General features: G+C 44.6%; 51 protein-coding genes, 3 tRNA genes and 1 riboswitch (1 of these 55 running past the window's edge). Of the genes, 50 read left to right on the top strand and 4 right to left on the bottom strand.

From position 1 onward, the window contains the following. The 29 genes from hydA to ACESON_RS02250 all read left to right on the top strand — a co-directional run. Positions 1-433: the 3' end of a dihydropyrimidinase gene (gene hydA / locus ACESON_RS02390; RefSeq protein ID WP_177959651.1), read on the top strand. Its footprint begins 944 nt before the window's first position; only the last 433 of its 1,377 coding nucleotides appear in the window; its start codon lies beyond the left edge, outside the window; its stop codon occupies positions 431-433. 129 nt (positions 434-562) lie between these two features. After that, complete coding sequence (gene xdh / locus ACESON_RS02385; protein WP_373108339.1) at positions 563-3,145, top strand: selenium-dependent xanthine dehydrogenase; 2,583 nt, start codon at positions 563-565, stop codon at positions 3,143-3,145. A 2-nt stretch (positions 3,146-3,147) separates the two neighbouring features. Beyond that, positions 3,148-3,639 (top strand): 4Fe-4S binding protein, encoded by a 492-nt coding sequence (locus ACESON_RS02380; RefSeq protein WP_373108338.1) that lies wholly within the window; start codon positions 3,148-3,150, stop codon positions 3,637-3,639. A 556-nt stretch (positions 3,640-4,195) separates the two neighbouring features. After that, positions 4,196-4,906, top strand: a complete 711-nt coding sequence (locus tag ACESON_RS02375; protein ID WP_373108337.1) for a 4'-phosphopantetheinyl transferase superfamily protein — start codon at positions 4,196-4,198, stop codon at positions 4,904-4,906. Between the two features lie 74 nt (positions 4,907-4,980). Then, positions 4,981-5,685 (top strand): UMP kinase, encoded by a 705-nt coding sequence (pyrH, locus tag ACESON_RS02370; protein WP_177959655.1) that lies wholly within the window; start codon positions 4,981-4,983, stop codon positions 5,683-5,685. 12 nt (positions 5,686-5,697) lie between these two features. Beyond that, positions 5,698-6,252, top strand: coding sequence for a ribosome recycling factor (gene frr, locus ACESON_RS02365; protein WP_177959656.1), 555 nt, complete (start codon positions 5,698-5,700; stop codon positions 6,250-6,252). A gap of 253 nt (positions 6,253-6,505) precedes the next feature. Further along, positions 6,506-7,228 carry an isoprenyl transferase gene (locus tag ACESON_RS02360; protein ID WP_177959657.1) on the top strand — a complete coding sequence of 241 codons (723 nt, stop codon included), beginning with the start codon at positions 6,506-6,508 and terminating at the stop codon, positions 7,226-7,228. Positions 7,229-7,266: 38 nt separating this feature from the next. Continuing rightward, positions 7,267-8,070, top strand: a complete 804-nt coding sequence (locus ACESON_RS02355) for a phosphatidate cytidylyltransferase (protein ID WP_177959658.1) — start codon at positions 7,267-7,269, stop codon at positions 8,068-8,070. 78 nt (positions 8,071-8,148) lie between these two features. Continuing rightward, positions 8,149-9,291 (top strand): 1-deoxy-D-xylulose-5-phosphate reductoisomerase, encoded by a 1,143-nt coding sequence (locus tag ACESON_RS02350; RefSeq protein ID WP_373108334.1) that lies wholly within the window; start codon positions 8,149-8,151, stop codon positions 9,289-9,291. 4 nt (positions 9,292-9,295) lie between these two features. Next, entirely contained in the window at positions 9,296-10,360 is a 1,065-nt protein-coding gene (locus tag ACESON_RS02345) for a site-2 protease family protein (RefSeq protein ID WP_177959905.1), read from the top strand. 20 nt (positions 10,361-10,380) lie between these two features. Next, positions 10,381-11,454 (top strand): flavodoxin-dependent (E)-4-hydroxy-3-methylbut-2-enyl-diphosphate synthase, encoded by a 1,074-nt coding sequence (ispG, locus tag ACESON_RS02340; protein WP_373108612.1) that lies wholly within the window; start codon positions 10,381-10,383, stop codon positions 11,452-11,454. Beyond that, on the top strand, positions 11,451-15,947 hold the full coding sequence (locus ACESON_RS02335; RefSeq protein WP_373108332.1) for a PolC-type DNA polymerase III: 4,497 nt from the start codon (positions 11,451-11,453) through the stop codon (positions 15,945-15,947). The genes ispG and ACESON_RS02335 overlap by 4 nt, the downstream gene beginning before the upstream one ends. Positions 15,948-16,226: 279 nt before the next feature. Beyond that, the gene (locus ACESON_RS02330) at positions 16,227-16,526 is read left to right on the top strand and encodes a metal-sensing transcriptional repressor (protein ID WP_177958826.1); all 300 of its coding nucleotides are present in this window, start codon (positions 16,227-16,229) and stop codon (positions 16,524-16,526) included. A 51-nt stretch (positions 16,527-16,577) separates the two neighbouring features. Continuing rightward, the gene (locus ACESON_RS02325; RefSeq protein WP_373108330.1) at positions 16,578-19,136 is read left to right on the top strand and encodes a heavy metal translocating P-type ATPase; all 2,559 of its coding nucleotides are present in this window, start codon (positions 16,578-16,580) and stop codon (positions 19,134-19,136) included. A 91-nt stretch (positions 19,137-19,227) separates the two neighbouring features. Beyond that, a tRNA-Pro gene (locus tag ACESON_RS02320) sits at positions 19,228-19,301 on the top strand. Positions 19,302-19,325: 24 nt separating this feature from the next. Then, a tRNA-Glu gene (locus ACESON_RS02315) sits at positions 19,326-19,397 on the top strand. A gap of 38 nt (positions 19,398-19,435) precedes the next feature. After that, positions 19,436-19,508 (top strand) — tRNA-Thr (locus ACESON_RS02310). Between the two features lie 359 nt (positions 19,509-19,867). Next, a complete protein-coding gene (locus ACESON_RS02305) occupies positions 19,868-20,197 on the top strand; it encodes a DUF6054 family protein (protein WP_373108328.1) in 330 nt (109 codons plus the stop codon). A gap of 16 nt (positions 20,198-20,213) precedes the next feature. After that, positions 20,214-20,594: a DUF2500 domain-containing protein gene (locus ACESON_RS02300; protein ID WP_373108327.1), complete on the top strand. Its 381-nt coding sequence runs from the start codon at positions 20,214-20,216 to the stop codon at positions 20,592-20,594. 108 nt (positions 20,595-20,702) lie between these two features. Next, positions 20,703-21,443 carry an NUDIX domain-containing protein gene (locus ACESON_RS02295; protein ID WP_373108326.1) on the top strand — a complete coding sequence of 247 codons (741 nt, stop codon included), beginning with the start codon at positions 20,703-20,705 and terminating at the stop codon, positions 21,441-21,443. 15 nt (positions 21,444-21,458) lie between these two features. Continuing rightward, on the top strand, positions 21,459-21,989 hold the full coding sequence (locus tag ACESON_RS02290) for a cysteine hydrolase family protein (RefSeq protein WP_373108325.1): 531 nt from the start codon (positions 21,459-21,461) through the stop codon (positions 21,987-21,989). Positions 21,990-22,057: 68 nt separating this feature from the next. Continuing rightward, positions 22,058-22,618, top strand: a complete 561-nt coding sequence (locus tag ACESON_RS02285) for a flavin reductase (RefSeq protein WP_177958167.1) — start codon at positions 22,058-22,060, stop codon at positions 22,616-22,618. Positions 22,619-22,906: 288 nt separating this feature from the next. Then, positions 22,907-23,797 carry a carbohydrate ABC transporter permease gene (locus ACESON_RS02280; protein ID WP_373108324.1) on the top strand — a complete coding sequence of 297 codons (891 nt, stop codon included), beginning with the start codon at positions 22,907-22,909 and terminating at the stop codon, positions 23,795-23,797. Next, positions 23,794-24,627 carry a carbohydrate ABC transporter permease gene (locus ACESON_RS02275; protein ID WP_373108322.1) on the top strand — a complete coding sequence of 278 codons (834 nt, stop codon included), beginning with the start codon at positions 23,794-23,796 and terminating at the stop codon, positions 24,625-24,627. The genes ACESON_RS02280 and ACESON_RS02275 overlap by 4 nt, the downstream gene beginning before the upstream one ends. A 43-nt stretch (positions 24,628-24,670) precedes the next feature. Next, positions 24,671-26,125 carry an extracellular solute-binding protein gene (locus ACESON_RS02270; RefSeq protein WP_177959584.1) on the top strand — a complete coding sequence of 485 codons (1,455 nt, stop codon included), beginning with the start codon at positions 24,671-24,673 and terminating at the stop codon, positions 26,123-26,125. A gap of 11 nt (positions 26,126-26,136) precedes the next feature. Further along, entirely contained in the window at positions 26,137-27,459 is a 1,323-nt protein-coding gene (locus ACESON_RS02265) for an alkaline phosphatase family protein (protein ID WP_177276630.1), read from the top strand. Continuing rightward, positions 27,456-28,055, top strand: coding sequence for a histidine phosphatase family protein (locus ACESON_RS02260; protein ID WP_177276631.1), 600 nt, complete (start codon positions 27,456-27,458; stop codon positions 28,053-28,055). Before ACESON_RS02265 ends, ACESON_RS02260 begins: the two co-directional genes overlap by 4 nt. Further along, positions 28,052-28,861, top strand: a complete 810-nt coding sequence (locus ACESON_RS02255; RefSeq protein ID WP_177959586.1) for a TIM barrel protein — start codon at positions 28,052-28,054, stop codon at positions 28,859-28,861. The genes ACESON_RS02260 and ACESON_RS02255 overlap by 4 nt, the downstream gene beginning before the upstream one ends. 130 nt (positions 28,862-28,991) lie before the next feature. Next, on the top strand, positions 28,992-30,404 hold the full coding sequence (locus tag ACESON_RS02250) for a serine hydrolase domain-containing protein (RefSeq protein WP_373108319.1): 1,413 nt from the start codon (positions 28,992-28,994) through the stop codon (positions 30,402-30,404). Between the two features lie 60 nt (positions 30,405-30,464). Here the strand turns inward: ACESON_RS02250 and ACESON_RS02245 are convergent, their stop codons facing one another. Beyond that, a complete protein-coding gene (locus tag ACESON_RS02245) occupies positions 30,465-31,883 on the bottom strand; it encodes an aspartate aminotransferase family protein (protein ID WP_373108318.1) in 1,419 nt (472 codons plus the stop codon). A 125-nt stretch (positions 31,884-32,008) separates the two neighbouring features. On the opposite strand from ACESON_RS02245, the gene ACESON_RS02240 reads away from it, so the two are divergent. Next, the gene (locus tag ACESON_RS02240) at positions 32,009-32,881 is read left to right on the top strand and encodes a LysR family transcriptional regulator (RefSeq protein WP_373108316.1); all 873 of its coding nucleotides are present in this window, start codon (positions 32,009-32,011) and stop codon (positions 32,879-32,881) included. A gap of 283 nt (positions 32,882-33,164) precedes the next feature. Here the strand turns inward: ACESON_RS02240 and ACESON_RS02235 are convergent, their stop codons facing one another. Then, positions 33,165-34,556, bottom strand: a complete 1,392-nt coding sequence (locus tag ACESON_RS02235) for an amino acid carrier protein (RefSeq protein ID WP_177276636.1) — start codon at positions 34,554-34,556, stop codon at positions 33,165-33,167. A gap of 105 nt (positions 34,557-34,661) precedes the next feature. Continuing rightward, positions 34,662-34,754: riboswitch (glycine riboswitch) on the bottom strand. Between the two features lie 143 nt (positions 34,755-34,897). After that, entirely contained in the window at positions 34,898-35,782 is an 885-nt protein-coding gene (locus ACESON_RS02230) for a LysR substrate-binding domain-containing protein (protein ID WP_177959590.1), read from the bottom strand. A gap of 169 nt (positions 35,783-35,951) precedes the next feature. Here ACESON_RS02230 and ACESON_RS02225 point away from each other — a divergent pair, with 169 nt between their 5' ends. Further along, positions 35,952-37,010 carry an NCS2 family permease gene (locus tag ACESON_RS02225; protein ID WP_177959591.1) on the top strand — a complete coding sequence of 353 codons (1,059 nt, stop codon included), beginning with the start codon at positions 35,952-35,954 and terminating at the stop codon, positions 37,008-37,010. Positions 37,011-37,082: 72 nt separating this feature from the next. Further along, entirely contained in the window at positions 37,083-37,661 is a 579-nt protein-coding gene (locus ACESON_RS02220; protein WP_177959592.1) for a phosphoribosyltransferase family protein, read from the top strand. 137 nt (positions 37,662-37,798) lie between these two features. Here the strand turns inward: ACESON_RS02220 and ACESON_RS02215 are convergent, their stop codons facing one another. Continuing rightward, on the bottom strand, positions 37,799-37,933 hold the full coding sequence (locus tag ACESON_RS02215) for a hypothetical protein (protein ID WP_373108313.1): 135 nt from the start codon (positions 37,931-37,933) through the stop codon (positions 37,799-37,801). Between the two features lie 155 nt (positions 37,934-38,088). On the opposite strand from ACESON_RS02215, the gene ACESON_RS02210 reads away from it, so the two are divergent. The 18 genes from ACESON_RS02210 (at position 38,089) to ACESON_RS02125 (ending at position 57,431) form a co-directional block, all read left to right on the top strand. Continuing rightward, complete coding sequence (locus ACESON_RS02210) at positions 38,089-38,664, top strand: NUDIX domain-containing protein (RefSeq protein ID WP_177959593.1); 576 nt, start codon at positions 38,089-38,091, stop codon at positions 38,662-38,664. A gap of 51 nt (positions 38,665-38,715) precedes the next feature. Then, the gene (locus ACESON_RS02205) at positions 38,716-40,221 is read left to right on the top strand and encodes a DNA methylase (RefSeq protein WP_373108311.1); all 1,506 of its coding nucleotides are present in this window, start codon (positions 38,716-38,718) and stop codon (positions 40,219-40,221) included. Positions 40,222-40,255: 34 nt separating this feature from the next. Continuing rightward, positions 40,256-40,648 (top strand): YolD-like family protein, encoded by a 393-nt coding sequence (locus tag ACESON_RS02200; RefSeq protein ID WP_373108309.1) that lies wholly within the window; start codon positions 40,256-40,258, stop codon positions 40,646-40,648. A 133-nt stretch (positions 40,649-40,781) separates the two neighbouring features. Then, positions 40,782-41,396, top strand: a complete 615-nt coding sequence (locus tag ACESON_RS02195; RefSeq protein WP_177959596.1) for a cytidylate kinase family protein — start codon at positions 40,782-40,784, stop codon at positions 41,394-41,396. 63 nt (positions 41,397-41,459) lie between these two features. After that, a complete protein-coding gene (locus tag ACESON_RS02190) occupies positions 41,460-43,208 on the top strand; it encodes a DUF3298 domain-containing protein (protein WP_177959597.1) in 1,749 nt (582 codons plus the stop codon). Between the two features lie 501 nt (positions 43,209-43,709). Then, positions 43,710-44,774, top strand: a complete 1,065-nt coding sequence (locus ACESON_RS02185; RefSeq protein WP_373108307.1) for an ABC transporter substrate-binding protein — start codon at positions 43,710-43,712, stop codon at positions 44,772-44,774. Positions 44,775-44,967: 193 nt separating this feature from the next. After that, a complete protein-coding gene (locus ACESON_RS02180; protein WP_173750281.1) occupies positions 44,968-45,762 on the top strand; it encodes an ABC transporter permease in 795 nt (264 codons plus the stop codon). Beyond that, on the top strand, positions 45,755-46,558 hold the full coding sequence (locus ACESON_RS02175; protein WP_173750280.1) for an ABC transporter permease: 804 nt from the start codon (positions 45,755-45,757) through the stop codon (positions 46,556-46,558). The genes ACESON_RS02180 and ACESON_RS02175 overlap by 8 nt, the downstream gene beginning before the upstream one ends. After that, positions 46,534-47,322 (top strand): ATP-binding cassette domain-containing protein, encoded by a 789-nt coding sequence (locus ACESON_RS02170; RefSeq protein WP_177959599.1) that lies wholly within the window; start codon positions 46,534-46,536, stop codon positions 47,320-47,322. The genes ACESON_RS02175 and ACESON_RS02170 overlap by 25 nt, the downstream gene beginning before the upstream one ends. Before the next feature lie 16 nt (positions 47,323-47,338). Further along, a complete protein-coding gene (locus ACESON_RS02165; protein ID WP_177959600.1) occupies positions 47,339-48,088 on the top strand; it encodes an ABC transporter ATP-binding protein in 750 nt (249 codons plus the stop codon). A 54-nt stretch (positions 48,089-48,142) separates the two neighbouring features. After that, positions 48,143-49,579, top strand: a complete 1,437-nt coding sequence (locus ACESON_RS02160) for a sulfatase-like hydrolase/transferase (protein ID WP_177959601.1) — start codon at positions 48,143-48,145, stop codon at positions 49,577-49,579. Between the two features lie 18 nt (positions 49,580-49,597). Beyond that, positions 49,598-51,385, top strand: coding sequence for a histidine kinase (locus tag ACESON_RS02155; RefSeq protein ID WP_177959602.1), 1,788 nt, complete (start codon positions 49,598-49,600; stop codon positions 51,383-51,385). Continuing rightward, a complete protein-coding gene (locus ACESON_RS02150) occupies positions 51,382-52,890 on the top strand; it encodes a response regulator (protein ID WP_177959603.1) in 1,509 nt (502 codons plus the stop codon). Before ACESON_RS02155 ends, ACESON_RS02150 begins: the two co-directional genes overlap by 4 nt. Positions 52,891-52,913: 23 nt before the next feature. Beyond that, entirely contained in the window at positions 52,914-54,395 is a 1,482-nt protein-coding gene (locus tag ACESON_RS02145; protein WP_373108304.1) for a sulfatase, read from the top strand. Positions 54,396-54,625: 230 nt separating this feature from the next. After that, positions 54,626-54,904, top strand: a complete 279-nt coding sequence (locus ACESON_RS02140; RefSeq protein WP_177959605.1) for a DUF2325 domain-containing protein — start codon at positions 54,626-54,628, stop codon at positions 54,902-54,904. Positions 54,905-54,963: 59 nt separating this feature from the next. Next, entirely contained in the window at positions 54,964-55,392 is a 429-nt protein-coding gene (locus ACESON_RS02135) for a flavodoxin (protein WP_177959606.1), read from the top strand. 342 nt (positions 55,393-55,734) lie between these two features. Further along, positions 55,735-55,875, top strand: a complete 141-nt coding sequence (locus ACESON_RS02130) for a hypothetical protein (RefSeq protein WP_373108623.1) — start codon at positions 55,735-55,737, stop codon at positions 55,873-55,875. A gap of 440 nt (positions 55,876-56,315) precedes the next feature. After that, entirely contained in the window at positions 56,316-57,431 is a 1,116-nt protein-coding gene (locus ACESON_RS02125) for a DUF4317 domain-containing protein (RefSeq protein WP_373108303.1), read from the top strand. Positions 57,432-57,671: the final 240 nt, after the last annotated feature.

Raw genomic sequence — 57,671 nt, 5'->3', positions numbered from 1 at the left:
CAGCTTTACACGGAAACAAAAGTCTGCTGGAAAAGAGGATTTCACAAAAATTCCGGGAGGAATGGCAGGTGTGGAAACACGGCCCGTCCTGATGTATACCTATGGAGTGGAAGCTGGACGGATTACCATGGAGCAAATGTGCCGCCTGCTTTCAGAAAATCCCGCAAAGCTGTATGGAATGTATCCGCAAAAAGGGGTAATTGCACCAGGAAGCGATGCGGATCTTGTGGTATGGAATCCGGAGACAGAGTGGGTTTTGTCTGCTGAAAATCAGACAGCCAATGTGGATTATCAGGCCTACGAAGGCTATCCGGTAAAGGGAATTGCAGAGCAGGTTTATGTGAATGGACAGCTTGCTGCTGAAAACGGAAAAATTGTAAAGGAACATCTGGGACAGTATGTAAAACGGGAGCCTTATACAAAGCTTTTCTAAAGCATACCGTTCCTTTCCTATCAAAATTGTAACTGTTCAGGACGGGGCATCTTTTTGTGGATTTTTCTTCCTGTTCTCCCGCCGTCCTGAATAGTTACTCAGAATTGCAAAAAGAAAGGGGGTTACGCTGTGGCAACATTTAAAGTAAATGGAGCTGTTGTAACACCGTCTAAGAATCAGAAGCTGCTTCGCTTTTTAAGAGATGAGCTTCATCTGTATTCAGTAAAAGACGGATGCAGTGAGGGCGCATGCGGTACCTGTACCGTAATTATTGACGGAGAAACGGTAAAGGCATGTGTTCCTGACACAGACGCTCTGGAAGGAAAAAATATCATTACTGTTGAGGGTCTGACTGCGTGGGAGAGCAAGGTGTTTACCTATTCCTACGGAGAAGCGGGCGCAGTACAGTGCGGTTTCTGTATTCCGGGAATGATTATGTGTACCAAGGCCCTTCTGGACAAAAATCTTGATCCGACAGAAGAAGAAATCCGTTACGCTCTGCGCAACAATTACTGCCGCTGTACCGGATATGTAAAAATCGTTGCAGCAGTTAAGCTGGCTGCAAAAATCATGAGAGAGGGAACGATTCCGAAAAATGGCACAGACAACTGGAAAATGGGTTCCAGTGTTCACCGGATTGACGTAGAGGAGAAGGTTCTGGGATATGGAAAATATCCGGATGACTACGATCTGGAAGGAATGCTTCATGTAGCGGTTCTGCGAAGCAAATACCCTCGTGCCAGGGTGCTTTCCATTGACACCTCTGCTGCAAAATCCCTGGATGGCGTTGCTGCCGTTTTTACAGCGGAGGACGTTCCCGGTGAAAATAAAGTAGGACATTTAAAGCATGATCAGTATTCTCTGATTCCTGTAGGCGGGCTGACTCATTATCTTGGCGACGGCATTGCCCTGATTGCTGCTGAGACAGCAGAAATAGCAGAGAAGGCAAAAAAACTGGTCAAAGTCGAATACGAGGTTCTTACACCTGTAAGAAATATTCAGGAAGCTGCTGCCCCGGATGCGCCCAAGGTATTTGATGAAGAGGAAAATAATATCTGCTCCTACAAGCATATCAGCCGGGGAAATGCAGAGGAAGCCATTAAAAATTCTAAACATGTAATTTCTCACCATTTTGAAACTCCGTGGACCGAGCATGCTTTTCTGGAGCCGGAGTGTGCAGTGGCCTATATCGACGAGGATGATGACGTTTTTGTTTATTCTACGGATCAATCTGCCCATCAGACCCTTCACGAATGCCAGATGATTCTTGGAACTGACAAGGTAAAGGTTCAGAACGCCCTGGTTGGCGGTGGATTTGGCGGCAAAGAGGATATGACAGTTCAGCATCTTGCAGCTATGGTTACCTATCTTACCAGACGTCCTGCAAAATTAAAGCTGTCCCGGGAAGAATCTCTTCTGGTTCATCCCAAACGCCATCATTTCGAAATGGACTTTACCATGGGCTGTGATGAAAATGGTAAAATTATGGGTGTACAGGCGAAGGTTTACTCTGATACTGGCGCATTCATGTCTCTGGGCGGTCCTGTTCTGGAGCGCGCCTGTACCCATGCGGCAGGTCCCTACAATTATCAGAATTTCGATATTGAAGGAACGGCTTATTACACCAACAATCCGCCGGCAGGAGCCTTCCGCGGATTCGGCGTAACCCAGACCTGCTTTGTAACAGAAACTCTGTTAAATATGATGGCTGACGAGGTGGGAATTACTCCGTGGGAAATCCGCTATCGCAACGCCATCCGTCCCGGCCAGGTTCTTCCCAACGGACAGATCGTAGATGAATCCACCGGTCTGGTAGAAACTCTGGAGGCCATTAAAGAGGATTATGACGCTGCCATGGCAGCCGGCAAGCCGGTTGGTATTGGATGCGCCATGAAGAATGCTGGTGTTGGCGTTGGAATTCCGGATACCGGACGCGTAAAGCTGATCGTAGAGGAAGATAACAAGCTTCACATCTATGCAGGCGCTTCCTGTATCGGACAGGGACTGGGAACTGTACTTGTCCAGATTGTAGTGGAGGAGACGGATCTTCCGGCAGACAGCATTGTGTATGAACGAAGCAATACCTGGATTGCCCTTGACTCTGGAACTACCTCCGGCTCCCGCCAGACTCTTATCACCGGTGAGGCCTGCATGAGAGCCTGCCGTGAGCTGATGAAAGAGCTGAATGCAGGAAAGACCCTGGCTGATGTAAAAGGACAGGTATTTTACGGAGAATATCTTGCAAAAACAGATCCTCTTGGAGCAGATGTTCCCAACCCTGTATCCCATGTTGCCTATGGATATGCAACTCAGATGTGTATCATTGATCCGGAAACAGGAAAGATTGAAAAAATGGTTGCAGCCCATGATGTTGGAAAGGCAGTCAATCCACTGTCCTGCGAAGGTCAGATAGAAGGCGGAGTAGTTATGTCTATGGGTTACGCTCTGACTGAGCGCTATCCGATTGACGATAACTGTAAGCCGATTGATAAATATGGCTCTCTGGGTCTGTTTAGAGCCCACGAGCTTCCGGAAATCAAGGCCATTGTCATTGATAAGCCGGGACTGAAGGTTGCAGGCGGTGCTATCGGTATCGGTGAGATTACCTCTATCCCAACTGCACCGGCCATTGCCGATGCTTATTTCCGTTACGATCATGAGAGACGGTATGAGCTCCCACTGAAAAATACACCTTATGAAAGGAAGTGGTAACTATGGCAGCAAAGAAAAAATTTCCCTATCACTCTGCATTTGTTGCCTGCAACGGCGGATGTCATGAAGGAAATGGTGATTCCTCCTGTTCCTATGGCTGTATAGCCTGCGGTCTGTGCGTCAACACCTGTCCCTACGGTGCCATTTCCATGAATGAATACGGCGTTGCCGAGGTAGACGAGAAAAAATGTACCGGCTGTGGACGATGTGCAGAAGCATGTCCCCAGCAGATCATCCATATCCATGAGGATGCCAATTTTATTGCTGTAAAATGCTTCAACCATGACAAAGGCGCTGCATCCAGGAAACAATGCGACGTCAGCTGTATTGGTTGCGGCATCTGTGAAAAAACATGTACCGCCTCTGCCATTCACGTAATCGACAACTGTGCAGTGATTGAAGAAAAATATTGTCTGAGCTGCGGAATGTGCGCTGTTAAATGTCCGCGCCACGCTATTTATGATTTAAGAGGAGTGCTGACTCCGACAAGATAAGGCAGAAAAAAGCAACGAATCAAAGGACCGCCGCTCCATGGAAGAGAAATCCTCTGTGGAGCGGCAGTTTTTATGTCATAGGATTAGGGTGTCAAAAGGGTAATTTTAACAAAAACACGTTTTACCTCAATAAAGTGCATGGGCATGTAGGGTGAAAATAGATATTTTTTGCTGTATTTCTCCCACTTACTGTTCTAATAAGCACAGTTTTTTGAGATTCGTATTTTTCTCATGCGTCATTCCTTTTTTAAATGACCTTTTGACACCCTAATCGTCATAGGAAAGTGCGTCCTATGAAATAAAAACGCTCCGCGAGGATCGCCATGCGGCGGCAGAGAATTTTAAGATAAAATTCAAAAAAACAAAAAGCGCTTTTGCATTTGGTATGCTATACTATTATCATGGAGGATTTGTCAGATTACAGAGATTCACAATCTGTATCCCGTATTGACTCTTTCCAGTGGTTTTTATCTGTTTTATCTGATACTTTTCATTCATTTAAGGGTTGGAAAACGAAAACAAAACGAATAGTTACAAGGAATAAAGGAATAAAACTATGAAAACGGCAATCTATTTTCTGGATGCCTCCTCTGTTCCGGAAGAGGAGGCGCTTTTACGGGCAGCAGGAGAGCTTTCCCGGAGCCGACAGGAAAAGGCGGCAAAGCTTCGCTTTCCGGAAGACAGGATTTTATCTCTGGGCGCAGGACTGCTTCTGGACAGGGGACTGCAAAGGTATGGTCTTCGAGAGAGAGACTTAGAGCTGGAATACCGGCACAACGGAAAACCTTATCTAAAGCATTATCCGGAGCTTTATTTTAACCTGTCCCATTCCGGCACTATGGTAATGGCAGTATTTTCGGATCGGGAAATCGGCTGTGATATTGAAAAAATACGAAAAACAAAAATGGTTCTTGTACACCGGTATTTTACCAAAAATGAGCAGCTGTTTCTGGAACAGGAACGCCCGGAACAAGAAACCGATCGTCTGTTTTCCCGTTATTGGACTCTGAAGGAAAGTGTATTAAAGGCCACTGGAGAGGGGATGCGTCTTCCTTTAGACAGCTTTGAACTGCAGCTTGCAGAATTCCCTTCTGAGGCTCCTGTGAACCTGGTATGGCACACAGAAGCAGGAAAGAAGTTTTCTTCTTTTTCCTTCCGGGAATACGAATTTTCCGGATATCAGGCTGCTGTCTGCCGGGACGGGGCTGATGATGGCCTTTCCAATGTTTTTTTCTCTTTTCAAAACCTACAAGATGTGGTAAGATAACCACGTAAGCAATGAGTACAGAAACAGGATCCTGTGTTTTTGTACAGAGTTGCAGAGCAAAGGAGAAAGATTCCATGGATATGAAACGTGTATTTCTGAAATTAAGCGGCGAGGCTCTGGCCGGACCGAAAAAAACCGGATTTGATGAGGATACGGTAAAGGAAGTTGCCAGACAGGTTAAGCTGTCTGTAGATGCAGGCGTACAGGTAGGTATTGTAATTGGCGGCGGAAATTTCTGGCGCGGACGTACCAGCGATGCGATTGAGCGGACAAAAGCCGATCAGATTGGAATGCTGGCTACGATTATGAACTGTATTTATGTGTCTGAGATTTTCCGCAATGCCGGAATGAAGACCCATATTTTCACACCATTTGCCTGCGGCACCATGACGGAGCTGTTCTCTAAGGATCGGGCCAATGCGTGCTTCGAAAACCAGGAAGTAGTATTTTTTGCAGGCGGCACCGGACATCCTTACTTCTCCACAGACACAGGAATTACCCTGCGGGCGGTTGAGATGGATGCAGACTGTATTCTGCTGGCAAAATCGATTGACGGTGTATACGACAGCGATCCGGCAAAGAATCCGAATGCAAAAAAATACGATACCATCAGCATTCAGGAAGTGATTGATAAAAAACTGGCTGTAGTGGATCTTACTGCGTCTATTATGTGTCTGGAGCACAAGATGCCCATGGCAGTATTTGATTTAAATGAGAAAGACGGCATTGCCAATGCAATGCAGGGAAAAATAAACGGCACCATTGTGACCGTTGAATAACAGGAGGTTTTTATGCAGGACGAATTAAAGGTTTATGAAGGTAAGATGGAAAAAACACTGGACGTGCTTCTGGACGAGTTTGGTTCCATTCGCGCAGGCCGTGCCAATCCGCATGTGTTGGACAGAATCAAGGTAGATTATTACGGTACCCCTACTCCTATTCAGCAAGTCGGCAATATTAACGTACCTGAGGCACGGATGATCGTGATTCAGCCCTGGGAAAAATCTCTGTTGAAATCCATTGAGAAAGCTATTCTGACTTCTGATCTGGGTATCAATCCAACCAATGACGGCAGCGTGATCCGTCTGGTTTTCCCGGAGCTTACAGAGGAACGCCGTAAGGATCTGGCCAAGGACGTTAAGAAAAAAGGTGAGGCCGCCAAGGTTGCTGTCCGTAATATACGCCGCGATGCAAATGAATCTCTGAAAAAAATGGAGAAAAACGGCGACATTTCCGAGGATGATTTAAAAGACGGCAATGATAAAATTCAGAAGCTGACTGACAAGATGATCGACAAGATCGACAAAGCAGTAGAAACAAAAACCAAAGAGATTATGACTGTATAATCCCATGTAACTATTCAGGACGACGGGAAGGTTGGCGGAAAAATTCTTGTAAAGCTCGCTTGTAAAGGAATTTTCCTGCCAGCTCTCACATCGGAGATTTCTCCGATACTTCTTGTTCGGCTTTGCCGGACAAGAAGGTGCCCCGTCCTGAACAATTACAATCTAATTTGTATATGAGCAGTATGGCGGGGCAGGGAAGGATCCCTGTCCCGCTGCTGTGTCGTGCATTTATATTTGAGCAGGGAGGAATTTTATGAATCAGAATCTGGATGGCATGGTAATCCCCAGACATGTGGCGCTTATTCTGGACGGCAACGGACGCTGGGCCAAAAAACGGGGACTTCCCCGCACCATGGGACACAAGGAGGGCTGTGTTACGGTGGAGAAAACCGTAGAAGTTGCTGCCCGCATGGGAATTGAGTATCTGACCGTATATGGTTTTTCCACAGAAAACTGGAAGCGTTCTTCCGACGAGGTGGGCGCTCTGATGCAGCTTTTCCGTTTTTACATGGTCCGCCTGTTAAAAATTGCTTCCGCCAATAATGTGCGGGTAAAAATGATTGGTGACCGCACCCGTTTTGATCAGGACATTATTGACGGCATCAACCGGCTGGAACGGGAGACAAAGGACAATACCGGACTTACCTTTGTAATTGCCGTAAATTACGGCGGCCGGGACGAGCTTACCCGCGCAGTCAGAAAGCTGGCTGCTGACTGCTGCGCAGGAAAGCTGGAGCCTTCAGCCATAACAGAACAGGTGGTGAATTCCTATCTGGATACTGCAGATATTCCGGATCCGGATCTTCTGATACGAACCAGCGGAGAGCTGCGGCTGTCCAATTATCTTCTGTGGCAGCTTGCCTATACAGAGCTTTATGTGACAGATTGTCTCTGGCCTGATTTCAACCAGGAAGAGCTGGAAAAAGCCATTCTTTCCTATAACCGGCGTGATCGGAGATTCGGCGGAGTCAAATAAACAGAAACAGCAGCTAAAAAGAAAAAGGAGGACCGTTGATGTTTGCAAAACGGTTGATAAGTGGTATTATTCTGGTTATTCTTGCTATCATAATAGTAGGGCAGGGCGGATTGCTTCTATACGGCACCATGACAGCCATTTCTCTGATTGGCATGTATGAGCTGTATCGTGTCCTGAATATGGAAAAAAGTCCGCTGGCAGCTGTCGGCTATCTGACTGCCGTAGCCTATTACGGGCTTGTATGGTTTGAGGGAACCAGTCATGTAACCCTTCTTGCCATCGGTACTCTGATGGTGATGATGAGCCTTTATGTGTTTCAGTTTCCCAAATATAAAACAGAGGAGGTTGCCTGCGCCTTTTTTGGGGTATTCTATGTGGCAGGCATGCTTTCCTATCTCTACCAGGTAAGGGCCATGGCTGATGGCAAATATCTGGTGTGGCTGATCTTTTTAAGCTCCTGGGGCTGTGACACCAGTGCCTATTGTGTGGGTATGCTTTTTGGAAAACACAAAATGGCGCCTGTGCTGAGTCCGAAAAAATCCATTGAGGGAGCCATAGGCGGAATCGCAGGCTCCGCACTTTTAGGCATTCTGTTTGCAGGGATCTTCGGTGCGAAGTTCTCCTCTGTAGCCAATCCCCAGGCTGCCTGCGCTATTGCCTGCGCCATTGCCGCAGCAATCTCCCAGATTGGAGATCTTGCTGCCTCTGCCATTAAGCGGAATCACAACATCAAGGACTATGGCAATCTGATTCCCGGTCACGGCGGTATTTTAGACCGGTTTGACAGTATGCTGTTTACTGCGCCGGCGATTTATTTTGCAGTAACATTTCTTGTATCCTAAAAAACTTCCTAGGATACAAAAGCGCTCTGTGAAGATGCGCACATTCTTTTTTGATAAATGCTGACAAGGAGGATACCAATGAAAAAAATAGCAATTCTCGGGTCTACCGGTTCTATCGGCACACAGACTTTGGAGGTTGTAGAGAATAATGGAGATATTCAGGTAACAGCCCTGGCTGCAGGGAGCAATATTGTCCTTTTAGAGCAGCAGATCCGGAAATTCCATCCGAAGCTGGCCTGCGTGTGGGACGAGAAAAAGGCTGCAGATCTTCGGGATAAGATCCGGGATCTGGATGTGCGGGTTGTCTCCGGTATGGATGGACTGTTAGAGGCAGCCACAGAACCCCAGGCAGAAATTGTAGTCACTGCTGTTGTGGGCATGATTGGAATTCGTCCTACCATTGCAGCTATGGAGGCCGGAAAGGATATTGCTCTTGCCAACAAGGAAACTCTGGTAACTGCAGGACATCTGATTATGCCTCTCGCGGAAAAAATGCATGTGCGGATTCTTCCAGTGGACAGTGAACACAGTGCCATTTTCCAGAGCTTAAACGGTGAAAATAAAAAAGAAATTCACAAAATTCTCCTGACTGCTTCTGGCGGTCCCTTCCGCGGATGGACCCGAAAACAGCTGGAAGGCGTTCGGGTAGAAGATGCCTTAAAGCATCCTAACTGGGCTATGGGACAGAAAATTACCATTGATTCTTCAACTATGGTGAACAAGGGACTGGAGGTTATGGAGGCCCGCTGGCTGTTCGGCGTGGAAATGGATCAGGTTCAGGTCGTAGTTCAGCCACAGAGTGTCATTCACTCCATGGTAGAATTTAAAGACGGAGCCATTATGGCTCAGCTTGGCACTCCAGACATGAAGCTTCCGATTCAGTATGCCCTTTACTACCCGGAGAGAAGATATCTTCCGGGAGAGCGTCTTGATTTTGCAAAACTGAGAAAGATCACCTTTGAGGCTCCGGATATGGAGGTCTTCCGCGGTCTTTCGCTGGCTTACCAGGCAGGCAGGAGAGGCGGTTCTCTTCCTACGGTTTATAATGCTGCCAACGAATATGCTGTCGGCAGATTTTTAAAGAAAGAAATTCCTTATCTGACCATCATTGATATGATTGAAGGCGCCATGGCGCATCACAAGGTGGTCGAAAATCCTGATGTAAGTCAGATTCTGGCTGCAGAGCAGGAAACTTATGATTATATAGAAAGCAGGTGGTAAATTGCTGAATATTCTGGCAGCAATTCTTTTATTCGGGCTGATTGTGCTTGTTCACGAATTCGGTCATTTTCTGCTGGCAAAGCTAAACGGCATTGGCGTAGTGGAATTTTCCATTGGCATGGGGCCGCGGCTGGCCAGCTTTGTACACGGAGAAACCAGGTATTCCCTGAAGGCGCTTCCTTTCGGCGGCTCCTGTATGATGGTGGGAGAGGACAGTGCGGATCCCAATCCCAAAGCATTTAACAACAAATCTGTATTTGCAAGAATTGCTGTGATTGCCGCGGGTCCTGTATTTAATTTTATTCTGGCCTTTTTTGCCGGAATCCTGATTGTATCCCAGGTAGGACATGACAATCCGGTGCTTATTGGTGTAGAGGACGGTTCTCCTGCTCAGGAGGCCGGTCTGATGCCGGGAGATAAGATTACCCGGATCAACAATCGAAAAATCAGCGCATACCGGGACATTCAGCTGTATACACTTTCCCATCCAGGCCAGGAGCTGACCATTTCCTATGAACGTCCGGCCGGTGGAAGCTGGGAAAATAAAGGTGCGGCAGAAAAACGAACTGCTGTCTTAACTCCCGCATTTAATGAAGAATATCAGGCCTACATGCTTGGTGTTCTTTTTGCCGGATATGAAAAAACAGACAGCTTTGCAGAGCTGATTCGCTGCAGTGCTTATGAAGTAAAATACTGTATCGTTTCTACCTTTGACAGCCTGCGCATGCTTTTCACCAAACAGCTTCCAGTAGAAGATGCAGTAACCGGCCCGGTGGGCATTGTCAGTATGGTTGGAGAAACGGTAGAGCAGGGACGGGAGGCCGGAGCTATGGTTCTCATAGTGATTCTGGCAAACTGGGTTCTTCTTTTAAGCTCCAGCCTTGGAATCATGAATCTGTTTCCCATTCCGGCTCTGGACGGAGGACGTCTGTTCTTCCTTTTTCTCGAACTGCTTCGTGGAAAGCCCATGGATCCGGAAAAAGAAGGAATGGTTCATCTGGCCGGCATGATGGTTTTGATGGCACTGATGCTCTTTGTTCTCTTTCATGACGTACAGAAGCTTTTGTAAGACAGAGAAAGGACAGGTGGATACGAATGAAAACGAAGGTAATTCAAATTGGTGACCGGGTCATTGGCGGCGGAAATCCCATACTGATCCAGTCCATGTGCAATACAAAAACAGAGGATGTAACAGCAACGGTTGCCCAGATTCTGAAGCTGGAGCAGGCGGGCTGTGATATTATCCGTGTAGCTGTTCCCACACTGGAGGCTGCAGCTGCCCTAAAGGAAATCAAAAAACAGATTCATATTCCGCTGGTGGCAGACATTCACTTTGATTATCGTCTGGCTATTGCAGCCATGGAAAATGGCGCTGACAAGATCCGCATCAACCCCGGCAATATCGGCAGCAAGGAACGAGTAAAAGCTGTGGTAGATAGGGCCAAGGAGCTTCACATTCCCATTCGAGTAGGTGTAAACAGCGGCTCTCTGGAAAAAGGTCTGATCGAAAAATACGGCGGCGTCACTGCAGAGGGGCTGGTAGAAAGCGCTCTGGAAAAAACTGCTCTGATTGAGCAGATGGGCTACGATAACCTGGTGATCAGCATCAAATCCTCCGACGTTATGATGTGCGTCAAGGCCCATGAGCTGATTCACAGCCAGACCTCCTTTCCCCTTCATGTCGGAATTACAGAGGCCGGAACTTTAACCTCCGGTAATATCAAATCCGCAGTCGGACTGGGACTGATCCTCCATCAGGGCATCGGTGATACCATCCGGGTATCTCTTACTGGAGATCCGGTGGAAGAAATCAAATCTGCCAAGCTGATTTTAAGGACTCTGGGACTGCGCAAAGGTGGAATTGAGGTAGTTTCCTGTCCTACCTGCGGCCGTACCCGCATCGATCTGATCGGCCTGGCCAATCAGGTGGAAAACATGGTGACAGAGTTTGACCAGCTGAATGTAAAGGTGGCTGTTATGGGCTGTGTAGTAAATGGCCCTGGCGAAGCAAAAGAGGCTGATTTGGGAATTGCTGGAGGCATTGGCGAAGGCCTTCTCATCAAAAAAGGGGAAATTGTGAAAAAGCTGCCAGAGGCAGAGCTGCTTCCTGCTCTGCGTGCAGAGCTGAAAGCCCTGGCGGCAGCTCAGGAGAAAGGTGAATGAAGGATTTTTTAGACGTATTTCCCGGATTGCATATGACAGAACAAATGCAGGAGCTTTTATCTCTGGTAGGCGTGGAGCGTGTCTCCATGCCCAGAGACAGAAGCTCTCTTCGCATTTACCTGAACAGTCCGCGATTAATTCATAAAAAGAACATCTGGGATCTGGAACGGGGAATTCGAGAGCAGCTTTTTCCTGGAAAACAGATCCAGATCCGAATCTTTGAACGGTTCTGTCTGTCTGAGCAGTATACACCGGAAAAGCTTCTGAAGGTTTACCGGGACAGCCTGCTGATGGAACTGAAAAATTACAGCATTATCGAATATTCCATTTTTCGGAAAGCAGAATGTACATTTCCACGGCCGGACCTGCTGCATATGACTGTAGAAAACACCATGGTCAACCGGGAAAAAGCCGGGGAACTGAAGCGTGTCCTGGAAAAAGTTTTCCATGAACGGTGCGGCCTTCCTGTGGAGATAGAATACGAATATGTAGAGCCTGTACGCGCCAGAGGAACACTGGAAAGAGAACTGCAGGCAAAACACCAGGCAGAGGAGCTGGCTGCCCGCTATCTGGAGCACCACAGCACAGAAGAAGAAAATTCCCAGGAAGCAAAAAGCGGTGCATCTGCTTCTGCAGAAAAGGGAAAAACAAAAGCGGCAGGAAAAGGCAGTGAAAATGGCGGCAGTATTACCAGAGGTGAGTCACGCCCTGGCGCTCTGCGAAACGGGAAAAAGGAATTTCAGAAGAAAAACGACTGGAGTCATGGAGGATACCGGAAAAAATCGGAGAATCCCGATGTCCTTTATGGACGTGATTTTGAAGACGATTTTATTGAGCTGGAACGAATTGAGGGAGAAATCGGAGAAGTTACCATCCGTGGCAAAATCCTTGATAAGGACAGCCGGCTGCTCAGAAGCGGAAAAACCATTATTATTTTCCACATTACAGACTTTACTGATACCATTACAGTCAAGGTATTTGCAAATGAAGATACCCTGGAGGATTTAAATAATGCAATTAAAGAAAAAAACTTTATCCGCCTCCAGGGCATGACAACCATTGACCGGTTTGACGGAGAACTGACCATTGGTTCCATTCGGGGCATTAAAAAATATGAGGATTTTACCAGCAAGCGGACAGACAACAGCCCAGTCAAACGGGTAGAGCTTCACTGTCATACAAAAATGAGCGATATGGACGGTGTTTCTGAGGTCAAGGATATTGTGAAACGAGCCAAATCCTGGGGAATGCCAGCCATTGCCGTCACAGATCATGGCTGTGTCCAGGCATTCCCGGATGCCAGCCATGCTTTGGACAAGGGAGATTCCTTTAAGATTCTTTATGGCGTAGAGGGATATCTTGTGGATGATATGAAGGAGCTGGTTGAGCACTCCAGAGGGCAGAGCTTTTCAGACTCCTATGTGGTCTTTGATATTGAGACTACCGGCTTCAGCCCGGAAAAAAACAAGATTATTGAAATCGGCGCTGTCAAGGTTGTCAACGGACAGATTACAGACAAATTCAGTACCTTTGTCAATCCAGATGTGCCGATTCCCTTTGAAATCGAGCAGCTGACCGGAATCAACGACAATATGGTGCTTTCCTCGCCGGGGATTGAAGTGATTCTTCCTCAGTTTTTGGAATTCTGCAAAGACTGTGCCCTGGTTGCCCACAATGCTTCCTTTGATGTCAGCTTTATCTCCTGGCAGGCCGCAAAGCAGGGATTGGAATTTGAACCCACTGTCCTTGATACAGTCGCCATAGCCAGACAGCTTCTTCCCAGCTTAAACCGTTTTAAGCTGGATACGGTAGCCAAGGCCTTAAATATTTCTCTGGAAAATCATCACCGGGCCGTAGATGATGCCGGAGCTACTGCAGAAATTTTTGTAAAATTTGTAGAAATGCTTCGGGCCAGAGGCGTGGAAAATCTGGACCAGCTGAATGAAATGAGCGAGCTCAGTCCGGACACCATCAAAAAACTGCCGACTCACCATGTAATTATTCTGGCCAAAAACGAGGTAGGACGAATCAATCTCTACCGGCTGGTATCCTGGTCCCATATTGACTATTTTGCAAAACGTCCCAGGATTCCCAAAAGTCTCCTGAACCAGTACAGAGAAGGGCTCATCATTGGTTCTGCCTGTGAGGCTGGGGAACTTTACCAGGCCCTTCTGCGGGGATTGCCCAGAGCGGAGCTGATGAAGGTGGCATCCTTTTATGACTTTCTGGAAATTCAGCCCCTGGGCAACAATGCCTTTATGCTGCGGGATGAAAAAAGCACCGTAAAAACCATGGAAGATCTGATGGATTTGAACAGGAGAATCGTTCAAATGGGGGAAGAGCTGGGAAAACCCGTATGCGCAACCTGCGACGTTCATTTTCTCAACCCTGAGGACGAGGTTTACCGCCGGATTCTTATGGCGGGTCAGGGATTTTCAGATGCGGATCAGCAGGCGCCTTTATATCTGCGAACGACAGAAGAGATGCTGAAGGAATTTGAATACCTGGGGCCGGATAAGGCAGAAGAGGTGGTCATTACCAATACCCGGATGATTGCTGATATGTGTGAGCGCATTGCACCAGTACGTCCGGATAAATGTCCTCCGGTTATTGAAGACTCTGATGAAACCCTTCGAAAAATCTGCTATGACAAGGCCCATGAAATGTACGGGGAAAACCTGCCTGAAATTGTAACTGCCCGACTGGAAAAGGAGCTTCATTCTATTATTTCCAATGGCTTTGCCGTGATGTATATTATTGCTCAGAAGCTGGTATGGAAATCCAATGAGGATGGCTACCTGGTAGGCTCCAGAGGCTCTGTAGGTTCCTCCTTTGTTGCCAACATGGCCGGAATCACAGAAGTAAATTCCCTGAGTCCCCATTATCTGTGCCCCCATTGCCATTACAATGATTTTGATTCGGAGGAGGTAAAGAAATTCTCCGGAATGGCAGGATGCGATATGCCAGATCGGAACTGTCCCAAATGCGGCACTCCCATGACAAAGCAGGGCTTTGATATTCCCTTTGAGACCTTCCTGGGCTTTAAGGGAGATAAGGAACCGGATATTGACCTGAACTTTTCCGGAGAATATCAGAGTAAGGCCCACGATTATACAGAGGTCATCTTTGGAAAGGGCCAGACCTTCCGTGCCGGAACGATCGGTACTCTGGCAGATAAAACAGCTTTCGGATTTGTCAAACGTTATTACGAGGAAAGGGGAATTCACAAGCGAAACTGCGAAATAGACCGGATTGTTCAGGGCTGCGTCGGTGTCCGGAGAACGACGGGACAGCACCCTGGCGGTATTGTTGTGCTTCCCATTGGTGAGGAAATCTATTCTTTTACCCCGGTTCAAAGACCGGCCAATGATATGACTACCTCTACCGTAACCACCCATTTTGATTACCATTCCATTGATCACAATCTGCTGAAGCTGGATATTTTAGGACATCAGGATCCGACCATGATTCGAATGCTTCAGGATTTAACCGGTCTGGATCCGGTAAATGATATTCCTCTGGATTCTCCGGAGGTAATGTCTCTGTTTCAGAATACCTCTGCTTTGGGAATTACTCCGGATGATATTGGTGGCTGTAAGCTGGGAGCTTTGGGAATTCCTGAGTTTGGAACTGATTTTGCCATGCAGATGCTTCTTGATGCCAAGCCCAAATATTTCTCTGACTTAGTCCGCATTGCCGGACTGGCCCACGGAACGGATGTATGGCTGGGCAATGCCAAGGATTTAATTCTCAGTGGTCAGGCAACCATTCAGACTGCCATCTGCTGCCGTGACGATATTATGGTTTATCTGATTCAGATGGGACTGGAAGAAGGGCTTTCCTTTACTATCATGGAAAGTGTGCGAAAGGGTAAGGGCTTAAAACCAGAGTGGATTGAAGAAATGAAGGCTCACAATGTGCCGCAGTGGTACATTGATTCTTGCCTGAAAATTAAATATATGTTCCCAAAGGCTCACGCGGCGGCGTATGTTATGATGGCCTGGCGCGTAGCTTTCTGCAAGGTATTTTATCCTCTGGCTTACTATGCTGCATTTTTCAGCATCCGTGCAAATGGCTTTTCCTATGAGCTGATGTGCCAGGGACGTGAAAAGCTGGAATACCATCTGGCTGATTTTAAAAAACGGTCTGATTCCTTATCCAAGGCAGAGCAGGATACTCTTCGAGATATGCGAATTGTTCAGGAAATGTATGCCCGAGGGTATGATTTTATGCCGATTGATATTTACCGGGCCCAGGCAGAGCGGTTCCAGATTATTGACGGGAAGCTGATGCCTTCTTTAAGCAGTATCGCCGGACTGGGACTTTCCGCTGCGGAAGGCGTGGTTTACGCAGCTATGGACGGCCCCTTCCTTTCAAAGGAGGACTTCAGAAATCGCTCCAAGGTCAGCAAAACCATCTGCGATTTAATGTCTGATATGGGAATTCTTGGAGATCTTCCGGAAAGCAACCAGCTCTCTCTGTTTGATTTCTAAATATTTTTCCCGAACAGGAAAGAAGCTCGCTCGCGAGCTTCTCCGCCTGCGGCGGGTCGCTTCTGCGACAAAATTCTCTGCCGCCGCATGGCGATCCTCGCGGAGCGTTTTTATTTCATAGGACGTAATTTCCTATGAAATAAAAAATAAGAAGAAGGGTTGACAATCCTTCTTCTCTTTTTTATAATAAATATACCCCCATGGGGTATATTTAACCGGGTATCCATGATACCTGGAATCAGAAACATATCAGATAAAACCAGGAAAGGTGGACTTGCAATGGAAGAACAGTGCTTTTGCCACACAACAAAAGAACGATCGGAAAAGGAATATAAGGATCTGATCCATCGATTAAACCGGATCGAGGGACAGATTCGCGGAATCAGGGGAATGGTAGAAAAAAACTGTTATTGCCCGGATATTCTCATACAGGTTGCCGCAGCAAATGCAGCGCTGAACAGCTTTAACAAAGTTCTTCTGGGCAATCATATCCGCACCTGTGTGGCCCGGGATATCCGGGATGGAAAGGATGAAACCATTGATGAACTGGTGGGCATTCTTCAAAAGCTGATGAAGTAAAAAAGCCCGCTTCCGATATCCATTTTTCCAGTAAAGGAGGGAATTTTCTATATGGATCAATATCAAGTAACCGGAATGAGCTGCGCTGCCTGCAGCACACGGGTGGAAAAGGCAGTATCCAAGGTCCCAGGCGTCACCTCATGCTCTGTCAGCCTGCTGACGAACTCCATGGGCGTAGAAGGCGATGCATCTCCGGAGGCTGTGATTGCCGCTGTAGAAGAGGCCGGATATGGCGCTTCCCAGAAGGGACAGGGCAAAAACGCAGCCGGTTCCCATACCCATGGAGGGTACTCAGCATCGGAGGCTGAGGAAATGCTAACGGATCACGAAACGCCAATTCTGAAAAAGCGACTTTTTTCCTCCCTTGGATTTTTAATTGTTTTGATGTATTTTTCCATGGGCGCTATGATGTGGGGATGGCCGGTCCCCTCGTTTTTCCAAGACAACCATGTAGCCATGGGCCTGCTGCAGTTGATCCTGACTGCAATTGTGATGGTCATTAACCAGAAATTTTTCATCAGCGGCTTTAAAAGTCTCTGGCATAAGGCCCCAAATATGGATACTTTGGTGGCCTTGGGCTCTACGGCTGCCTTTGTCTACAGCACCTATGCCCTGTTTGCCATGACAGATGCGCAGATGCGGGGAGATATGGCCGGAGTTATGTCCTATATGCATGAGTTCTATTTTGAATCAGCAGCCATGATCCTGACATTAATCACAGTAGGAAAAATGCTGGAAGCCCGCTCAAAGGGCCGTACTACAGACGCCCTGAAAAGCCTGATGAAGCTGGCGCCAAAAACAGCTTCTGTCATCCGGGACGGAGAAGAAGTACTGGTTTCCATTGACCAGGTCACTAAGGGAGATATTTTTATTGTTCGTCCTGGGGAAAATATTCCAGTAGATGGAATTGTTCTGGAAGGAAGCAGCGCAGTTAATGAGGCTGCTCTGACAGGCGAAAGCATTCCTGTAGACAAAGCCGCAGGAGATAAGGTTTCTGCAGCTACCCTGAATCAATCCGGATTTATCCGCTGTCAGGCAACCCGGGTAGGAGAGGATACCACTCTTTCACAGATTATTCAGATGGTGAGTGATGCTGCTGCGACAAAGGCTCCCATTGCCAAGGTAGCCGACCGGGTATCCGGTGTCTTTGTTCCTGCCGTCATCGGAATTTCCATTGTCACCATGGTGGTGTGGCTGCTGGCCGGAGAAAGCATCGGTTTTGCCCTGGCAAGAGGAATATCCGTACTGGTAATCAGCTGCCCCTGCGCCCTGGGGCTGGCAACCCCTGTTGCTATTATGGTGGGTAACGGAATGGGCGCTAAAAACGGAATCATGTTTAAAACTGCCGTGTCTTTGGAAGAGGCAGGAAAGGTACAGATTGTTGCTCTGGATAAAACAGGAACCATTACAAACGGCGAGCCGATGGTGACAAATATTCTTCCAGCAGGCGAGATCACCGAAGACGAGCTTCTTCGTCTGGCCATTGCTCTGGAGGCCAAAAGCGAACATCCCCTGGCCAGGGCCATTATGGAGGAAGCAAAAGAACGCCGTCAAATGCCGCAGGAGGTTTCCGATTTTCAGGCCCTTCCTGGAAACGGTCTGACAGCCCGCTTCGAAGGTTCTCTTCTTTATGGGGGAAATTACAGCTTTATCTCTAAAAAGGCGCCGGTTCCCGACTCTGTGCGACGCCAGGCCGAGGCTTTGGCCGAAAATGGAAAAACCCCCCTGTTTTTTGCAAAGGATCAGTCTCTTCTGGGAATTATCGCAGTTGCAGATGTTATCAAGGAAGACAGTCCGCAGGCTGTCCGCGAACTGCAGAACATGGGAATTCGAGTGGTAATGCTGACTGGAGATAACCAGAGAACAGCAAACGCCATAGGAGCCCAGGCCGGGGTTGACGAGGTCATTGCTGGTGTTCTTCCTGATGGGAAGGAAAGTGTCATCCGTGCCTTAAAGGAGCAGGGCAAGGTTGCCATGGTAGGCGATGGGATCAACGATGCGCCAGCCCTTACCCGAGCAGATACCGGCATTGCCATAGGAGCGGGAACCGATATTGCTATTGATGCAGCAGATGTCGTTCTGATGAAAAGCCAGTTAAAGGATGTTCCTGCGGCTATTCGTTTAAGTCGGGCAACGCTTCGAAACATCCATGAAAATCTGTTTTGGGCCTTTTTCTATAATATTATCGGGATTCCCCTGGCAGCCGGAATCTGGTATCCTATATTCGGCTGGAAACTGAATCCCATGTTTGGAGCTGCCGCTATGAGTCTTTCCAGCTTTTGCGTGGTAACCAACGCACTGCGGCTGAACTTATTCCAGATGTACAATGCTTCAAAAGATAAAAAATGCAAAGCAGCAGTACAGATTCAAGAAATCAATCTTATCAAGGAGGATGAAACTATGACAAAAACCATGAAAATTGAAGGTATGATGTGCGGCCATTGTGAAGCACGGGTAAAAAAGACCCTGGAGGCGCTGGAGGGTGTCAGCGAGGCAGCAGTAAGCCACGAGGAAGGAACAGCAGTTGTTACTCTGTCTAAGGAAGTGGCTGATGAAGTGCTTAAAAAGGCTGTAGAGGATCAGGATTATCAGGTTCTGGGAATCGAATAGGGTAGCGATTTAGAGCGAATTAAAAAACTTTTAAAATTTTTCATTTTTTTGTTGACAATTGGCTCAATTCATATTATACTATCAAAGGTATCGAGGCGTGGCTCAGTTTGGTAGAGCGCTGCGTTCGGGACGCAGAGGTCGCAAGTTCAAATCTTGTCGCCTCGACTAACCTTCGATAGTTTGTTTTAAGGCCTCATGGTCAAGCGGTCAAGACGACGCCCTCTCACGGCGTAAACCCGGGTTCGATTCCCGGTGAGGTCATAAAATGCTTTGGATGAAAAGTCCAAAGCATTTTTATCGCTTCCGTAGCGCAGTTGGTAGCGCAACGCATTCGTAATGCGTGGGTCGCCGGTTCGAGTCCGGCCGGGAGCTTTTCCCGAAACCCTTGCAGAATAAGGGTTTTTCTTATTTCTAAGCATAATTTCAGCCGTCCGGAAAGGGCGGCTTTTTTAGTTCATAGGAAATTACGTCCTATGAACTAAAAAACGCTCCGCGGGGATCGCCATGCGGCGGCAGAGAATTTTATCGCAGAAGCGACCCGCCGCAGGCGGAGAAGCTCGCAAGCGAGCTTCTTTTTTAGTTTTTTCCGGTCAAGCTCCTGTTTCCGCAGTGCGATATTTTTTAATAGAATCGTAAGTAGGGGTTAAAGAACATATTCAGGAAAAATGATAAAATAAAATCAGAAACGATTTGGAGCGATTATCAAAAGAGCTTAATTGGAGGAAAAAAAGATGGCAAAATTAGAGCGTGAATTAAATTATGATTTCGATGAACTGCTTCATCGTATTGAACAAGGAATTATGAATGGAAGTTCAACAGCCTCTCTTGAAGATGCCAGCGATTTTATGGATTCTGATGCAAGGTGCAGTGTGCGTGTTTTTGAAAGATACAGTGCAATGGGAGGGAATCGTGTCAGCCTCAATATTACATTGTTCCAGAACGGTAATGGTCCGGTAAAACTCTCCGCAATTACATCCGGCGGAAGTCAGGCGATGTTATTTAAAATCAATACCTTTGGAGAATCAGCATTTCTGGATCGTCTGAGAGAAATTTTAGATTAAAAATAAGGAGGATTCTATGATTCTGTTTCATTTGCTTGAAATAATATTCCCTCTCATATTTTTATTAGTTTTGGGAATTTTTATATTTATGTTTGCAAGGGGAATACATACCTGGCATAACAATAATCATTCACCACGCTTAACCGTACCAGCAAAAATCGTTTCCAAACGTCAGAGTACGATGCATCACAGCCACCCAAATGCTGGCGATATATCAGGAGCACATGGGTATCACAGTACATCAAGTACCACCTATTTTATCACGTTTCAGGTTGAAAGCGGTGACAGAATGGAATTATCAATGTCTGGAACGGAGTATGGCATGCTTGCAGAAGGTGATGAGGGCAGACTGACCTTTCAGGGAACCAGATATCTTGCATTTGATAGGAATATTTAATATTGACTTCCCTTCTGATTTTCCGTATTATGAAAATACAAAATCCTTGTAAAATATACAAAGAAAAATACATAAAATATTTTGTAAGAAGAACTATTGGAGAACATCATGACAGAAGAAGAATATTTAAAAACTTACAATCCGAATAAGTATGAAAAGCCTTCTGTTACAACCGACATTCTGATTTTTACGGTCAATGAAAATCACGAATTGGAGCTTTTGTTAATTAAACGGGGAGGGCATCCATACAAAGGAAAATGGGCGATTCCCGGGGGATTTGTCAATATGACAGAATCCCTTGATGACGGAGCAAAAAGAGAGTTAAAAGAAGAAACCGGGCTGAGCGGAGACTACCATCTGGAACAGCTTTATACATTCGGAGGCGTTAACCGGGACCCAAGAATGCGCGTAATTTCTGTTGCTTACATGGCACTGATTCCTAAGGCAGCTCTCTTACCGCGGGCTGGAGATGATGCAGCAGAAGCCATGTTTTTTCGGGTAAGCATCAATGACCGGGAGCTTCAGCTTGCGGGAGAAAACAAAACGCTGCTGACTGCCAAAGATTTGGCCTTTGACCATGAAGAAATCATCTGTACTGCATGGAAACGTCTTGCTGGAAAACTGGACTATACTGATCTTGCTTTTGAGTTCTTGAACAACAAAAATGATTTTACCCTTGGAGAGCTGCGTGGAATCTACGAATGCATCAAAGGACAAACTATAGATGCAGGAAACTTTGCAAAAATGTTTAGAAGCAAATACTTAAATACTGGAATCGTATCTGTTATCACAGAAGAAAAAGAGAGTTCTTCAAAAACAGCCCCAAAGCACTATCATTATACAAGATAAGAGGAGGAACATGTTATGTCAAGAAAGTATCTCATTGTTGTGGATATGCAGGAAGATTTCGTGTATGGATCACTTGGAAGTCCAGAAGCCCGCGAGATTGTTCCGGCAGTTGTAGAAATGGTAAAAGGCTTTGGCGGAACGGTACTGTTTACAAAAGATACACACCAGAATAATTATCTGGATACGCAGGAAGGAAAGTTTCTGCCCGTACCACACTGTATCAATTTAACAAAAGGATGGGAACTCATTGAACCACTAAAAATCATACAGCAGGAGAAGCAATATCCAGTATATGTCAAAGGTACGTTTGGATGCACCAGCCTGGCCATGGATTTACAGGCAGAGCATAGCAAGCAGGAGATTGAATCCATTGAGTTAATCGGAGTTTGTACGGATATCTGTGTGGTATCCAATGCGCTGCTGTTAAAAGCATATCTGCCGGAGGTGCCTATCATCGTACACACAGGCTGCTGCGCAGGAGTTACCCCTCAAAAACACGAAGCAGCTTTAGAAACCATGAGAAGCTGTCAAATCACGGTCAAATAGGAAAACGGAGTTTACGAAAAAGCTTTGAAAGAGCAGACTGAAACTTTATAACAGGAGGATATTTTACGATGAGAAAGAATTTTGGAGCAAAACCATGGACTTATCCGCAGCCGGTATTGATGATTGCAGCCTATGGAGAGGATGGTACACCAAATGTGATGAATGCAGCCTGGGGAGGAATCAGCGACGACACACAGATCTCCATCTGTGTCAGCGCAGAACACAAAACCACAAAAAATATTCTGTCCAGAAAGGCCTTTACGGTCAGCATGGCAGAGGCTTCCTATGTAAAGGAATGTGACTATGTGGGAATTGTGTCTGGAAACGATGTGCCGGATAAATTCCAAAAAGTCGGCTTTCATGCAGAACCGTCTGAGTTTGTAGATGCTCCCATGATTAAGGAGCTTCACATGGCGCTGGAATGTAAACTGGTAAGCTACGATCCGGAAACCTGCAGGTTAGTGGGAGAAATCATCAATGTCAGTGCAGACGAGAGTATCATCGGAGAGGACGGAAAGATTGATCCGGAACGGCTGCAGCCCATCATCTTTGATCCGGTACACAATAAATATCGGGTCATCGGGGAAGTGGCAGGAAATGCATTCCGAGACGGATTAGCACTGAAATAGCGGGAGCACAATTTATAAAATAATTGTTTTAATTTCAAATGGCTGAGAGCAGGCGATTCTGCTTTCAGCCATTTTTTTGTTCCAGAAGCGCCCCGCCGCAGGTGGAGAAGCTCGCAAGCGAGCTTCTTTTTTATACCATAGCAATAAGAATGCTAACAACCTAGAATTTTTACTTTGCAGAAAAAAGGCTTACAGAGGTTTAACATTCCGTTAACAGAAGTATGGTATCAAAAAATAAAAAAGAGTCGTATACTGAAGAACGTGATGGAAAGAGAGGAATAAGAAACTATGAAAAATACGATTTATGTGAATCCTGGAAAGAAGAAAAGAATTTCGATTCTTCCCTATATTCTGATTCTTCCGGCTATGGCTCTGTTTATGATCTTTAACTTTTATCCGTTTTTAAAGGCAATTCTGTTATCCTTTTCAATGACTAACAAACAAGGAGAGGTGACACAGTGGGTAGGACTGGCCAACTGGGTACGGGTTTTGACAAAAGACTCCTTTTGGGATGTCATTTGGATCACTCTGAAAATGGCAGGGATCAATCTGGTATTTACTTTTGCGATTGCATTGATCTTTGCCTTGCTTGCCACCAAAAAGGTTCGGTTTTCTAAATGGTATCAGACAATGTATGCACTTCCCATGGCTATCGCATCCTCACCGGCTGCTGCAATTTTTTTGTTTATTTTCCGGCAAAAAAATGGATTACTCAATAATTTGCTTGGAACTTCCATCAGCTGGACGACAAAGCTTCCTTATGCGTTTTGGGCTGTGTGTTCCATGACGATCTGGATGCATGTGGGTATTAGTTTTATCTTTCTGTTAGTTGGTTTCCGCAATGTGCCTGAGGAGGTACTGGAAAGTGCCTGGCTGGATGGCGCTGGTCCCTTGGCCCGAATTCGCCACATCCTGATTCCTATGGCTTCTCCTCAGCTGTTTTTTGTTCTTTTTCTGAATATTTCCAGTTCCTTCCGAAGTTTTGCCCAGATCCGCCTGCTAACGGGAGGCGGGCCAGCTAATGGAACGAAGAATCTGATTTATTATATCTATGAAAATGCCATGATCAACGGACGGTTTGAGACGGCATGTGTCCAGGCAGTAGTTCTGTTTATTCTGATCTTCAGTATAACGCAGATTCAATTTGCACTGGAGAAAAGGATGGTACATTATCAATGAATATGGCAAGAAAAAAACTAATAAAAGAAGCCCTGGCATTCGGGTTTCGTGCAGCCCTTGGAATTATCTTTATTTCCCCTTTGATCCTTGGTGTTTTGTTTTCCCTGCAGAGTGAATTGGAACTGGGAACGTATCCATTAAAGCTTTTTACGGATCATCCCACGCTGCAGAATTATCAACAGGTATTTCAAAAGGTTCCCATGTTTACATATCTGAAGAATACCGGAATTGTCTGTCTTATCTGCATTCTGGCGCAGATAATCATTTCCTGCCTGACAGCTTACGGATTTGTATTTTTTCGCTTTCCTGGAAAAAATCTTCTGTTTACATTAGTGCTGATGACAACCATGATTCCCGGTGAAGTAGTTGTCATCACCAATTACATGACAATCCAAAAATTGGATCTGATCAACACTTATGCGGGACTGGTGCTTCCGTCACTGACCTCCGGTACTTCGATCTTTCTTATGCGGCAGTATTTTTTGACACTGCCCAAAGATTTCCGGGACGCGGCACGACTGGACGGATGCGGGGATCTGGGATTTTTGTTTCATATCGTATTTCCTCTTTCAATTCCTACGATCTCCTCTCTGGCTATTTATCAGTTCGTTCTGATCTACAATCAGTTTTTCTGGCCGCTTCTAGTGACTAATACAGACAGAATGAGGACTATTCAGATCGGTATTTCCCTTCTGGTTACAGGAGATATTGTAAATTATGGCCATATTCTGGCCGGAGCAGTAATTGCGATTCTGCCCTCCGCACTGATCTATATCATTGGACAGGATTACATGATTAAGGGAATGACAGCTGGCGGTGTTAAGGGCTGATTCCATAGAACAAAAGAAATTTTGAAAAGAGAGGTATAAAGGAATGAAACGCTATGATGCAGCAAGACGAAGCATGGCTCTGGGAATGGCAGTCATGATGGGAGTGGGAGGAATCACTGGTTGTGGACAAAAGGAGACCAAACCGGCAGCAGAGACTACAAAAGAAGTGACCGAAGTCTCGGAACAGACAGCTGCGGAGACAAAGACCGAAGCGCCTGAGCAGGCTGCTCCCGAGGAAGTTGTGTGGTGGACGTATTTTGGTGACGCCAACATTGGATATCTTCAGACAGTAATCGACAGCTTTAATGAAAGCCAGTCAGAATACCATGTGACGATTGAATATCAGGGAAAGCAGGATGAAATGAATGCGAAGATCCAGTCTACCGCTCAGAAGGATCTTCCGGCTCTGTTTTCCGGCGCTGTGGAAAATGTAGCTATGTACGCAGAAGCAGATTACTGCAAACCCATTCAGGAATATCTGGATGCAGATACAGAAGGCTGGCCGGAGCTGGATCACACCTGGGATGCTATTCGCGGCGCTTACTGTGATACCCAGGGTAACCAGGTGGGCTATCCCATCGGTTACAGCTATCCCGGAATTTATTATAATGCCGATATGTTCCGTGAAGCAGGTATTGATCCGGCAGAAGTAAACAGCTTTCAGGATCTTTATGATGCATCCAAAAAGCTGGTAGACGGAGGATTTACTACCTATGGAATCGGCTTTCATCCCGATGGATTTTATTTCAATGCAGCATTGGGACGAGAAGGCATCAAGGCATATAACAATGATAACGGTCTTAATGGAGAGCGGATTACCCAGTGCCTGTACGAAACAGATGAAGCCGTTTACAATGCCGTATATTCCATGTTAGAGGTGTATCAGAAGCTTCATGCGGAAGAACTTTGCGTTCCTTACGGTTCTGATTATCAGGCAGAAATCATTCCTCAGATTGCATCTGGCGACTGTGCAATGATGATGGGTGTAGTTTCCATGACTACAAAGGTACTGGATTCCGTAAACGGAGCTTTTGAGGTTGGTATTCTTCCTATGGTATCTGCGACAGAGGAAGGGAAATGCACAGGTGAGCCGGCCGGCGGTACCGGAACCTTTATTGGAAACAATGGAAATGAGAAGCAGATGCAGGGAGCATATGAGTTTATTAAATATGCAAGTACCGGTGAATCAGCTGCACACTTTGCAGTAAAGACAGGATATCTTGCACCAAACCAGGAGGCCTATGACAGCGAAACCTATCAGACTTATGTAAAAGAAACCTTCCCGGCTGTTGCTTCTGTGTATGATTCTCTCGCAAAATCCGATGATTCTGCATTGAATCCCTATATTCCGATTTCCAATGAGATGAAAGCTGCAAATAAGTTTGCCATTGAAACTGCAGCTGCTGACAGCAAAGCAGATCTGAAGCAGGTAATTCATACAGCAGCGGAATCCATTCAGGAAGCTATTGACCTATATAACCAGTCTAATCCGGAATAGGGGGTTTGAAAATGAATAAAAAACGGCTTCTTGTATGTTCTGTAGATGCTATGGTCTGTGAGGATCTGGAGCTTTTAAAAGAGCTGCCGAATTTTCGGAAATATCTGGCAGGAGGCTGTGAAGTAACGGAGGGGATGCGTTCTGTATACCCCTCCGTTACTTATCCAGCCCATGTTTCGATGATTACTGGCTGTTATCCGGGAACTCACGGTTTGACCAGTAATTTTCGATTTTCCGTGAAACCAAAAGAGCAGAACTGGCTCTGGCATGGCGGATATCAGGTAGAGGATCTGTTTGCTGCAGCAAAAAAGGCCAGTTATACAACTGCTGCCATTTCCTGGCCGGCAACAGCTGGAAATCCTAATGTGGACTGGCTGATGGCAGAGTATTGGATGCCAAAGCCGGGGGACACTCTGCGAAGCAGCTTTTCGGATGCCGGATCTTCTGAGGAAATGCTGAAAATCATTGAAGCAAATCAGTGTTATCTTCCGGAAGGGTGGCAGCAGGGCGGCAAAGCGGCTTTTATGCAGTGGCCGGTAATTGATGATTTTAATATCCATGTAGCCTGCGATGTCCTGAGAGAGAAAAAACCAGATGTGTGCTTTGTCCATACAGGGACATTTGATACATATCGCCATCGCTATGGCCTGTTTGGTCCGTGGATGAAAGAGGCAGTGTACCGTCTGGATGGATATCTTGGCGCTTTGATGGAAGCCTGCCGTGCCGGCGGTTTTCTGGAACAGGTAAATCTGGTGCTGGTCAGTGATCATGGACAGCGGAGCATCAGCCGAAACTTGAATTTGAATGTGCTGTTTGCAGATCAGGGATGGATTCAGACGGGAGCGGAAGGGGAAATCCTGGATTGGCAGGCTGTCAGCTTTTCTAATGCCATGTCGTCTCTCATTTATCTGCGCTGTCCGGAAGATGAGCAGCTGCGGCAACAGGTTTATTCTCATCTGCTGCAATGGCAGGAGGAAGGCATCTACGGGATCGGAACTGTGTTTACTGCCAAAGAAGCGTGGGAACAGCATCATCTGAAAGGAAACTTTTCTTTTGTGGTAGAAAGTGACGGCTATACATCTTTTGGAGATCGGGCAGTACGCCCATTGGTGCAAGCCTTCGATGATTCCGATTACCGACTTGGCCGGGCGACTCACGGAGGTTTACCGGATTTCGGTCCCCAGCCGGTATTTGTGGCAAAGGGACCGGATTTTCAATGTTATCGCATGTTGCAACGACGCGACCTGATAGATGAGGCTCCTACCTATGCGCGTCTTTTGGGAATTACGCTAAAGCATTCAGAAGGAAAAGAAATGGAGGAATTTTTACGATGAAAATCTATCTGGTTCGCCATGGAGAAACTGACTGGAACCGGGAAGAACGGATTCAGGGTCAGGCAGATCTTCCCCTGAACAATCAGGGCATGGAGCAGGCACAGATTCTGGCCAAGCAACTGGCAGACGTTCCCTTTGAGGCAGTGTTTTGCTCTACGCTAAAGAGGGCAAGACAGACGGCCCGGATCATAAAAGGAGAGCGCCCGATTCCAATGGCAGAGGATGCGCGGCTGATGGAAATCAGTTTCGGCCGCTATGAAGGAAGAAAAATTGAGGCTATCTTAAACACACCAGAAGATCCGATTTATCATTTTTTCCAGGAGCCGGACCGGTATACACCGCCGGAGACAGCAGAATCCTTTCAGGATGTGGAAAAACGGGTAAAGGAGTTTTTTACACAGGTAATTCTGCCTTTAGAAGGCCAATATGAGACAATTCTGATAGTAGCTCACGGTGCAGTCAACCGTTTGCTTGTCAATCCATTTCTGGGGATTTCCCTTCACAAATTCTGGAGCTCTGCTATGGAAAATTGCTCCATGTTTATTCTGGAGATCGTAGATGGACAGCTCCACCTGGAGCGGGAGGTGCAGAAATGAAGCTATATCTTTCCAGTTATTGTATTGGTCCACGAGATTATTCATGGCTTCTGGATTGTGTGGCCGGATTTGAGAAACCAATCGGAGTAGAATTTGCAGTCGGCTTCCCTGGAAAAAATCCGGATCCTCCTTTTCTGGCTCAGGAATCTGCATTTTCTGGTGTACCGATACTTCTTCATGCGCCATATGCGGAATTCTGTACCGAGCCGGGAAGCAAAGAGGAACTGGAGGCAGAACAAGAATTTCAAAAGACCTGTCAGCTGTATCAGCAATTTCATGCTGCTTCCGTAGTATTTCATACCCATGAGGGTCCTGTTCCGGACGAACAGCGATTGGCCCGCCAGAAACGGTCCGCACAGGTATTATCCTTTTGGGCACCGCTTCTGAGGGAACGAAATATGCGGGGAACTGTGGAAAATGTAGGGTATCCTGCCAGGAAAAATGTGCTGTTTTCTCAGGAAGAATTTATCGCGCTGTTCGAAATACTTCCACCAGAGTGGGGATGTCTTATTGATACCGGCCACGCACTGCTAAATCATTGGGATTTGCCGGAAGTAATCCAGAAACTGGGAAGCCGAATTCACGGTTATCATCTGAATCAGAATGACGGAGTCCATGACAGCCATCTGTCTTATTATGCACCAGAAGGAATAATCTCAAAAAAAGAAGCGGATCAAATTATTCAGGCAGCAGCATTCTATAGCCCGAATGCGAATCTGATTCTGGAATACGGCCCCTACGAATGGATCTGCAAAGAAGGAATTTACGAGGATTTCCGGAAAATCTGCCAGGCGGCAGGTTGTTAGGCTCGCCATTGATGGGAAAATGGATTTAGGAGCAGAAAGTTTGCAAGGTCTTTCATACGCAGTTGACATCATCCGTATCTCCTGTGTTATAATCAAAAAATAAAAAACAAAATCATACAGAGGTGGATACATGAATCGTATAAATAAAGCGAATTTGATTTTGGCAGAAAATCTTGTTGAGGATATCATGGATAAATTTGAGGCCTGCGGCATTGCGGCAGCCATCATCGATGGTGACGGAAATACTGTATTTGAAAAATTCTGGGGTGTCAGGGATAAAGAATCCGGTAAAGAGATGAACGGAGATACGATTTTCGGAATTGCTTCTGTAACAAAGTCCTTTACCTGTCTCGCAATTATGCAGATGGAGGAGAGAGGGATCCTCGATCTTGACGATCCGGTCAGCAAATATATTCCTGAATTTACTAACAAAAACCAGGACAAGATTACCATTCGTCATCTTATGAGTCATGCAGCAGGCTTTTTCCCGCTTCCCAGAATTTTAGTTAATCAGGTTGCCGAGGCTCTGGGACTGGATGAATCCGTGACAGGTGCTTTTGCCTATCATGATGGATTGGCCCAGGAGGGGATTCGTCTGATCGCTAAACGGCTGGATGAACAGACAAAGGAGAATGGATTAAACGGAAAACCAGGAGAATATCTAAGTTATTGTAATGATGGCTTTTGCCTTTTATCCGACATTATTCGGAGATATGGCGGAGAGCCGTCCTTTGCTGACTATCTCATTAAGAATATTCTAAAGCCTCTTCATATGGATAGAAGCTTTTGCGATTTTCTCCGTCCCAGCCTCGATGAAAATGCTGCCACGCTTTATAAAAAAATCGACGGAAGCATGGTTGGCCATAGAAATTACCATGATAACGCATTGGTTTTAAATGGAAGCGGTGCAATGAAATCTACCTTAAATGATTTGAAAAAATACCTTCAGATGTACCTGAACCTCGGTCGTACAGCAGATGGAACCAGAATCTTAAGCCAGTACCGTGTGCGTGAAATGTGCAAGCCTCGTCAGCCCTATAACGGAAACGGCTATTATGGATATGGGGTATCCATGAAAAATATGGATGACTTGACAATCATCGAACACGGAGGCTCACTTACAGGTGTTTCCTCCCATATTGCATGGTCCTATGAAGCTGATGCAGCAGTAATTGTGCTGTGCAATACATCTGGTGTTCCGGTCAGCCTAATCTCTGATGGACTGATGAAGGTCTATAACGGAAAAAGTCCTGTTGAAAAAAGAGATTCCTGGCAAGAAACACCCTGGAGTGAGGAGACCAGGCATTCTGCAGCAGGCACTTATGTTTCCGGCGAAGGAATCACAGTAAAACTATATTTGAAAGAAGACGGTTCTATCGGACTAACAGAAGATGAAAAAGAAAAACCATTGATTACAGTCAGTCCATATACTGCCATTGTGCGCAACCCCTATTCCGATCTCTTTCTTCGTCTGATTAGCGATGAGGAGAGGGGAATTTTTGCAATAGCATATGGAAGCCGTATGATTCCCAGGCGCCGGTAAGCAATTAGGACACTGATTTCAACTTTCCCATGGAAACACATGGGAAGGTTGAATAAATTCTTATAAAAGCCTTTTTGCAAAGGTATCAAGCAAACGGATTGTCTCGTCGATATCTTCTTTCTTTGCTTCCGGGTGGAGCGTGCACATGCGTAAAACAGTTTTTCCATTTAAAACAGTAGTAAATACAGCGGCATATCCGCTTTCCAGAATTTCTTTTGATATTTTTTCATTGAAAAGATTTAATTCATTTTCTGAAAATCCCTTTGGTGCATAACGGAAATTCAGCATGGCAAGCTGAGCAGGAGAGATGATTTCCCAATCCGGAAGCACGCGCAGCGCTTCCTCTGCCCAATTTGCCAACTGAAATCCGTGCTCAATTGCGCTGCCTATTAAGTCAGTTCCTAAAATCTGCAGAGTAAGCCATAGCTTTAAACCTCTCGCAGGCCTTGTAAGTTCCATTCCAATATCCCAGGTATTCAGATTTTCAGAATCACCTTCAACATCTTTTAGATATTCAGGACTTACATGAAAGCTGTGAAATAAATGCTGCACATTTTTTACAAGAACCATGGCACATCCATAAGTCTGATAAAGCCACTTGTGAGCATCCCAGCTAATACTGTCTGCCAGCTGTGTGCCGTCAAGAAGATGCTTATATTTGGGACTCAGCAAAACAGATGCGCCATAAGCTCCGTCAATATGGAACCACATGTTGTACTTTCCTGAAATTTCTGATAATGTTTTAAACGGATCAATACTTCCTGTATTTGTAGTTCCGGCAGTTCCAATGATAACAAACGGAATCAGTCCGTCCTTTTTATCTTTTAAAATCTGTTCTTCCAAAAGCTCTGTATTGATAGTAAAGTCACTCCGGGAGGGAATGATTCGAATACGGGTATTTGGAATTCCGATAATGCGAAGTCCCTTTGCAACAGAGCTGTGTGTCTGATCGGAAATATAAGCAACTCCAAGATGCAGCGTCTGATCATCTAATTTATTATCTCTGGCCGCCGTGAGGGCAGTAATATTCGCCATAGAACCACCGCTTACAAATACGCCGCCTGACTGTTTGCCAAAACCAGCCTGTTCGCAAAGCCATTTTAATAATTTTTGTTCAATACAATTTACCATTGGCGCAAGCTTACTTCCGCCTGCGTGGATATTATAGGCAGAAGTCATAATATCTCCCAGCCAGGAAATTGAAGATGCGGGACCAGGAACGAATCCAAAGAAACGGGGATGGTTGGAGTCACCGCGATACTGGTAGACTTCTTTCATCATTTCTTCCACAACCTCCTTGGCAGGACGTCCATCCCGGGAAATCTCCAGAGCTTTGACCTTTTCCATCTGCCCGTCCGGCATATTCCAGATTACCTGCTGTGTATGGATATTGTGTTTATCAAGACAGAAATTGTGAACAAAATGCTTAATTTCTGTTTCCAGCTGAGAACTGTTTAAAATGTTTTCACTATTTAGCATATCTTAGATCCTTTCTTCAGTCCGTCTATTGATGTTTTTGCAGTAGTAGTGTACACTAAAAACATCTATTTGTTAAATTTATAAATATCATAATATATATGAAAATAATTGATAATGGAGACTTTATGGAAATTCGTAACATCACTACTTTTTTAAAAGTAGCAGCAACTCAGAATTTTTCAAAAGCAGCAGAACAGTTAGGCTATTCTCAATCAGCTGTAACCATACAGATTCAGCAATTAGAAAGAGAGCTGCAGACACAATTATTTGAGCGTATCGGAAAACGAGTCTATCTGACAGAAAGTGGTCAGGAATTTGTATCCTATGCAAATCAGGTTATGAATGCCGTGGAACAGGCAGCAGCATTTTCTGGTGAAAAAAATGCTGTAAAAGGAAAGCTTCGAATAGGAGGAGTAGAATCTGTCTGTACTACATTGATTCCGGAACTAATCCTTGAATTACATGAAAAGTTTCCGGAAATTGAGCTGATTATCCGTTCCGGAACAACAGATGAATTGATAGAGCTGGCCAAAAGAAATGAGCTTGATTTTGTTTTTACCCTGGATAAAAAATTCAATCATCCGGAATGGGTTTGTGCTTCACAGACAGTAGAGGAAATTATTTTTGTAGCACCAAAAGATCAGAAACGTTCCGAAGTACCAATTGAAGAACTGGTGCAAAAACAATTTATTTTGACAGAGCGCGGAGCTGCTTATCAATACGAACTGGAACGTTTGCTTGCAGAACAGGAACTTCGGATTGAGCCGATTCTGGAAATTGGAAATACCGAAACCATTATCAAATTAGTAAAAAGAGGAATAGGCTTTTCTTTTTTACCGAAATATACGGTAAGCTATGAATTAGAAACAGGACAACTGGTTCAAATTCAAACAAATTTGCCGGTTGTAACGATGTATTGTCAATTGCTTTATCATAAAAATAAATGGTTAACACCACAGATGAAAACATTGATTCAACTGGCAAGAAAATTGGAGTAGAAAAGCACAGATAAAAAGAATTTAAAAGCATTAAATGGAAAAGGATAGTCCTGTGTTTTCCTATTTTCAAAACGGAGAGGAAATCACGGAAGAAGAATATAACACCAGCCTCAAAAATTATGAAGTGCCTCTTACATCTGCAATTAATTGGATAAAGATTTGATCATTCTCCTTGATGATTTGCATATTTTCGGTTGGCTGCAAAAGACAGAAAAAGGGGAAATTTGTGCGAGAAATAAAACCGTGACAGTCCATCTGCGGTCTGTCACGGTTCTTTCTGTCGTTATAGTTTCTTTACCCGCTTCATAGCTGCCTGTACCATACCGGTTAATGCAAACAATGCCAGGGCATTGGGGATAACCATCAGGTTATTAAACATATCAGACAGCTCCCATACCAGGTCATTGGAAGCCAGGGTGCCCAGGAAAATAAAGAACAGGGCAAGAATAGTATATACCTTTGTAGCCTTTTCGCCGAAAAGATAGGCAACATTGATCTTTCCAAAAAGATTCCATCCAAGAATGGTAGAAAAGGCAAAGAAGAACAGGGTAATTGCAATAAACACAGCGCCAAACTGTTCTCCGAAAACCAGTCCGAAAGCAGTCTGAGTCAGGTTTGTTTTATTAACCACTTCTGTAACTGCGCCGGTATAGCCGTTTGCAAGAATTCCGTCACTGGTATATAAAGTAGAAATAACTACCAGGGCATTTAAGGTAAGAACAACGAAGGTATCAATGAAAACACCAATCATTGCCACACAGCCCTGCTCGTGGGGGGATTTTACATTTGCCAGCGCATGCGCATGGGGAGTGGAACCCATACCGGCTTCATTGGAGAATAAGCCACGCTTTGCGCCCTGCGTCAGCGCAATTTTCAGTGCTGCACCAACAGAGCCGCCAATAATAGCCTGAGGCTGGAAGGCATACTGGAAAATCATTCCAAAGGTTGCAGGAATGTATTTTATTCTGGCTGCTAAGAGAACCAAACTTCCAACTAAAAACAGAGCAGCCATAATGGGAACCAGTTTTTCTGTAACCGCTGCAAGACGTTTGATTCCCCCCAGGAAAATAAAGCCACAGATGACAACAAGAATCAGGCCTACAACCCAGGATGGAATGCCAAAAGCTGTCTGGCAGGTCGATCCAATGGAGTTAGACTGTACCATGCAGCCAAAAAAGCCCAATGCCAGGGTAATTGCAACTGCGAAAAAGCCAGCCAGAAATTTTCCCAGAGAGCCCTTAAAGGCAGTTGTTATGTAATAAACAGGACCGCCGTGGATATTGCCGTCTTTATCAATGATACGTGTTTCCTGAGCAAGAGTGGCCTCTGCATAAATCGTAGCCATACCAAAGAATGCAATCACCCACATCCAAAAAATAGCGCCAGGGCCTCCGGTCAGAATTGCACCAGATGCGCCGACAATATTGCCGGTTCCTACCTGAGCAGCAATGGCTGTAGCCAGCGCCTGGAAAGAGCTCATACCAGATTCATGCTTTTTGCCATTCAGCGTCAGATTGCCAAATACGTGACGCATTCCTTCGCCAAAGCATCGAACCTGGATAAACCGGGTCTTGATGGAGTAGCACAGTCCGACTGCAATCAGCATAATGAACAGAATGTAATCGGAAAGGTAGCTGTTGATTGTTTGTACGATGGGTAACAGTGTTTCAGACATTTTTTCTTCTCCTCACATACATAAAAATAGAGCAGCTGATATTCGCTGCTCTGAAAAAACATGTAAATTGAGAAAAGGCAGTACGAAGAACCCTATTATAAAAGGATTCTCGCCTCTGTCTCCTTTACCTGAGAGATTCAGTCCGTCAGGACCTTACACCTTCGGTACTCAATTAAGAGTTTTTCCAGAGTATTCTCCACTTCCAGTTTCCGTATATCCAGATTCAAGAAGTTTCATCGAATGCTTCTACAGAATATCACACAGAAAAGCATTTGTCAATGAGTGGCGGACATTGTTTTTTTAACAAATAAAAATGCATGACCCTGAGAAGGTAATATTTATTATTTCTGCAATACATTGATTCCGTGAAACCTCAGAAAATTTCTTGCTGCCCGTGACAGCGGATAATCTATGTTTACAATAAATGCGCTTGTGATAAACAGATTCTCATCTGATAAATGCTTTACTGACAGATCAGAAATATGCTCTAAGTTGTTTTTTGTCAATGATGCAAGTGCAATCGTATCAAACGATCTTGCCCATTCAATGGCAGTCGCATTGGACGAGGTGATAATTGAAATATTCGGCGACAGCAGATGGTGACGGAAGGAGGAACGAACCAAATCCAGGCAGTCAAACGGAACTGCTAATGGATAATCAACCAGTCTGGAAATTTCCAGAACATCGCCTGCATTCACCAGTGGGTGATCCAGTGAGCAGAGTGCTACGATTTCTTCCTTCTCATATGGATAGACTGCCAGCGAGGCATGACGTGGAAGATTGGAACGGATTAACCCAATTTCAGTAACATGGTTCAGCACATTGGGGATAGCAAAATCACTGGGGATTTCGTAAAAATCAAAGTTAACATTGGGATACGCAGCCCGGAAATCATCGAACAGATGGTGGAGGAAAAAAGCAGAATTTCCTGCAGGTATAGAAAGCTTTAAATGTTCGGAAAAGACTGTGTTTTTATTATGGATCTCATTGTGAAGTTTTTCCTCCGCCCTGCAGATTTCCTTGGCATACAGATAAAAAGTCCGCCCTGCATCTGTCAGTTCCAGCTTGTGGCGGTTTCGAATCAGCAGCTTTGTACCGTAATAGCTTTCTATGTTTTTTAGTTGATTACTCAAGGATGGCTGGGCAATCAGCAACTGATTGGATGCAGCTAAAATGCTTCCGCATTCTACAATGGTAACAAAATTCCGATAAGATTCTAATGTCATGAGATACCCCCATAATATAATAATATTATTATATAAAGTATTTAAAAATAATAGTATTATTATATAAAAAAGTGTGCTAAAATGCAAATTGTTTTTAAGTATACTTATAAAAAACAAGATATTTATAAGAAAAATTAATTAACAAAAATAAGGAGAATAAAAAATTACGATGAGTACCTTACTGACAGATTTACTTGCCGTATTTGGTGTTGTTTTGAATGCACTTCCCCAGGGACTTTTGGCGCTTTCTTTTGGATTTGCCGCAGTTCCGACGGCCATGGCATTTTTTATCGGAGCGCTGGGAAATGTAATTACGGGAAATGTAGCGCCGATCTCTTTTCAGGCAGAAACCATAACCTATGCGGGAACCAGCGGAAGAGATCGTTCTGAACGGTGTACCATGATCTTTATTGGAGCAGCAATTCTTACGATTGTAGGCGCATGCGGAATGCTGACAAAAATTGTAGATTTTATTGGAAATGATATTGCAAACGGTATGATGGCTGGTGTTGGTCTGATTCTGACCAACGCGGCTGTCGGTATGATGAAAGAAGACCGAATTGCCGGTGGAGTATCTCTGGCAGCAGCAGTAATTACTTATCTTTTGACCAGCTCCAGCGCCAATACTCTCGTTTACACTATCGTTGTTTCTGTAACAGTTTCCAGTATTGTATCAGCGGCTGTGAATAAAGAGAAGAAAAATATCGTGATCGTGGATGACAAATTTCATCGTCAGAAATTCACACTTAACGGAAGAGTCATTCTCGGCGCGCTTGGTATGGTATGCTTAAACATTGGATCCAATATTTCCTTCGGAGCAATTACTGCCAGCATGGCAGGAGCAGATTCCTTTAATGTCGATCACCTGACCTTGATTTCTTCCCTTGCCGATATGGGATCCTCCTTCTTTGGCGGCGCACCGGTTGAGTCAATTATCTCAGCTACTGCAAATGCACCGCATCCAGTATGGGCCGGTGTAGCAATGATGGTTGTGGTAGGTGTGATTCTTTTAAGCGGCCTGCTTCCAAAAATCGGAAATTACGTTCCCTCCTCATCCATCGCCGGTTTCCTTCTTGTATTGGGACTGTTTAAGACATTTGTTCTTGACGCACCGGCAGCACTGGCTGTAAATCCGGCAGTCGGCGGAACTGCACTTGTTGTAACAGCAATCTCTAATCCTTTTCTTGGAATGCTTGCCGGAATCGCAGCCAGAAGCCTTGGACTGTAAAATAGGCTTTGTGAAAATAATAATATAAATAAATATGATAAGGAAAACATGTGTAGAATGGAGAAAAGAACGATGAAAAACTATGAATTAACACTTTGTGGTGTAAAGCGCATACTCCCGTTTGTTGATTTGGAAAATGATCTGGCATTTGCCAGTTTTGTAATTATGGGAGATACAGAGCTTATTACAGCCTGTGCACCTGAACTCGCAAATAAAATCAGTGATGCAGATGTTATCATCACAGCAGAAGCAAAGGGAATTGCTCTGGCTTATGAGATCAGTAAAATCCTTGGAAAGAATGAGTTTATTGTGGCAAGAAAGAGTATAAAATCCTATATGAGCGGTGTGGTTTCTGTCTCCGTACATTCCATCACAACATCTGGAGAACAGCACTTATATCTGGATGGCCATGATGCAGAAAAACTTCGCGGCAAAAAGGTCTGCATCCTTGATGATGTGATTTCTACCGGAGAATCTCTCTATGCACTGGAAGCTCTGGTTGAAAGCGCAGGAGGAATTGTCACGAAAAAAGCTGCTATACTTGCAGAAGGAAATGCGGCAAAAAGAGAGGATATTATCTTTCTTCAGGAGCTTCCTCTGTTCCGGAAATGCAAGAATGGAAGCTATGAGATTCAAAAAGCAGAAGTGTAAAGACAAAAGTCAAAAAAGGATGTGCCTTAATACATTTCTGCGCTGGAGCACGGCTGCGTCAGCAGCCTTTTTCCTCTGGCGTACACTGCGTATTCCCGCGAAGCTGATATAAAAAAGCGTTCTCTTCCAAAATGATCTTAAATAACTCCTTCTTTCTTAATATCTGCATTGGTGAATACATAGACCTTCTTAAACTGCATATTCAGCATAATACCTGCCTCTATTCTGGAAATATCAACAAATATGACTCTTTCTTCTCTTTGTATTGACATACCTATTTGCATATGATATGATAGCAATGCGAACGCATGTTCGATTTGCAAGATTGCAATACCAAACGCACAATAGGTTTTAAATTAACTGATCATACGCATTCTCAAATCATACACATATATGACAAAATCATTATGGAGGAAAAACAGTCATTATGAATCTTATAGATTTAAAAGCGCAAATTGAAAACTATATACCTTATAACGAGCAGGAGCAACAGGATAAAGAAGAAATTTTACGACACCTTTCACAGTCAGATTCTATTTTAACAAGGGATAACCGGAATGCACATATTACTGTTGCAGCGTGGATTACAGACAAGAAACGTCAGAAGGTTTTGATGGCATATCACAACATATATCACTCCTGGGCCTGGCTTGGCGGTCATGCAGACGGAAATCCAGACTTAAAAGAGGTTGTACGAAAAGAAATTGCAGAAGAAAGCGGTTTAAATTCTGTCAGCTTTGTATCTGACAATATTTTTTCTTTGGAAATTTTAACGGTAGCAGGGCATGAAAAAAACAACAAATATGTATCCTCTCATCTGCATCTGAATCTTACCTATTTGTTAGAAGCAGATACAAAGCATCCTATTAGAATTAAAGCAGATGAAAACAGCCAGATTGCCTGGATTGATGTAAATGAAATAAGCCAGAAATCCAATGAAAAATGGTTTGTGGAACGTATTTATTCCAAACTGTGTAAAAAAGTAGAAGAGTTGCAGCAGTAGCCTGTTAAAAGTATAAAACCAGCAGTATCTATTTTAAGGAGGCATTGAAGTTTGAAGGAGCGTATCTACATTGCGTTTGATCTGAAAAGCTTTTATGCTTCCGTTGAGTGCCGGGAGCGCGGACTAGATCCCATGGATACAAATCTTGTTGTTGCAGATGAAAGCCGGACAGACAAAACCATTTGTCTTGCTGTTACCCCACCTTTGAAAAGCTGTGGCATTTCAGGTCGCGGACGCTTATTTGAAGTAAAGCAGCGGGTCATAGAAGTCAATTCCGAACGGCGTTACCGTGCACCACAGCATAAGCTGTCCGGATCCTCTTACCTTTTTTCCGAGCTACAGGCCAATCCCTCCCTTGCGATTGATTTTATTATTGCACCGCCACGAATGGCATGCTACATGGAATACAGTACCCGGATTTATACCATTTACATGAAGTATGCTGCACCAGAAGATATTGTTGTGTATTCCATTGACGAGGTATTTATAGATGTAACCGATTATCTTGATGCCTTCCAGCTTTCCCCTCATATGCTCGCCATGAAGATCATTCAGGACATTCTATCTGAAACCGGAATTACAGCAACCGCTGGGATTGGGACGAATCTTTTCCTTTGCAAGGTTGCAATGGATATTGTGGCAAAGCATATTCCGCCAGATAAAAATGGAGTACGTATTGCAGAACTGAATGAGATGAGCTACCGCCAGATGCTTTGGTCTCATCAGCCCCTTACGGATTTCTGGCGTGTAGGACATGGCTATGCCAGAAAACTAAAGGAACATGGTATGTTTACTATGGGAGATGTGGCCTTATGTTCTGTCGCCCATGAGGAGCTTTTGTACACGCTCTTCGGAAAAAATGCAGAGTTGCTGATTGATCATGCCTGGGGCTGGGAACCGTGCACCATCAAAGATATTAAGGCCTATCGTCCAACCAGCCAAAGTCTGGGAAGTAGTCAGGTTCTTCCTTGTCCTTATTCCGCAGAAAAAGCAAGACTTGTTCTTCGAGAAATGGTCGATCAGCTTGTTCTGGATTTAGCTGACAAAAAGCTCATCACGGATCAGCTTGTTCTTACCGTAGGATACGATATTGAAAATTTGGCGGTTCCACAGCGATGCAGCAATTACCAGGGACCAGTCGTCCTGGATTCTTACGGACGCCAAATTCCCAGACACGCCCACGGAACGGCCAGCCTTAGCTGCCATACAGCTTCTTCAAAAGAGTTGATTCGTGCAGCGTCTGACCTTTTTGACCGCATTGTTAATCCCATTCTTCTTATCCGCCGTCTCTCCATTACTGCGAATCATACAGTACCGGAACGTTCTGTCTCCACCCCCATTCTCTATGAGCAGATGAATCTTTTTACTGATTATGCTGCCCTTGAAAAAAGGCGTAAGAAAAAACAGGCTGAACTGGAACGAGACAAAAAGCTGCAGCAAGCAATATTGACTATTAAAAAGAAATACGGACGGAATGCTATTTTGAGAGGAATGAGTTTGGAGGAGGGCGCTACAGCTAGGGAACGAAATAAACAGATTGGCGGCCATAAGGCCTAGCATCCATTAATTCATCTGAAAAAGGAAGGTTTATATGTACGAGGATATTCTTTATCTGCCCCACCACACATCTCCGTCAAGACCCCCTATGCCGATGTCTGACCGGGCTGCCCAGTTTTCCCCTTTTGCTGCTCTGACCGGCTATGAAGCAGCTGTGAAAGAGGCCGCCCGCCTGACAGAGCAGAGGATTGAACTGGATGAAAATGAAAAAGCAATTCTTGATGCCAAGCTGTCGCTGCTTCAGAAAAACCTCAGTCTGTCCCCAGAAGTAACTCTTACCTATTTCCAGCCCGATAAGCAAAAAACCGGAGGCACCTATCGTTCTGTAACCGGAAAGGTACAAAAAATTGACACCAGTAACAAATGCCTGATCCTCGAAAATGGAAAGAGAATCTCTGCATCTGATATCCTGAAAATTGAGTTTTGATTCTGCTGCTTTTTCATCTGAAATCATCTGTTTTCTATTGTTTTTATTTTTTAACTATTCCGAAAATATGTTGTTTTAATTGAGAATTTTCTATTAATATGGTATAATGTAGATGCTCGAAAGGAGGTTTTTTATGAAAAAACAAATCATTACCATTAGTCGGGAATATGGCAGCGGCGGACGCCAGATTGGGCTTTTGACAGCAGAACGTCTGGGTATGAAGTTTTATGACAAGGCCTTGATTGAGGCAGCATCCAGGGAAATTGGATTTCCAGAGGATATGATTGCAGATCATGATCAAAAGCTGACAAACAGCCTGCTTTATAATTTTGCCCTTGGGACCCTCCGCGGAGCAGCCTTTCCGAATGAACTGGAAAGCAAATACCTTCCTCTGACAGAACAGGTTTTCCGGGTACAGAAACAAACGATTGAAGAGGCCGCCAAACAGGGACCTGCTGTATTTATTGGACGGTGTGCCGATGCTATTCTCCAGGATCGCGATGATGTCCTGCGTGTTTTTGTATATGCAGACATAGAAAAGAGAAAACAGAGAGCCATTGAAGAATATGGCGAGATGGAAGAGTGTATTAGCCGCTTTATCCGGGAAAACGATAAAAGGCGACGGATTCATTATGAAAACTATACCGATCAAAGATGGGGGGATAGGGAAAACTACGATTTGATGTTAAACAGCGGATTCCTTGGCATTGACAAATGCGTGGATTTAATTTGTGAGGCAGCAAAATAATCCGATACCACAGACATTATCTGGTGGTTATTGTATAGCCGCCACATGGAGGAGTATTTACTTATGAAAAAGCATAAAAAACTTACAGCACAATTTACGGTCATTATGGCTTTCTCATTTATCCTATCTGGCTGCAGTTCAAAAAATGCGGAGGAGTCCTCCACGGCTGTCGAAATTACAGAAGAAGAGGAAACGTCTGTAGAAAATAAGTCTCCGGCAGAAGACGATACATCTGTCGGGTCTAACGAAAAAAGCCCGGATACCACAACATCTGATGATAAGCCGGAAAACAGCTCCCAAAACGAGGTTCTTGATATTTTAATCGAAAATCATATGCAATATGGGTATATGACTTCCGGCGAGCGTTCTATGGCTATAACGACCGATTATGACAGTCCGTTGCTGGACACCAAATACTCCCTCACCTATCCAGAACTTTATGATGCTCTTTTCAGAGAAGCACAGCATGATGCCTCACTTGCATCTGAAAACATGACAAGCTTTGAAGATTCTGCGAAGGAATTCCTTACAGATAACATAACTTCTGCAGAACGTCTTTTCGATGAAAAGCGAATATCTATCATAAGAGCTGACTCAAAACTGCTCAGCTTCAGGGAAGATGTGTCCTGGTTTGGAGGCGGAGCACATGGAAACTATGGCACAACGGGAAAAAACTATGATACGGTTTCTGGCAGGAAACTTTCTCTTAACGACGTGATTGCAGATAAAGAACAGTTCATAGAGGCCGTGAAAAATCAACTCAATGAGAATTACAACGTAAAACAGGGATATTCTCTGAATATTGACTATGGAGAACAGCTCCTACGAGATTCCTTTCACTTCGATACCGATTCCGAAGAGGTGGAATGGACCCTTTGTTATACCCAGATTTCGGTATATTTTTCACCTTACACACTGGGTTCCTACGCAGAGGGAGCACAAACCGTTGTACTTTCCTTTGACCAGTATCCTGAACTGATAAAACCTGAATATACAGAAAATCTTCCAGACGCCTATATTTACAAGCTGACCCCCTATGAAAATACTATTTTTGAAGATTTAGACAGCGATGGCAACTCTGAAAAACTAGATATCAATATCACTTATACCGGACGGGAAGATGAATATCCAGAAGAATATACCCTGACAATACAGTCTGGCAGCATGGAGTGTAATTTCAATTTTCGAAGCTATGGCAACTGTGAACCGTTTTTTGTAAAAAATACAGACGGAAGCTGTTATCTGTATCTGTTCACCAGCCATGAGAATGATTACAGCGTTTTACTGATATATAAAATAACAAATTCCAATGTTACCCCTGCCTCTTTAGATAATTTCGCCCCGTTCTGTCTGGAACAGAATTATGAAGAGCTGGAAACCAATCTGGAGAATTCCTATCGTTCGGCTTACAGAACACTCAATTACACCCTTACAAATCCGGAGCATATGATGCTGTCGTCCCGCCTGAGTACACTCAGTACCTGTTTTGGATACAAGGATTATCACGCAAATGTAACAGGAGCACCTCAGTCAGAACAGGATTTTCTCATATCCGATCCTCTGCGCTTTCAGTTAAAACAGGATTTTGAGCTGGAGCTTTGCGGAAAGGACGAAAAGCCGTCCGGCAAAAATCAGATCGTTTCAAAGGGTGCCGTCCTGTATCCCTATGCTACAGACGGAATCAGCTATCTGCTGTTTAAGGATGCAGATGGAACTCTTTTCTATGCAGAGATTGAGGTAAACCAATATCCTCAGCTTATAAATGGTGTTATTGCAGAGGATGTATTTGACGGTATAAGATATGCTGGATGAGTGGAATACTGATCAGCTTCCTGACGGAAGCTTGATGAGCCAAAGCGTTCTAAAAAAGTAAATCAAATAAAAAGCATCATTCACAGAGGCGGTATTTTTTGATACCCCTCTGTTTTTATGTCACAGGAAATTTCTATGACAGGAAAGCACTCCAAAGAAATCTCCCTGCGGAAAAGAAAAACACGCCCGTCTTTTATGCACATTACATATTATCTGCTATAAAAAACGAATAATTACACCATTATTAATAACGCATCAATAAAATAAAGCAATTTAAAACAAAATAATATACAAATCTTTGTTGTTTCATTTATGTATTTGATACAAAATAACGGTTAAAAATGTCGGAATAATGAATAAAAAGTAAAAAATAAAAAATTCACCCTTCCGGCAATAAAGAAAAGTAAAAAGATCCAAAACACAAAAAAAGGCCCTCTTGTTATAATAAAGACAACAAAACAAGTGCAGAATGGCTGCAGAATTTTAAGGAGGAACGTGATTATGAAGTTGAAAAAAGGAGTAGCTCTTTTACTGGCGTCAGCAGCAATGGTATCCCTTGCAGGATGCGGAGGAAATTCTGGTGGAAGTGGAAGCAATGCTTCAAATGCAGCAGGTGGAAGCAGTGAGCTCCCGACTCTGCGTGTAGCAGCAATGCCAACCATTACCAGCCTTCCCACCTATTATATCCAGAAAAACGGACTGGATGAAAAAGCAGGATTTAAAATGGAAGTTACCATGTTTGATACTGGAGCTCCTATGAATGAGGCCCTGGCTGCAGACTTATGGGATGTAGGGCAGATGGGTGCAGCCGCAGTAACCGGTATGGCAAACTATGATGAGCTGATTATCGGTGAAGTTCTGGAATCTACTGATGGACAGGGCGTATTTGTTTCTCCGGACTGCCCTGTAGCACAGGACACTGGTTTTAATCCATCCATGCCCACTGTGCTTGGAAGCCCGGAATCCGTTTCAGGCATTACCATTTTAACTCCAGTAGGAACTGCTCAGCACTTTACCGTTTTAAAATGGCTGGAAAAGCTGGGAATGGAGCCGACAGATGTCAATATTGTAAACATGGACACCGTACAGGCTTATCAGGCACTGCAGGCCGGACAGGGCGATGCTGCTTCCTTGAATGTTCCTACCTTCTTTGATGCAAAAAACGACGGCATGGTACAGGTTGCAAACCTGGCCGATATGGGTACTCGTTATGTAGATATGATTGTAGGAAACAGAAAGTCACTGGATGGCAAATCTGATTTAATGCAGGGCTATATCAACTGTGCATTAGAGGCCTGTGAAGCCCTGGAAAAGGATCCGGACATGGCAGCAGATTTGCTGGTAGAATTTTTGCAGGATGCAGGTATGGAAACCAGCAAGGAAAACTGTGTAGCAGACCTGAATCGTGTAAACTGGCTGACCAAGGATGAGTGGAAGGGCCGCGAGCTTGGAAACTTCGCAAAGGAATTAGGCGAATTCTATGTAGAGCAGGGACAGCTGGAAGCAAGTGCAACCGAAAAATTCAACACCAATATAATTACTGATTTTGTAAAGGATTACCAGTAAACAATCCATTAAATCGTAACAGTTCAGCCTTGCATCTTCTTGCCCGCTTACAGCGGATAAGAAGCTTTAGGCGTCCGCCTTATGTGGATTCAGTCAGAAAAAGGCAACCTGCAAAGAATGGCCTGCGACAAGGTTTGCTGCAGGCCGTTTTCCTTAGAAATAGGCTTTATGTGTGGAAAGGTGTGAAAAGCGAATGAAGGAGTTATTTCAAAAATATAAGTTTCAGTTGATTTCCGTATGCTCATTTTTGTTTGTGCTTCTGGTCTGGCAGCTGGTTACTGATGTATTCCATCTGGTAAGCCCTGTTATGCTTCCAAGCCCGACAAAAATTTTAAATACGCTTTGGTATAAGCTGACTGGAGGTACAGTACCTGATGGTTCGTCACTGTTCGAAAACATCTGGTCCAGTCTGAAAATCGCCTTGGGCGGTTATGTAGTAGGCGTCTTAATCGGAGTTCCCTTGGGAATCGGAATGGCATGGAGCCGCCGCTTTGAGCTGTTTGCAAAGCCTCTGTTTGATATTATCCGTCCTGTTCCAGCACTTGCATGGATTCCTTTGATGATTTTATGGCTGGGTATCGGTTACGCATCTAAGGTCGGCATCATTTTCTTTGCTGCCTTTATCAGTGCGACCGTAAACTCTTATACCGGAATCCGCCGTACCAGTCAGGTCCACCTGTGGGTTGGAAAAACCTTTGGGGCAACCAATCGTCAGCTTTTGTTTAAGGTGGCAATCCCCACAGCTCTCCCTATGATTTTTACCGGTCTTCGTCTGGCTCTGGGCTCTGCATGGGTTGCACTGGTAGCCGCTGAAATGCTTGCAGCTACAAGCGGACTGGGATATATGATTCAGATGGCCCGTATGCTGGGACGCCCAGATGTCATTATCGTTGGTATGCTGACCATTGGATTTGTAGGACTGCTTTTAAATACCGTTCTGGAAAGACTGCAGAAACGTTTTGTAAGGAGGGGAAGACAGCATGATTGATTCTACAACAAATAGCCGTTTTTCAAATAAACAGTTGATTGTAATCTACACTATTATTTCTCTGGTATCTCTGCTTATTGTTTGGGAGCTGGCTGCCAGATTTACCGGCGCATCCATGTTTCTTCCTCCGGCAAGTCAGGTTCTTGCAGCGTTTTTCAGAAGCTTTGTAGAACCGATTGGTAAACGCACCATGCTGGCGCATGTAGGGGTCAGTCTGTACCGGGTGGCCGTTGCTTTTTTCTTTGCCACGATTGCAGGCATTGCCCTTGGTGTAGGAATGGGATATTCCAGAACCTTTGAAGCTATTTTTAAACCTATTTTTGAATTTATCCGTCCGATTCCGCCTCTGGCATGGATTCCCCTGTCCATCTTGTGGTTTGGGCTTGGCGATACCGGAAAATTCTTCATTATTTTTTTAGGATGCTTCTGTTTCATTACGGTAAACACCTATGACGGTGCAAAAAATGTGGATCCGGAATTAATCGGAGCAGCCCGTATGCTGGGAGCCAACGAACGCCAGGTATTCTTCGAAATTGTGCTTCCGTCCTCTGTTCCTTATATTTTCGCAGGTCTCCAGATTGCTGTAACCGCTGGATGGAGCGCAGTAGTAGGCGCAGAGATGATTCAGTCCAATGAAGGTGTTGGATGGATGATTGTACGTGGAATGAATACCGGAAATACGGTACAGATCATGGTTGGTATCGTCGCAATTGGTATCGTAGGCTTTATACTGGCGAATTTAACCAGTGCATTAGAAAGGAGACTGTGCGCATGGAACGAGCAGAAGGGAATGTAAAAACAGGAGCTGCCGTGCTGGAATGCCGGAATGTAGGACGCAGTTTTGAAAGCTATGATGGAAGCGGACGCAATGAGGTCCTCCGCGGAATGAATTTTGAAGTGCATGAAAATGAATTTCTGGTACTGTTTGGGGCCGGACAGTGCGGAAAAACAACTCTTCTGAATATTTTAGCCGGTCTGGATATGCCGACAGAGGGCGAAGTATATACCCGAGGAAAAAAAGTAACCGGACCTGCTCCTGAGCGGGGGGTTGTTTACCAGAAAACCTCTCTTTTCCCATGGATGACTGTCGAAGAAAACGTTGGCTTTGGACCAAAGGTACGCCATCTTCCAGCTGAAGAGAAAAATTCCAGAGTCAAGAAATATCTGGAATTAGTCGGACTTACTGGATTTGAAAAAAGTTATCCCAGTCAGCTTTCCGGTGGTATGCGCCAGCGCGTAGGAATTGCCCGGGCTTATGCCAATCAGCCGGATATTATGCTGATGGATGAGCCATTTGGTCATCTGGATGCCCAGACCCGTTATATGATGGAGGAAGAACTTCAGAGGATTTGGCAAAAGGAAAAACGAACTGTTGTATTTGTTACCAACAATATTGAAGAGGCGCTGTTCTTAGCAGACCGCATTATATTGCTGACAAACTGTCCAACCCATATTAAGAAGGAGTATGTCATCAATATGCCCCATCCTCGTGATTATGTGGATCCTGAATTTTTGCGTCTGCGCCAGTTAATTACCGATAATATGGATCTGACGCTGTAAGAGAGGAGAGAATACCATGCAGGATAATAAAATGCCAAAGGTACAGGTGCGAAATCTGACCAAAAAATTCGGAGATCTTCTTGTTTTAAATGATATTTCCTTTGATGTGCGTTCCGGAGAATTTTTATGCATTGTAGGTCCTACGGGATGCGGAAAAACAACGTTTTTAAATAGCCTGACAAAGCTCTACCAGCCTACGGCCGGCGAAATTTTACTGGACGGGGAGCCTGTAGATTTAAAGAAACATAACATCGCCTATATTTTCCAGGAATATTCTACTATGCCCTGGCTGACTGTAGAAGAAAACGTTGGTTTTGGTCTGGATATTAAGGGTGTGGAAAAAGAAAAGGCAAAAGCTCTTGTAAATGAATATCTGGACATTGTGGGATTGACCAAATACCGCAAATACTATCCAGATCAGCTGTCTGCCAGTATGCTTCAGCGTGTTGTAATTGCAAGAGCCTTCGCAACCCAGCCGGATTTACTGCTGATGGACGAGCCCTATGGCCAGCTGGATATCCAGCTTCGCTATCATCTGGAAGACGAGCTGATCAGCTTATGGCAGAGAACTGGTACCACCGTTCTTTTCATTACTCATAACATTGAAGAGGCTGTTTACATGGGCGAGCGGATCCTGGTGCTGACCAACAAGCCTACCAGCATTAAATGCGCTATTGACAACAATTTGCCTCGCCCAAGAGACATTGCCAGCCCGGATTTCGTAAAGCTTCGTAACGAAGTAACAGATCTGATTAAATGGTGGTAATGGAATAAAGCTTTACACCAGACAGACATACTGCTATAATCAGGAGGTGTTCCAATGAAAAAACAGCCAAATATTGTTTTTATTATTTCCGATGACCAGGGCTACTGGTCATTGGGCTGCAGCGGCAACAAGGAAATTATTTCTCCCAATATCGATCGCCTGGCCCAGGAGGGAATGCGCTTTGAAAATTTTTTCTGTACATCTCCCGTCTGTTCACCGGCCCGGGCAAGTCTTTTGACTGGAACGATTCCCTCTCAGCATGGTGTTCATGACTGGCTTCGAGATGATGATGAAAAACAGTCTGCCCTGGAGTATCTGGCAGGCCAGTATTCCTATACCAAAGCACTGGCAGAAAATGGATATTGCTGCGCTCTGTCCGGAAAATGGCATATGGGAGCAGCAGGAAAGGTACAGCAGGGATTTACCCATTGGTTCAGTCATAAATCCGGCGGCGGTCCTTATTACGGCGCTCCTATGTACAAGGATGGAGTTCTGTACCGGGAGGAGCGGTATGTGACTGAGGCCATTACAGAGGATGCCCTGGAATTTCTAGATACAAGAAGGGAGCAGGAACAGCCCTTTTATCTTCATGTAGCCTATACGGCTCCCCATGCTCCATGGCTGAACAATCATCCAAAGGAATATACGGATCTTTATAAGGACTGTCCTTTTGAGTCTGTTCCCCATCTTCCCAGACATCCGGACAGTATTTATCTGACAGACGAAGTGGCCAAGGATGAACGTGGCAATCTTATTGGCTATTTTGCAGCTGTAACTGCTATGGACGCTGGCATTGGAAAAATTATGGAAAAATTGGAAGATATGGGAATCGCAGAGGATACTCTGGTTGTATTTACGGCAGACAATGGATTCTCCTGCGGCCACCATGGCTTCTGGGGAAAAGGCAACGCCACCTTCCCCTTAAATATGTATGAGGAATCCGTAAAGGTTCCGTTTATTGTCCGTCATCCGGGACATATTCCGGCAGGAGCTGTTTGCGATGCGCTGGTTTCTGCATACGATTTTATGCCGACTCTCCTGGACTATCTGGATTTAAAAGCTTCCGATCATGGAAACCGCCCTGGCATGTCCTTTGCCCCGGCCTTAAGAGGCGAAGCTTTTAACCAGCATGAGGAAGTCGTGGTAATGGATGAATACGGCCCAAACCGTATGATTCGAGGCCGCCGTTTTAAATATGTAGCACGGTATCCCTATGGCCCTAATGAGCTCTATGATCTGAAAACGGATCCAGGAGAAACAAACAATCTCCTGATAAGCGGAGGCTTTGAAGAGCTGGAGCAGGAAATGCGTCTCCATCTGGAAACCTGGTTTTCCAAATACGTCAATCCGGAAATCGACGGAGCAAAGGAAGCGGTATTTGGTTCCGGGCAGACCGGACTGGCCGGTTTATGGGGAAAGGGAGTTTCTGGTCATAGCTGTGATGACTATATTAAAGAAAATCCAAATTTTGCACCATACCGAATGAAATAACATCTGGGAGTGAATACGATGAACAAATGGTTTGAAAAAATTGCTGTATGTACCAAGAAACTGCGTACTCAGCTTTTTGGAGCCTATTGCTTTGTATTCACTCTCTTTTTTATTGCTGTTTCCCTTCTTGTCAGCGGATCGATACGAGATCTGCTGATCAAACAGATTGGAAGCAACCGAATCGCTGTACTCAGACAGATAGGAGAGAGAGCCAACCTGATCAAAACCAGCAGTACAACGTTATCGAATTTGTATACCCATGAAATTATCAGCCATGACTTTCTGAACAAACCGCTCTCTGAAAGGGAACATAAAAAAGCCTGGGAGTACCTAGATTCTCAGAAAAAGATTTACGATGAAATTATTGGCCCAATTGGTCATGAGGTGGTCATTTGGGGAGAAAATGGCTTTTTTTACAATTCTGGAGAGATCGATACGGATACCTGGGTATACCAGCCCTGGTATAAAAATCTGCTGACAGCAATGTCTGAGGGCAGTGAAGGAGAGGTTCATTTTTCCCGTACCTTTTCTGCATATAAAAAAGGCGAACGTACATATCAGTTTGCAGCAGGACGGTTTTTAGGCAGCGGAGATGAGAAACATGTACTGTTGATTTTAATTGATGAAAAGCAGCTGGAGGATTTGTATGGATCTGTCCAGGAACAGGGCGGACAGGTTTATCTGTATGATCAAAATGGATTTATTGTCTCTCATTCCAATAAAAAAATGCTGGGAAAGCAGTTTATTGATGTGAATTATATGCAGAAGACCTATGGCACAGAAAATTCCAATATCATTCAAAAGCTGGGAAAGAGTTATGTGCTGTCTACCCACCTGGATCAGAAAACAGGGTGGACCATTGCAGAGGAAAGTCCAACCAAGATCATTCTAGGGGCATTAAACGATACTTACTGGATTATAGGGAGCATTCTGATAACTGGTTTGATTCTTGCGGTTGCTGTATCTGTTTATATTTCCAGACGTATTTCCACTCCTCTGACAGCTCTGAGCGATGCTATGGACAAGTTTGGCAGTCCGGATTTCACGCCGCCCTGTGTGGCAAGAGGGACTCAGGAGATTGACCATCTTCAGGAAAGCTTTAAACATATGGCTGATGAGATTACCAGCCTGATGGAACGGATTCAGGAGAGAGAGAAGCAGAAAAGAGCCCTGGAGGTCAACTTTCTCCGGGCACAGATCAATCCTCATTTTTTGTATAACACCCTGTTTTCTATTCGATGTGCAGTGGAGGTTGGAAAAAATGAACAGGCAGCCAAAATGCTCAGCGCATTTATTGATTTGCTCAGAAGCACTTTAGCTGTAAAAAATACAACCATTCCCTTAAGTGACGAGTTGGAGACAACACGAAAATATCTGGTAGTCCAGAAGCTGCGCTATGGAGAAAAAATTAATTACGAAATTGAGATGCCGAAGGACACAGAGGACTGCATGGTTCCGCCGCTGATTCTCCAGCCACTGGTAGAAAATGCCATTTTCCATGGATTAGAGGCCAAAAGCGAGGCAGGAACAGTCATCATTGAGTCAGCTTTTCAGGGTAATAACCTTCTTCTGACAATTACCGATGATGGGGCCGGGATGGATTCTGAAACCTTAGAAAAAGTACGTGCAAGCCTTCATCAGACAGTAATAAAAGACGCGCATTCTATTGGTATGTCTAACGTACACAACCGGATTCGTTTAAACTATGGTGAAGATTACGGAATGTCTATAGACAGCTTTCAGGGAATGGGAACTACCATAACCCTTTTGATGCCTGCCATAAAACAAAAGGAGGAGATACAATGAAAGTTCTAGTGGTAGATGACGAAGCAATGATTTGTGAGTGGCTGCAGTTCTGCATTTCTCAAAATCCGTCCTGCCAGCTGACTGGAGTAGCACACAATGGACAGGAAGCTCTGGAACTGTTTCATCGAGACGAACCAGACCTGATTTTAACAGATATTAAAATGCCGGTAATGGATGGACTGGAATTTCTTCATGCTTTAAAAGCTCTGGGAAGCAGGACAAAGGTAGTGGTATTAACGGCCTTTTCCGATTTCAGCCTGGTTCGTCAGGCCCTGCGAGATGGAGCGTCTGAATATCTTTTAAAAACAGAAATGCAGAATGATCTGCTTCAGGAGCTGTTAAACCGGATTGCAGGGGAACTGCAACGAAAGAATCATCAGGAAGAGCCCGATGTGGCAAATGTAGCTCAGATACAATCCGTGATCAGCCATATCTTAAGACAGACCAGAGAGCTGAGAGAGGACGATCTGGAACGGCTTCGTCAGTGTGGAATTCGCTGGAGAAACAATGGCTTATTCGCCCTGGCTGTATGGAAGCAGGATATGGAGGAAAACGGCCTTCTATTTCCAGAAGAAAGTCCAGCTCGTCATGTTGCCGGATTTGACTATACAGATCGAGTATATATGATCGTAGGAAATTTCCCAAAAACTCTTAGCATTGCAGAAAAGGCCAGACAACTGACGGAATATGCCAGACACGTACAGGTCATTAATCACTGCATGGTAGGAATCAGCGCCATTACAGATGAAATGAGCCAGATCCCCTTTATGGTCTGGCAGGCATCCTGCTCTCTGGGTGAGGGATTTTACACAGGCAAAAAAAGGGTCTATGAGCCTCAATATCCCTTAAAGGAACTGTTCCGCAGAAATGAGCTGTGGAAAAACACGTTTACTGAATTCCGGGTGCATCTTCATCAGGTTCAGGGAGGACAGCGCTACGAGCTGATAAAAACGTTTTTTGAAGTTCTTCCCAGCCAGAAAATTTTAACAGTTGATCCTCTTTGCAAGCTGTGCCTGGATGCTCTAGATCTGCTGGAATTTGAGGCAAAGGGAAATGGTATTGTTCTGGATCATGCAGAGGAGCTTCATTTACGCCTGCAGCAATGCATTACTCTGGATACAGCAAAAGAAGTTATGCTGGATGAAGCAAAGCAGTGCTGCCTTCCTATAGACGAGCTCCAGCCAAAATCAAAAAATATCTGCCTTGCAGTGGAATATATTAATGCTCATTATGCAGAACAGCTGAGTTTAGAGCAGGTTGCCGCTCAGGTATACTTAAATCCAGATTATTTTTCCAGAGTATTTAAAATCGAAACCGGACAGACCTTTATCAATTATCTGACCGACGTTCGCCTCCAGCATTCGGTGCAGCTTCTGGAAAATACTGCCCTTCGAGTACAGACCATTGCCCAACAGGTCGGTTATTACAATGCCAGCTATTTTTCAACGACCTTTAAAAAGAAGTACGGAGTCAGCCCATATGAATACCGGCGCAGCGGAAGCTGATTGCTGGATGGAAGGAGATTATTATGAAAGCGATTATGGTGATGTACGATTCTTTAAACCGTCATCTTCTTCGTCCCTACGGATGTCAATGGACCAGAACAGAAAATTTCTCACGCCTGGCAGAACATTCTGTAACTTTTGATAACTGTTGGGTAGGAAGCATGCCCTGTATGCCAGCCAGAAGAGAGCTTCATACAGGCCGGTATAATTTTCTTCACCGCAGCTGGGGCCCCCTGGAACCCTTTGATGATTCTATGCCCCAAAGGCTAAAGGATTCTGGAATTCATACCCATTTAGTCAGTGATCACTATCATTATTGGGAAGACGGAGGTGCCACCTACCATCAGCGCTACACAACCTGGGATTGTGTACGGGGGCAGGAGGGGGATAACTGGCAGCCCCTGGTAGGTTTTTCTGATGGGCCTTCCCCTACAAGAAATGTATGCGGAGAACCGGAAGACAATTGGGTGATGCAGGATTTTGCCAACCGAACCGTCATGCAGGATTCTTCCAGACAGCCTCAGTGCCGAACCTTCCAAAAAGGGCTTGATTTTCTGGCACAGAATCACGATAAGGATAACTGGTTTCTCCAAATTGAGACCTTTGATCCCCATGAACCTTTTTTCTGTCAGCCGGAATACCAACAGCTTTTTCCGGATTCCTATGACGGTCCCTTCTGCGACTGGCCTGATTACCGGCCTGTAAATGAGGAGGACAGTCCAGAATTTATCACACATCTGCGTCATCAATATGCATCTGTTTTAAAGCTTTGCGATGAAAATCTGGGAAAAGTATTGGACGCCATGGATCACTATAATCTCTGGAAGGATACGATGCTGATTGTTAATACCGATCATGGGTTTCTTTTGTCGGAACACGGACAATGGGCCAAATGTCACTGCCCGTTTTACGGAGAGGTAGCCCATACGCCCCTCTTTATCTGGGATCCCCGAAGCCGGAAGCAGAATGTGCGAACCAGCCAGCTGGTCCAGACCATCGATCTTCCTGCAACCCTTTTGGAATATTTTGGTCTCCCATTGTTTCCGGATATGGAGGGAAAGCCCCTCCGTTCTGTCATAGAACAGGATGTCCCTGTTCGTGAAGGAGCGCTGTTTGGAATTTTTGGAGGACAGATCTGCTGCACAGATGGAAAATGGGTTTATATGAGAAGTCCTCTTCCTGGTAATCAGCCCAGATATGAATACACCTTGATGCCTACCCGCCATGGCGGACGAAGAGCCTTTATCAACAATGATATTCTGCAGTCTATGGAGCTTTCTTCGCCCTTTTCCTTTACAAAAGGAATTCCTGTTCTGAAATTAGAAAATAGGCAGCCCGTTTCCCAGGCCAGCTACCCAACCATGCTGTTTTGCCTGGAAACAGATCCCTATGAGGAGCAGCCTCTGGAAAATACGGATGAAGAAACGCGAATGGCTGCGCTGATGAAAAAAATGATGCAGGAAAACGACTGTCCCGGCGAACAGTTTATCCGGATGGGATTGTAAATTTTTTACTGGGCTGATGATAGATTCAGCTCAGTAAAAACAATAAACCTGCGTATGAAAATCATATGGTGCAAAAAATCTCAATAATATAAAAAAACATTGACTTTTAATAAAAAGTGGTTAAACTAAGATTAGGTTAGTTAATACTAATTCACTGTTTATAAGTCGGTAAAAGATGCTCTTTTCTACCGGCAATCCAACCATACCAACCACAGAGAGGAGGTATTTATATGAGCGTGGTAATTATTGGTGGAAACGAATGTATGGTTCGCCAATACAAGGATTTATGCCGGAAATACCAGTGCGATGCAAAGGTTATTCCCAAAAAGCAAAGCAGTCTAAAGGGATTGGGCAATCCGGATCTTCTGGTATTATTTACTGGCACAGTTTCTCATAAACTGATGCGCAATGCATTGAATGAAATCAAGGGAAGTGATATACGAATTACCCGTTCCCATACCAGTTCCATGTCAGCCCTCAAACATATTCTAGACGAACATTTCGGATAACAGAAGCATAATTTTACGGATTATTATTCGCAGATAAATTTGGAAAGGATGAGATTACTATGAATCATATTGCAGTTGTTTACTGGAGCGGAACCGGAAATACGGAACAAATGGCGCAAGCAGTTCTGGAAGGGGCAAAGGAAAGCGGAGCATCATCTGAATGCTTTTCAGCTGATGAATTTGATGGAACCATGATGGATAATTATGACAGAATTGCTTTTGGATGCCCTGCCATGGGTGCGGAAGAACTGGAAGAGGGCGAATTTCAGCCTATGTTTGAATCCTGCAGGCTGAAGCTGGAGGGGAAGAGAATTGCTCTGTTTGGTTCCTATGGCTGGGGCGATGGAGAATGGATGCGAAACTGGGAGAATCTCTGCAAAGCCGACGGAGCGCTTCTGGTTTCTGAAAGTGTGATCTGCAATGATGCACCAGATGAAGATATTCTGCTTGCCTGCAAAGAGCTTGGAAAGCAGCTGTCGGGGCTTTAAAATTAGAAATGCGTCCCATTTGATTAAATAACAATATTATGAGATGTGATTTTTAAGGGAGGTAGCGATACCTCTCTTTTTGCTTCCTGTCTGTTTTCAGAACCATTGAAGTGAAAATAATGTTAAAAAACATAGAAAAGAGCCAGAGAAAACTGAAAACAAAGTGCATATACCTGTTTTTTATGGTATGATAAAGAAAGCCTTGCAGGAACCCTGCCGATCGCCTATAATAGTACATTAGCGCAATGGGCGAATGTTCTGGTTTTATGTCGTTTGCCCGTGGCCAGGTTCCGGCTATGGAACACCCATGAAATATAAGAAATGCAGGTTGAATAACAATTTATGAGAAAATTAGCATTGAGTGATGAGATACTGTTAAGTGTCCAGCAGCCCGCCCGTTATATCGGCGGCGAATTTAATATGGCAGAAAAAGTTCCAAATGAACAAATGATAAGATTTGCCATGTGTTTCCCGGACGTATAAGACAAAAGTGCATGTTTGCCCCACAATGAGGTGTTTTTTATGGATATTTCATTTATTTATGCTGATTTTCTCATTTTTTTAAATGAAACATGTAAAATCTGGACGATTTTTGGCGTGTTGTAATTCCAAAAACGTCTGATTATTGCAATAGTGTTGTAAAATAATAGACTAAAAACAAGGTTATCCACAATCAGCCAAAGAAAAGACAGATAACTTTGTGTAGACTTATAATGTAATTTTATACGATCAATCTGCATATTGTTCCAACAGAAACGACGACGAATCCGTCGTTATTTTTTTGTCCGAAATAGATGAATTTTGGATATATCGTTGCCTACGCAAGAAATCTTGCGAAACTCTCTTTTTTCTGTCCCAAAACCAAAAACATTCTTTTTCGATCCATAATTTTCCCGAATAAAAAATGAATGGAGGCTTTTCATATGTTTAAACGGGAGATCGCGGAAATTAAAAAAACAATGTCACCACAGGAATGCAATATCAGCCGCATCCGCGGATGCTGCGTCAATGGAGAAAAAGAAATTCTGTCATCATTTGGTGATACATTTCTTTCCCTTCCGGAAGAGGAGGTCTTTAAATATTATGAAATCTTTAAAAAGACGTTGTCTGGAAAAATCGGCAAAAATGTACATAACTTAGATATACCACTGGCCGCAGAAAAAGAGGATGGTGAGCAGGAGTTTATGATGCGACTGCGAAAAAGCGAGCTGAAGGATGATGAACTGGTCGAAGAATTTTTCCAGAACATCATTGATACCTATGATATCGTTGGGAACTATGCGATTATTCTCGCATACGGGAGTTACGACATTCCGGGAAAAACCTCTGACAACGCTACACTGAATGATGCGTCCGACGAGGTGTTCCGGTACCTGCTCTGCAGCATCTGTCCGATGTCTTTGGACAAACCGGGGCTTGCTTATAATGAAGAAGCGAAGACCGTGGAAAATCGTAAGCGTTCCTGGAATGTGGAAATGCCGACGCATGGATTTTTATTCCCAGCTTTCAATGATCGCTCCACGGATATCCACGCCGCATTATGTTATACGAAGAAAAGCATCGATAAACAGACGGTATTTTTTAGAACGACGTTTGGGGCAACAATACCGGAATCTGCGGAAGAACAGAAACAAATGTTTGAGACCGTGGTAGAAAAGACATTTGGTGCAGCCCCGGAATTTGCCTTTGTCAAATCTGTCAATGATAATCTTGCACGTATTACGGAAGAAAAGAAAGACCAAAATAATGGCGGTATGAATAAGGATGAACTGCGTTCCATTTTTGAGGAAAGTGGAGCTGATGAAACAGATCTCGAAACGTTTGATCGGGTTTATGACGAAGTGGTAGGAAAGGGAAAGGAACTGCTTCCGGAAAATGTTCTGAATGCTTCCAAACTGGAAATTAAAACGGAAGAAGCCGTGGTCTCCGCAAAACTGGGAGATGGCTCTTCCATTGAAACCAAAGTGGTGGACGGCGTCAGATGCCTGGTGCTTCCGTTGAATGGAATCTGCAGCATAAACGGTATCAAAGTAAGCTAAAATCTCATCCACAAGAAAGGAGCATCATATCCATGAGGAATCATTTGGTGTGTTGGGAAGAAAACAGGATAAAAAAATGGGACATGATCACAAAAAAAAGGACTTAAATGGCTTCCTCATGGAATTATTGCAGTCTGTGGAAGTTGGTTATCACACCATTTTCGAGACCGTTTCAAGTTTTGTGTAAACTCAAAAAACTGATATAAGATATGTCATTAGTTATTCTGGGCAGAGCCGATT

Source organism: Lachnoclostridium sp. Marseille-P6806 (assembly GCF_964238185.1).
Classification (GTDB): Bacteria; Bacillota; Clostridia; order Lachnospirales; family Lachnospiraceae; genus Brotaphodocola.
The sequence above is the reverse complement of the archived record's forward strand: the minus strand, read 5'-3'. Positions and strand labels throughout refer to the sequence as shown.

Coding starts and splice junctions, on each gene's coding strand:
- ACESON_RS02380 (WP_373108338.1), top strand. CDS start 3,148: ATGGCAGCAAAGAAAAAATTTCCCTATCACTCTGCATTTGTTGCCTGC.
- ACESON_RS02375 (WP_373108337.1), top strand. CDS start 4,196: ATGAAAACGGCAATCTATTTTCTGGATGCCTCCTCTGTTCCGGAAGAG.
- pyrH (WP_177959655.1), top strand. CDS start 4,981: ATGGATATGAAACGTGTATTTCTGAAATTAAGCGGCGAGGCTCTGGCC.
- frr (WP_177959656.1), top strand. CDS start 5,698: ATGCAGGACGAATTAAAGGTTTATGAAGGTAAGATGGAAAAAACACTG.
- ACESON_RS02360 (WP_177959657.1), top strand. CDS start 6,506: ATGAATCAGAATCTGGATGGCATGGTAATCCCCAGACATGTGGCGCTT.
- ACESON_RS02355 (WP_177959658.1), top strand. CDS start 7,267: ATGTTTGCAAAACGGTTGATAAGTGGTATTATTCTGGTTATTCTTGCT.
- ACESON_RS02350 (WP_373108334.1), top strand. CDS start 8,149: ATGAAAAAAATAGCAATTCTCGGGTCTACCGGTTCTATCGGCACACAG.
- ACESON_RS02335 (WP_373108332.1), top strand. CDS start 11,451: ATGAAGGATTTTTTAGACGTATTTCCCGGATTGCATATGACAGAACAA.
- ACESON_RS02330 (WP_177958826.1), top strand. CDS start 16,227: ATGGAAGAACAGTGCTTTTGCCACACAACAAAAGAACGATCGGAAAAG.
- ACESON_RS02325 (WP_373108330.1), top strand. CDS start 16,578: ATGGATCAATATCAAGTAACCGGAATGAGCTGCGCTGCCTGCAGCACA.
- ACESON_RS02305 (WP_373108328.1), top strand. CDS start 19,868: ATGGCAAAATTAGAGCGTGAATTAAATTATGATTTCGATGAACTGCTT.
- ACESON_RS02300 (WP_373108327.1), top strand. CDS start 20,214: ATGATTCTGTTTCATTTGCTTGAAATAATATTCCCTCTCATATTTTTA.
- ACESON_RS02295 (WP_373108326.1), top strand. CDS start 20,703: ATGACAGAAGAAGAATATTTAAAAACTTACAATCCGAATAAGTATGAA.
- ACESON_RS02290 (WP_373108325.1), top strand. CDS start 21,459: ATGTCAAGAAAGTATCTCATTGTTGTGGATATGCAGGAAGATTTCGTG.
- ACESON_RS02285 (WP_177958167.1), top strand. CDS start 22,058: ATGAGAAAGAATTTTGGAGCAAAACCATGGACTTATCCGCAGCCGGTA.
- ACESON_RS02280 (WP_373108324.1), top strand. CDS start 22,907: ATGAAAAATACGATTTATGTGAATCCTGGAAAGAAGAAAAGAATTTCG.
- ACESON_RS02275 (WP_373108322.1), top strand. CDS start 23,794: ATGAATATGGCAAGAAAAAAACTAATAAAAGAAGCCCTGGCATTCGGG.
- ACESON_RS02270 (WP_177959584.1), top strand. CDS start 24,671: ATGAAACGCTATGATGCAGCAAGACGAAGCATGGCTCTGGGAATGGCA.
- ACESON_RS02265 (WP_177276630.1), top strand. CDS start 26,137: ATGAATAAAAAACGGCTTCTTGTATGTTCTGTAGATGCTATGGTCTGT.
- ACESON_RS02260 (WP_177276631.1), top strand. CDS start 27,456: ATGAAAATCTATCTGGTTCGCCATGGAGAAACTGACTGGAACCGGGAA.
- ACESON_RS02255 (WP_177959586.1), top strand. CDS start 28,052: ATGAAGCTATATCTTTCCAGTTATTGTATTGGTCCACGAGATTATTCA.
- ACESON_RS02250 (WP_373108319.1), top strand. CDS start 28,992: ATGAATCGTATAAATAAAGCGAATTTGATTTTGGCAGAAAATCTTGTT.
- ACESON_RS02245 (WP_373108318.1), bottom strand. CDS start 31,883: ATGCTAAATAGTGAAAACATTTTAAACAGTTCTCAGCTGGAAACAGAA.
- ACESON_RS02240 (WP_373108316.1), top strand. CDS start 32,009: ATGGAAATTCGTAACATCACTACTTTTTTAAAAGTAGCAGCAACTCAG.
- ACESON_RS02235 (WP_177276636.1), bottom strand. CDS start 34,556: ATGTCTGAAACACTGTTACCCATCGTACAAACAATCAACAGCTACCTT.
- ACESON_RS02230 (WP_177959590.1), bottom strand. CDS start 35,782: ATGACATTAGAATCTTATCGGAATTTTGTTACCATTGTAGAATGCGGA.
- ACESON_RS02225 (WP_177959591.1), top strand. CDS start 35,952: ATGAGTACCTTACTGACAGATTTACTTGCCGTATTTGGTGTTGTTTTG.
- ACESON_RS02220 (WP_177959592.1), top strand. CDS start 37,083: ATGAAAAACTATGAATTAACACTTTGTGGTGTAAAGCGCATACTCCCG.
- ACESON_RS02215 (WP_373108313.1), bottom strand. CDS start 37,933: ATGTCAATACAAAGAGAAGAAAGAGTCATATTTGTTGATATTTCCAGA.
- ACESON_RS02210 (WP_177959593.1), top strand. CDS start 38,089: ATGAATCTTATAGATTTAAAAGCGCAAATTGAAAACTATATACCTTAT.
- ACESON_RS02200 (WP_373108309.1), top strand. CDS start 40,256: ATGTACGAGGATATTCTTTATCTGCCCCACCACACATCTCCGTCAAGA.
- ACESON_RS02195 (WP_177959596.1), top strand. CDS start 40,782: ATGAAAAAACAAATCATTACCATTAGTCGGGAATATGGCAGCGGCGGA.
- ACESON_RS02190 (WP_177959597.1), top strand. CDS start 41,460: ATGAAAAAGCATAAAAAACTTACAGCACAATTTACGGTCATTATGGCT.
- ACESON_RS02185 (WP_373108307.1), top strand. CDS start 43,710: ATGAAGTTGAAAAAAGGAGTAGCTCTTTTACTGGCGTCAGCAGCAATG.
- ACESON_RS02180 (WP_173750281.1), top strand. CDS start 44,968: ATGAAGGAGTTATTTCAAAAATATAAGTTTCAGTTGATTTCCGTATGC.
- ACESON_RS02175 (WP_173750280.1), top strand. CDS start 45,755: ATGATTGATTCTACAACAAATAGCCGTTTTTCAAATAAACAGTTGATT.
- ACESON_RS02170 (WP_177959599.1), top strand. CDS start 46,534: ATGGAACGAGCAGAAGGGAATGTAAAAACAGGAGCTGCCGTGCTGGAA.
- ACESON_RS02165 (WP_177959600.1), top strand. CDS start 47,339: ATGCAGGATAATAAAATGCCAAAGGTACAGGTGCGAAATCTGACCAAA.
- ACESON_RS02160 (WP_177959601.1), top strand. CDS start 48,143: ATGAAAAAACAGCCAAATATTGTTTTTATTATTTCCGATGACCAGGGC.
- ACESON_RS02155 (WP_177959602.1), top strand. CDS start 49,598: ATGAACAAATGGTTTGAAAAAATTGCTGTATGTACCAAGAAACTGCGT.
- ACESON_RS02150 (WP_177959603.1), top strand. CDS start 51,382: ATGAAAGTTCTAGTGGTAGATGACGAAGCAATGATTTGTGAGTGGCTG.
- ACESON_RS02145 (WP_373108304.1), top strand. CDS start 52,914: ATGAAAGCGATTATGGTGATGTACGATTCTTTAAACCGTCATCTTCTT.
- ACESON_RS02140 (WP_177959605.1), top strand. CDS start 54,626: ATGAGCGTGGTAATTATTGGTGGAAACGAATGTATGGTTCGCCAATAC.
- ACESON_RS02135 (WP_177959606.1), top strand. CDS start 54,964: ATGAATCATATTGCAGTTGTTTACTGGAGCGGAACCGGAAATACGGAA.
- ACESON_RS02130 (WP_373108623.1), top strand. CDS start 55,735: ATGAGAAAATTAGCATTGAGTGATGAGATACTGTTAAGTGTCCAGCAG.
- ACESON_RS02125 (WP_373108303.1), top strand. CDS start 56,316: ATGTTTAAACGGGAGATCGCGGAAATTAAAAAAACAATGTCACCACAG.